Raw genomic sequence first — 56,313 nt, forward strand, 5'->3', positions numbered from 1 at the left:
ATCATCGTTGTCGTCGTCGTGCTCACGAAGGGGCCCGTTCCAGGAGCTGGCCCATGGCGTCGAACTGGAATTCGCGGGCCATCTGCCGCAGGGTGTGAACGAAGGCCTGGTGCGCGGGCTGGCTGCGCTCGATCTCGTCCAGGGCGTTGAGAATGCCGCGGTAATAGCCCAGCGCCACGGCCTGCAGCAGCGGCGCAAGGGTGGCGGCGTCGGGATAAGTCAGCGGTTGGCCTGCCGCGCCAGCGGTGCTGGCGGGCCAGGTGGTGCCCACCGCGGCCACCGCGGTGTCGCCCTCATGCAGCCACTGCAGGGCCAGGCGGCGCTCCAGCCAGTCCAGCAGCTCGCTGTGGCGCACGGGCTTGACGATGAAGTCCTCGGGGCGGATGTCCACGTCGTTGTCCAGGGCCTTGTCAAAGGCGTTGGCGGACACGATGGCGCATTGGATGGGCTCCTTCGGCCGGGACAGCGGGCCTGGGCCTGGGCCTGCATCGGCGCCGACACTGCCCGCCGATGCCGCCCCGTCCGGCGGAGCGCGGTCCGCTGACGGTCGGCCATCTTGCACCTGCATCTGCCGCACGCGCCGCAGTGTTTCCCACCCGTCGATGCCGGGCATGGCCAGGTCCATGAAGATGGCATGGGGCCGGTAGCCGGTGGCCAACAGATCGAGGGCATCGTGTCCGCTCGCAGCCTGGCGCAGCTCGAAGCCCAGGGGCTCCAGCAGGTGCACCAGCAGCTCGCGGTCGGGCTCTTCGTTGTCCACCACCAGGATGCGGCGGCGCTCCCCCGTGTAGCCCACGCGCGCCTTGCGCAGCGGTGCCACGCGGCCATTGCCGGGTGCGGTGGCGGCCTTGCCCAGCGCTTCGGCATGCACCTCGGGCAGGAAGAGCTTGACGTGGAAGACCGAGCCCACGCCGGGCTGGCTGGTGACCGACATTTCGCCGCCCATCAGCACGGTGAGCATGCGGGCAATGGTGAGGCCCAGGCCCGCACCAGGCGCTGCGGACGGCCCGCTGCTGCCGCTGGAGCCGCCCCGGGCAAAGGGCTCGAAGATGCGCTCGATCTCTTCGGCCGTGAGGCCCGGCCCCGTGTCCTGCACCTCGATGCGCGCCATCTCGCGGGCGTACCGTACCCGCAGCGTGACGGTGCCTTGCGCGGTGAACTTGACGGCGTTGCCCAGCAGGTTGATGAGGATCTGGCGCAGGCGCTTGTCGTCGGCGCGCACCACTTCCGGGATCACGCCCTGCACGTCGAACACGAAGGCCAGGCCCTTGGCCGCGGCCTGCAGCTCGAACAGCGCGGCCATCTCGTGCAGGCCATCGGCAAAGCGCATGGGCGCAACGTCGAGCGTGAGCTTGCCGGACTCGATGCGCGCGATGTCGAGCGTGCCTTCGATGAGCGACAGCAAGTGCTCGCCGCCGCGGCGGATCACATGCACCGCCTGCTTGCGGTGCGGGGGCACGCCCGTGTCCTCGCCCATCAGCTGCGCATACCCCAGGATGGAGTTGAGTGGCGTGCGGATCTCGTGGCTGATGGCACTGATGTAGCGGCTCTTGGCCTGGTTGGCCTGGTCGGCGGCGCGCTGGGCCGCCTCGGCCACCTGGCGCGCCTGTTCGGCCACGCTGCGCGCGGTCTGCAGGGCCTCGTCGGTCTGGCGGTGCAGCTCGATCTCGCGCACCAACAGGCCGGTCTGGCGGTTGGATTCCTCCTGGGCCACCTGGCGGCTCTTGTGCGCCAGCACCAGCCACCAGGCCACGATGCCGGAGATGACCAGCAGGGCCAGATAGGCCTTGAGCAGGCCCGAGCGCAGGGCCACCTCGGGTGCGGCCTGCACCTCGGTATCGGTGAGGGCCTGCCCGATGGTGTTGAGCTCCTGGTGGTACAGCAGGCCCATGACCGATGCCAGCAGCGGCGCGATCACCAGCATCAGCAGCAGGAAGTGGCCCAGCCCCGTGTCCAGGTAGCGCCAGACAGTACGCGGCAGCACCCAGCGCAGCGCGGCGGACCACTGCACCGCCATGCTCGCGTGGGGCTTGCACAGGTCGCCGCAGCGCGCATCCAGCGTACAGCACAGCGAGCAGATGGCACCACGGTAGGCGGGGCACTGCGCCATGTCGGGCGCCTCGTACTCGCGCTCGCACACCACGCAGCGCTGCACCACCAGGCGCTGGTAGAGCCCCAGGTCGGCGGCGGTGGCGCCGGGCACGGGGCCCACCATCGGCACGGCCACGGGCTCGCTCTGGCGTGCAATGTAGTACTTGCCCCGCGTGGCCCACGCGATGAGCGGCGCGGCGACAAAGGCCACGGCCATGGCGATCACCGCAGAAAAAGCCTGCGGCAGCGGCCCGAAGAAGCCCAGGTGCGCGCTGATGGACACGACGGACGCCAGCGCCATCGAACCCACGCCCACCGGGTTGATGTCGTACAGGTGCGCGCGCTTGAATTCGATGCCCCGGGGCGACAGGCCCAGCGGCTTGTTGATGACGAGGTCGGCCACCACCGACATGATCCAGGCGATGGCGATGTTGGAGTAAAGCCCCAGCACCTCGCCCATGGCGCGGAACACGTTCATCTCCATCAGCATGAAGGCGATCAGCGTGTTGAACACCACCCACACCACCCGCCCCGGATGGCTGTGCGTGAGGCGGGAGAAGAAGTTGGACCACGCCAGCGACCCCGCGTAGGCATTGGTCACGTTGATCTTGAGCTGCGAGATCACCACGAACAGCGCCGTGGCCGCCACCGCCCAGCCGTAGTTCGGGAACACGTACTCATACGCGGCCAGGTACATCTGGTTGGGGTCGACCGCACGGTCCACCGGCACCATGTGGGTGAGCGCCAGGTAGGCCAGCAGCGCGCCGCCCAGCATCTTGAGCACCCCCAGCACCACCCAGCCCGGCCCGCCCACCAGCACGCCCAGCCACCAGCGGCCCCGCGTGGCCGGCGTGCTGGCGGGCATGAAGCGCAGGTAGTCGGCCTGCTCCCCCATCTGGGTGATGAGCGCAATGCCGACGGTGAGTGCCGCACCAAACAAGGGCAATTGAAAGCTGGCACCGCGCGCAAATTCACCACCGTAGTGCACAACACCCGCAAACGCACCAGGATCGCGCATCAACACGTAGCCGAACGGCACCACCAGCATCACCAGCCACAGCGGCTGCGTCCACATCTGCAGGCGGCTGATGGCTGACACGCCGTGCGTGACCAGCGGAATCACCACGATGGCGCAGATGAGGTAGCCCCAGGTGGGCGGAATGTCGAGCGCCAGCTCCAGCGCATAGGCCATGACAGCGGCCTCGAGCGCGAAGAAGATGAAGGTGAAGCTCGCGTAGATCAGCGACGTGAGCGTGGAACCGATGTACCCAAAGCCCGCGCCGCGCGTGAGCAGGTCCATGTCCACCCCGTAGCGCGCCGCATACACGCTGATGGGCAGCCCCGCCAGAAAGATGATCAGCCCCGTGGCCACGATGGCCCAGAACGCGTTGATGAAGCCGTACTGCACCAGCAGCGTGGCGCCCACGGCCTCCAGGATCAGGAATGACGCGGCCCCGAACGCCGTGTTGGCCACCCGCCACTCGGACCACTTGCGAAAGCGCTGGGGGGTGTAGCGTAGCGCGTAGTCCTCCATGGTCTCGGTGGCCACCCAGCTGTTGTAGTCGCGCCGGACCTTGACGACCTGCTGCGGAGCCTGCTGCGACGCCTGCGCGTCCCCATCCTGACCCGACGGCTGCACCGGCGCAGCGGCGGCAGGAGCAAGCGGGGAGGTGGGCAAGGGCATGGTGGTGGGGGGGCAGCAGGGACCGGAGGTGCAGTTTCCATGCCACAGCCCACCGCAGCGGGCACCGCCCCTGCGCCAGATGACGTATGGCGGGCACGGGGCTTGCTGCCTATGATGCAACGGCGTTCATCCGATCACGTCAGATCGCCCGGTCTGCCACACCACCGCCCCCTTCGGCTCGGCCCCCACCCGTTCGGGCTGAGCTTGTCGAAGCCCTGCGCGGCGCTTCGACAGGCTCAGCGTGAACGGAGGTGGTTTTTGATGCTTTGTGCAGAAACGATATGGAACTGACTCCTCGCGTTCGACCGCATCGCGGTCGCGCGAGCCAATGACCCCAGCTTTGAGTGAAACGATATGGAACTGACTCCTCGCGAAAAAGACAAGCTGCTGATCTTCACCGCTGCCCTGCTGGCCGAGCGCCGCAAGGCCCGGGGCCTGAAGCTCAACTACCCCGAGGCCATGGCACTGATCAGCGCCGCCGTGATGGAAGGTGCGCGCGACGGCAAGACCGTGGCGCAACTCATGAGCGAAGGCCGTACCGTGCTGACCCGCGCGGACGTGATGGACGGCATCGCCGAGATGATCCCGGACATCCAGGTCGAAGCCACCTTCCCTGACGGCACCAAGCTCGTCACCGTCCATCAGCCGATCGTCTGACCCCCTTCCCTCTTTGCCTCTTTGCCTCTTTGCCTCTTTGTCTCTTTGTCTCTGTGGAGCCCTCATGCGCATCGCACTCTCACACCGCCACACAGCCGCTCTCTTTTTCATGGCTGCCAGCGCAATCAGCACAGGCGCCAGCGCCCATACCGGTGCTGATTCCCATATCCACAACAGCTTTCTGAGCGGCTTTGCCCACCCCTTGTTCGGCATGGACCACCTGGCCGCCATGGTGGCCGTGGGCCTGTGGAGCGCCCTGGCCGCGCGCCGTGCCGGCCCCGAACTGCTGTGGGGCCCCGTGGGCTTTGCAGCACTGCTGCTGGCGGGCGCGGTGATGGGCTTGCAAGGCGTGGCACTGCCTGCCGTGGAGCCCATGATCGCCGCATCGCTGCTGGCCACCGGCCTGCTCGTGGTGTCGCGCCTGCGGGTGCCGGGCATCGTGGCGGCGCTGGGCGTGGGCGTGTTCGCCGTGTTCCATGGCGTGGCGCACGGCTACGAGCTGGCGGGCAGCGACAGCGCCTGGCAGACCCTGGCGGGCATGCTGGCAGCCACCGTGCTGCTGCACGGCGTGGGCCTGGCGGCGGGCTGGGCACTGCGCGAGCGCCATGTGTGGATGGCGCGGCTGGCTGGTGCCGGCGTGGCGGCCTTCGGCGGTGCGCTGCTGCTGCAGCAGGTGGCGTGATGGCGTCGACCCCCACACCCTGTGCTGAGCGCACAAGCCCCTCGCCCCTCGCGGGAGAGGGGTTGGGGAGAGGGGGCGCGAACGGCGCAGCACTCGCACCGAAGACCCCCTCTCCCCGGCCCTCTCCCGCAACGGGAGAGGGAGCAACCCCCTACCGTGGATAACTGAACGACCATGACCCCAGGCGAACTCCTCATCGACGCGGGCGAACACCTGCTCAACACCGGCCGCCGCACGCTGACCATCGTCGTGCGCAACACGGGCGACCGCCCCATCCAGGTGGGCTCGCACTACCACTTTGCCGAGACCAACGGCGCGCTGGGCTTCGACCGCGCCGCCGCGCAGGGCATGCGGCTGAACATCGCGTCGGGCACGGCCGTGCGCTTCGAGCCCGGCCAGGAGCGCACGGTGGAGCTGGTGGACTACGCAGGCGACCGCCGCGTGTTCGGCTTTCAGGGCCGGGTGCAGGGCGCGCTGTAGCCAGAGCCGGCCCATGCGCACCTGCATGCCTGCCCCGCCCGTTCAGGCTGAGCCTGTCGAATCCGGGGCATGCCGGTAGCAAAAATATTGACTAAAACAGCCGCTACCGCTTGATCCATAAGCGCTAGCAGCTATCAAAAGCATAGTAATCCAGTTTTCGCGGAGCACCCCACCATGGCAACCATTGGACGACGCGCCTACGCCGAGATGTTCGGCCCCACCGTGGGCGACCGCGTGCGCCTGGCCGACACCGAACTCATCCTGGAGGTGGAGGCCGACTACACCCTGCGCGCCGGCAGTTACGGCGAAGAGGTGAAGTTCGGCGGCGGCAAGACCATCCGCGACGGCATGGCGCAAAGCCAGCGCATGAACTCGCAAGGGGCTGTGGATACGGTGCTGACCAACGCCCTCATCGTCGACCACACCGGCATCGTCAAGGCCGACATCGGCCTGCGCGCGGGGCGCATCGCGGCCATCGGCAAGGCCGGCAACCCCGACACCCAGCCGGGCGTGGACATCATCATCGGCCCCGGCACCGAGGTCATCAGCTGCGAGGGCAACATCGTCACCGCGGGCGGCATCGACAGCCACATCCACTTCATCTGCCCGCAGCAGATCGACGAGGCCCTGGCCAGCGGCGTGACCACCATGCTGGGCGGCGGCACCGGCCCCGCCACGGGCACGCTGGCCACCACCTGCACCTCCGGCCCCTTCAACATGGAGCGCATGCTGCAGGCGGCCGACGCCTTCCCCATGAACCTGGGCTTCCTTGGCAAGGGCAACGCCAGCCTGCCCGACGCGCTGCACGAGCAGATCAGCGCGGGCGCCATCGGCCTCAAGCTGCATGAAGACTGGGGCACCACGCCTGCGGCCATCAGCAACTGCCTGGACGTGGCCGAGGCCACCGACACGCAGGTCGCCATCCACTCCGACACCCTCAACGAATCAGGCTTTGTGGAGAACACCATCGCGGCCGTGGGCGGGCGCGGCATCTGCGCCTTCCACACCGAAGGCGCGGGCGGCGGCCATGCCCCCGACATCCTGCGCGTGGTGGGCGAGGACAACTTCCTGCCATCGTCCACCAACCCCACCATGCCCTACACCCAGAACACGCTGGATGAGCATGTGGACATGCTCATGGTGTGCCACCACCTCGATGCCAGCATCGCCGAAGACCTGGCCTTTGCCGAAAGCCGCATCCGCAAGGAGACCATCGCCGCCGAAGACATCCTGCACGACCTGGGCGCCATCAGCATGATGTCCAGCGACAGCCAGGCCATGGGCCGCGTGGGCGAAGTCATCCTGCGCACCTGGCAGACCGCGCACAAGATGAAGGTGCAGCGCGGCTGGCTGGCCCCCTCCCCGATCGCCCTGAGCCCGTCGAAGGGCCCGGCTGAGCCTGTCGAAGCCCTTCAGCGCAACGACAACACGCGCATCAAGCGCTACGTGGCCAAATACACCATCAACCCCGCCATCGCCCACGGCATCAGCCACGAGGTGGGCTCGCTCGAAGTGGGCAAATGGGCCGACATCGTGATCTGGAAGCCCGCCTTCTTCGGCGTGAAGCCCGCGCTCATCCTGAAGGGCGGCATGATCGCCATGGCGGCGATGGGCGACCCGAACGCCTCCATCCCCACGCCGCAACCGGTGCACTACCGGCCCATGTTCGGCGCGTTCGGCGGGGCCATTGCCAAGACGTCGCTCACCTTCGTGTCGCAGGCGGGCTTGCATGCCGGCATCGGCGAGCGCTTCGGCCTGCGCAAGACGCTGTCCGCCGTGCACAACATCCGCGGCATCAGGAAGCGCGACATGGTGCACAACAGCTACACCCCGAAGATGGAAGTGGACGCCCAGACCTACACCGTGCGCGCCGACGGCCAGTTGCTGACCTGCGAGCCCGCCACCGTGCTGCCCATGGCGCAGCGCTACTTCCTGTTCTGAGGCCACGCCCCGTGAATGCCGTGCTGCAAGACCTGCACATCCGCCTGGACGACCTGAGCGACCCGCGCATCGAAGCCTTCATGCAGGAACACCTGCAGGACATGTACGCCACCTCGCCACCGGAGAGCGTGCACGCCCTGGACATGGACCAGCTGCGCCAGCGCGGGATCGCGTTCTGGTCGGCCTGGCTGCCGGATGCGGGCGGCGACGTGCTGGTGGGCACCGGCGCGCTCAAGCGGCTGGACGCCGCACATGCCGAACTCAAATCCATGCGCACCAGCGCCCACCACCGGGGCCGGGGCATCGCCCGCCAATTGCTGAACCACCTGCTGCAAGAGGCCCGCACACGCGGCCACACCCAGGTGAGCCTGGAGACCGGGCCGCAGCCCTTCTTTGCACCCGCGCGCAAGCTGTACTTTCAGCACGGCTTTGTCGAATGCGGCCCGTTTGCCGACTACCGCCTGGACCCGTACAGCTTCTTCATGACCCGCCCGCTGTAGTGGCTACGCACGCCGCCCCGCCACCATCCCGCCGGGCCACAATGCGCGTTTTGCCGCACGCCACAACGACACCCCTTCCATGATCCAAGCCTCCAAACTCATTCCCCAGGGCAAAGGCCTGGCCCCGGTCCTCATCAAGCGCGCCACCACCATCGAACTCGACTGGGACGTGCGCCAGAAAAGCCGCTTCGCCGCCACCGACTCCGCCGGGCGCGAGCTGGGCATCTTCCTGCCGCGCGGCACGCTGGTGCGCGGCGGCGACGTGCTGGTGGCCGAAGACGGCTCCATGGTCCGCGTCATCGCCGCGCCGCAGCCCGTGCTGGTCATCACGCACTGCACGCAGCACGGCACCCCGTTCGACCTGACCCGCGCCGCCTACCACCTGGGCAACCGGCACGTGCCCATCGAGCTGCAGCCCGACCACCTCAAGATCGAACCCGACCACGTGCTGGCCGACATGCTGCGCGCCATGCACCTCATCGTGAAGGCGCAGGACCTGCCCTTCGAGCCCGAAGGCGGCGCCTACGCTGCGGGGCATGGCGGCGGGCACCATCACCATGGCGGGCATAGGCATGAAGGCCATGACCACGATCATGACCATGCCCATGGGCACGATCAAGGACACAGCCACGCACAGGCAGCGTCGCCATCCCCGGCGCACGATCACGGCCACAGTCATGACCACAACCATCAGGCCGATCCATCGCAGCCCGCAGCCCCCGCCCGCGGCCGCACCGTGGCCATCCCCGTGGTGGCGCAGGCCCAGGGCCATGTGCACGGCCCGCACTGCAACCACGGACATGACCACTGATCATGGCCACAGTTTGCATCTGCATCTGCATCTGCACCTGCACCTGCACCCGCGCCTGCACCTTCCCTTCCGTTCGGGCTGAGCCTGTCGAAGCCAGGGCACCGCGCGCCGTGCGCCCTGCACCCACGCCTGCCCAACCGGACTCCTGAGCCCCTGCCCGTGCGCCCCGACCGCCCCGCTCCCCTGCCCGCCGCCAGCCTTCTGCAGCTCATCTGGCTTGCCTCGCCCGCGCTGCCGGTGGGCGGCTTCTCGTATTCCGAGGGCTTGGAAAGCGCCATTGAAAACGCCGGCATCGACAGCGAAGCCGCCGTCGGCGCATGGCTGCTGGACCAGCTGCACATCACCCAGGCCCGCGGCGACATGGCCCTGATCGCCAAGGCCGTGGGCGCCTGGCGGCGTGGCGACGGCGGCGACCTGGCCCATGTGCGTGAGCTCAACGACTGGGTGCTGCACACCCGCGAGACGAGCGAGCTGCGCCTGCAGACCGAGCAGATGGGCCGCTCCATGGCCGACTGGCTGCGCAACCAGCACCAGGGCGATGACCAGGTCATGCCCGCCGTGCAATGTCTGGCCGCCCTTCCTCCCACCTACCCCGTGGCCTTTGCACTGGCGGCATCCATGACACAAGCGCCCGTGCGCGACGTGCTGCTGGCCTACGCCTTCGGCTGGGCCGAGAACATGGTGCAGGCCGCGCTCAAATCCATGCAGCTGGGCCAAAGCGCCGGCCAGCGCATCCTGGCCCGCCTGGCCGACGCGATCCCTGCCGCCGCAGACCACGCCATCGGCCTGATGGACAGCGAACGCCAGGCTTTTTCCCCCATGCTCGCCATCCTGTCGGCCCAGCACGAAACCCAGTACTCACGCCTCTTCCGATCATGACCAACAGCACCAGTACCTCCAGCACCTCCGCCACCGCCCTGCACCACATCGCGAACCGCACCAAGCAGCTGCCGCCCCTGCGCGTGGGCATCGGCGGCCCGGTGGGCTCGGGCAAGACCACCCTGCTGGAGATGCTCTGCAAGGCCATGCGCGACGACTACGACCTGATCGCCATCACCAACGACATCTACACCAAGGAAGACCAGCGCCTGCTCACCGTGAGCGGCGCCCTGCCCGCCGAGCGCATCCTGGGTGTGGAGACCGGCGGCTGTCCGCACACCGCCATCCGTGAAGACTGCTCCATCAACCTCGAAGCCATCGACCGCATGCTGGGCGAGCACCCCAATGCCGACATCGTCTTCGTGGAAAGCGGCGGCGACAACCTGGCCGCGACCTTCAGCCCCGAGCTCAGCGACCTGACCATCTACGTCATCGACGTCGCCGCCGGCGAGAAGATCCCCCGCAAGGGCGGCCCCGGCATCACCAAGAGCGACCTGTTCATCATCAACAAGACCGACTTGGCCCCCCACGTGGGCGCCAACCTGGATGTGATGCACGCCGACACCACCCGCATGCGCACCACAGCCCAGGGCCTCAAGCCGTTCGTGATGACCAACCTCAAGACCCTGACGGGCGTGGCGGACGTGGTGAAGTTCATCGAGACGCGCGGCATGCTGAAAAAACAAGCACCCTCCGTCGGCTAGAATCCGCAGCTTCCGTGCCCGGAGACGTGGGTGAGCGGTTTAAACCAGCAGTCTTGAAAACTGCCGACGGGCAACCGTCCGTGAGTTCGAATCTCACCGTCTCCGCCAGAAGGCAAAAAATGTAAAAAAGCACCCTATGCCGGGTGCTTTTTTTGCCCGCGGCCGGGCTGTCACGGCACGTACCCGCCACCGAGCAAGGTGCCGCAGAGGCTGTTTACCAGAGCCCTGAAAAGCGCTGGCAGGTGCCCTGCCAGCACCCTCCAAACCTGGGTAGTCCCCCGCCTACAAAGTCACCCTGTAAATTCCTGCAACTTCGTGTTGCATTGCAGCAGAGCATGGACTCCAACGAGTTCATACCCATGCCGCCGCTCCACACGCCCCCGCAGGCCTCCGTGCCGACTCCGCCTTCGGCGGCTGCATCTCGCTACCGGCAGTTCGACTGGCTGGGCGCGCACCACACCTCCACCCAAACCACTTTCCGCGTCTGGGCGCCCAATGCACGGCGCGTAGATCTGATCGGCGAGTTCAACGGGTGGCAGCCCGCGGCCATGGCGCTGCTGGACGATGGCTCCGGGGTCTGGGTCGGTGCGGCAGATGCGGTCCGCGTGGGGGACCTGTACAAGTACCGTGTGCAGGACGCTCACGGCGTGTGGACCGAGAAATCCGACCCCTATGCACTGCGCGCCGAACCAGCGCCCGGCACGGCGTCGCAGGTCTGGCGGCTGGACTACCAGTGGGGCGACCGTGCATGGATGGCGTCGCGCGGCCACCGGCCATCGGCCAGCAGCCCGATGTCGATCTATGAAGTGCACCTGGGGTCCTGGCAGCGGCACGAAGACGGGCGGCTGCTCAACTACCGTGACATCGCCCACCGGCTGGCCGCGCACTGCGAAGCGATGGGCTTCACGCATGTGGAAATCATGCCCGTGGCGGAGCACCCGTTCTACGGCTCCTGGGGTTATCAGACGACGGGCTATTTCGCACCCACGGCGCGGTACGGCGACCCGCAGGACCTGATGGCGTTCGTCGACACGCTGCACCAGCACGGTATCGGCGTGATCCTGGACTGGGTGGGCTCGCATTTTCCGTCCGACCAGCATGCGCTGGCCCGCTTCGACGGCACGGCGCTGTACGAGCACGAGGACCCGCGCAAGGGCTTTCACCCCCAGTGGAACAGCCTGATCTTCAACTACGGTCGCTACGAGGTCCGCGACTTTCTCATCAGCAGTGCACTGTTCTGGCTGGAGAAGTACCACTTCGACGGCCTGCGCGTGGATGCGGTGTCGTCCATGCTGTACCTGGATTTTTCACGCGAGCCCGGGCAGTGGCTGCCCAACGCCGACGGCGGCCACCAGAACTGGGAGGCGGTGCAGTTTCTGCGCGACCTCAACGGCGCGGTGAGCGAATCTTTCCCCGACGTGCACATGATGGCCGAGGAGTCGACCTCCTGGTCCGGTGTCTCGCGCCCCGTGCCAAGCGGCGGGCTCGGATTCGGCACGAAGTGGAACATGGGCTGGATGAACGACACGCTGCGCTACATGCAGCGCGCGCATGTCCATCGCCAGTGGCATGAGGGCGACATCCGGTTCTCGGCCGTCTACGCGTTCGACGAAAACTTCGTGCTGGCGCTCTCCCACGACGAGGTGGTGTACGGCAAGAAGAGCCTGCTGATGCGCCAGCCCGGCGACGAGTGGCAGCGCTTTGCGGGGCTGCGCACGCTGTACGGCCTGATGTGGTCGCACCCCGGCAAGAAGCTGCTCTTCATGGGTGGGGAGTTCGGCCAGGTGGAGGAATGGCACCACGAGCGCACGCTCGACTGGCACCTGTGGGCCAAGGCGCTGCACGGCGGTGTGGCGCGCTGGGTGACCGACCTGAACCACGCCTACCGCACGCTGCCCGCGCTGCACCTGCACGACTTCGATCCGGCCGGTTTCTCCTGGGCCCCCATGGAGCCGCACCACACCACGGTGCTGGCCATGCTGCGCCGCGCGGGCAACGACACGGTGCTGGCGGTGCACAACCTGACCCCCACCCCCCTGTACGGCGTGCGCATCGGCGTGCCGCAGGCCGGCATGTGGCACGAAATCTTGAACAGCGACGCCGCGTGCTACGGCGGCAGCGGCGTGGGCAACGCCGGCACGGCCGTGGCCATTGCCGAGCCTTTGGGCGACCTTCCCGCCAGCATGCGCATCACCGTGCCGCCGCTGGCCAGTGTTTTCTTTTCCAACCGCCCTGCGGGGCACCGATTGACATAGATACTGGAGCGCACCGATGTCACGCACAACCAACGTACTGGCGATTGTCATGGCAGGTGGGGAGGGTTCCCGCTTGCACCCTCTCACTGCTGAACGCTGCAAGCCTGCAGTACCTTTCAACGGCAAGCACCGCATCGTGGACTTCGTGCTGTCCAACCTGGTCAACTCGGAGATCTACTCGATCTACCTGCTGGTCCAGTACAAGTCGCAGTCGCTGATCGAGCACATCCGCCAGTCCTGGACGATGACGCGCTTCATCCCCCAGCACTTCGTGACGGTGGTGCCGCCACAGATGCGCAATGGTCCGGAGTGGTTCCAGGGCACGGCGGATTCGGTCTATCAGAACATCCACCTGATCGAGAGCTTCCAGCCTGACATCGTGGCTGTGTTCGGTGCAGACCACATCTACCGCATGGACGTGCGCCAGATGGTGGACTTTCACCGCGCCACCAATGCGCATGTGAGCGTGGCGACACTGCCCGTGCCCCTGGCGCAAAGCAACCAGTTCGGCATCGTCGAGATCGACTCGCAGCACCGCATCAGCCAGTTCGTGGAAAAGCCGGCATCGGCCGACCCCATGCCGGGCAGCACCACCCATACGCTGGCTTCCATGGGCAACTACCTCTTCAACGCCGACGTGCTGCTCGACGCGCTGCGCAAGGCCCACGCCACCGGGCACAGCGATTTCGGCCGCGACATCCTGCCGACCATGCTGCAATCGCACCGCCTCATGGCGTATGACTTCAATACCAACTCCATCCCCGGCACCGCGGCGTATGAGGAGCACGGCTACTGGCGCGACGTGGGCACCATCGACGCTTACTTCGATGCCCACTTCGACACCCTGGGCGCCACCCCGCGCTTTCGCATGACCAACAGGCATTGGCCCATCTACGCGAGCCCCGACCAGGCCGAGTCTGCGCAGATCGAAAATGGCGTGCTGCACCGCTCGGTCGTGGGCTCGGGCAGCATCGTGGACGGCGCGTCGCTCGACCATGCGATGCTGCGCCGCTCCGTGCTGGTGGAACGCAACGCGCATCTGGAGCACTGCATCGTCATGGAGCGCTCACGCATCGGCCCCGGGGCCCGCATCCGCCGCGCCATCATCGACCAGGACAACGACATACCCGGCCATGAACGCATCGGCTTCGACATGGAGGCGGACCGCAAGCGCTTTCACGTCACGCCCAGCGGCATCGTCGTCGTTCCGCGCAATTTCTTCCCTGCGCGCGGCACTGCCGACGGCACCATGGGCGCGGTCGGCCGCCTGCGCGCTCCCGCCGCCCGAGCGTCGTCGACGGCCATGTTCGACGGCGAATTCCGGGCTGCAGCATGAAGTACGACGTGTCCACCACGGGACCATCCACCGGCTCCGCCAAGCGATCGCGCGCCACCCGCCACCGGGTGGAGGCTGGACGATCCTGGCCACTGGGCGCCACGGCCGACCGCCAGGGCGTCAACTTCGCGGTCTACTCGCGCATCGCCGACTCGGTGGAGGTCTGCCTCTTCGCGCCGGACGGCAGCGAGACCGAGCGCATTGCGCTCCCAGCGCTGACCGACGACGTCTGGCACGGCTTTGTGCACGGCCTGCGCCCAGGCCAGGCCTATGGGCTGCGCGTGCACGGCCCTTACGATCCCGCCCAGGGGCAGCGCTGCAACCCTGCCCTGCTGCTGATCGACCCCTATGCCCAGGCCCTGGCGGCACCTGTGCGCGGCGCGTCCGACCAGTTCGGCTACCAGCTCGGCCATGACGATGAGGACCTGGCCCCCGCCACCGCCGACAACGGCCGCACGGCACCCAAGTCCCGCGTCGTGCGCTCGCGCTTCGACTGGGGCAATGACCAGCCACCGCGCGTGGCACCCAACGACACGGTTTTCTACGAGGTGCACGTCAAGGGGTTCACCCAGACCATGCCCGATGTGCCCGAGGCACAGCGGGGCACGTACGCGGGACTGGCCAGTGCACCGGCCATTGCACACCTGCAGCAACTGGGCGTGACCAGCGTGGAGCTGTTGCCCGTGCAGGCGTTCGTGGACGACCTCAGGCTCATCGAACTGGGGCTGGCCAACTACTGGGGCTACAACACCATCGCGTTCTTCGCGCCGGAGCCCCGGTACGCCACCCAGGCTGCGCAGGCGCTCGACGGCGGAGTGGACGAATTCAAGGCCATGGTCAAGGCGCTGCATTCCGCCGGCATCGAGGTGATCCTGGATGTCGTCTACAACCACACGGGCGAAGGCAACCACCTGGGGCCCACGCTCAGCCTGAAGGGCATCGACCACGCGGCCTATTACCGCCTGGCCGAAGAACCGCGCTTTTGCGCCGACATCACCGGCACGGGGAATACGGTGGACACCAGCAGCCCCCCCGCACTGCGCCTGGTGCTCGACAGCCTGCGCTACTGGGTGCAAGAGATGCATGTGGACGGCTTCCGCTTCGACTTGGCCTCCGCGCTGGGCCGCGACGCCGCCTGCGAGTTCACGTGGCGCGCCCCGTTCTTTGCCGCCATCGCGCAGGACCCGGTGCTGTCGCGCGTGAAGCTGATCGCCGAGCCCTGGGACCTGGGCATCAACGGCTACCAGCTGGGCGGGTTCCCCACCGGCTGGATGGAATGGAACGGCCGCTACCGCGACGCGGTGCGCGACTACTGGACCAACGCAGACGCCAGCCTGCCCGCCTTCGCAGCCAGCCTGTGCGGCTCTGCCGACATGCTGGAGCCGCGCCGCCGCAGCCCCACGGCCAGCGTCAACCTGGTCACGGTGCACGACGGCTTCACGCTGGCCGATCTGGTGAGCTACAACGGCAAGCACAACGACGCCAATGGCGAAGAGAACCGCGACGGCGAAGACCACAACCGCAGCTGGAACTGCGGGGCCGAAGGTGACACCGACGACGCGGACATCCTGGCCCTGCGCGAGCGCCAGACGCGCAACCTGCTGGCCACCCTGTTCCTGTCGCACGGCACGCCGCTGCTGCTGGGCGGGGACGAGTTGGGGCGCACGCAGCGCGGCAACAACAACGGCTACTGCCAGGACAATGACCTGTCCTGGTTCGACTGGGAGCGGGCCTCGGGCCATGTACAGCTGCAGGCCTTCACCGCAGACCTGATCGCGCTGCGGCGCAGCCTGCCGGTGGTGCGACTGGCAGCATGGCCGCACCATGCGGCCGACATTGCTCCCTGCGTGGCTGTGCAGTGGTACAGCGTGTGGGGCTTGTCCATGACCCCGGACGAGTGGAACGACCCGGCCGTGCGCTGCGTGTCGGCATTGATGGAGAGCACGCGCGAGCACGAGGACTCTTTGTTGATGCTCTTCAACGCCTCCGGCGACGAAGCCACTTTCACGCTGCCAGCGGACCCGGACGGCCGGCGCTGGGCGCTGCGCCTGGACACCCGCGACGCGCAGGTGACCAAGGTGCAAGGCACGCAGGGCACCGCCCCCGCACAGGCTGACGCACCGGAGGGGGCTCCAGGCGCAACGCCTGTGGCCATCGACGCTGGCGCGGCTTACACCCTGCTGCCACACTCCATGGCCGCATTCACGGCGCCATCGCGCGGCATCGACAAAAAAGGCACCGAGACGACGCCCCCATGAACAGCCCTGCAGAGCCGCCGGATGTGAGCCACCCCATGCCGTTCGGTGCCCGGCTTCGCCGGCGGCGTGCCGGGGCGGACTTTCGCCTGTGGGCGCCTGCGGCGTCGCAAGTGGCTTTGGTGCATGCGCCGGACGGCAACCAGGGTGCCCTGGACCACACGGCGGCAGAGCGCCTGTCGGGCGGCTGGTGGCATGTCGGGCTGGCGCAAGCGACGGCATCCACGCGCTACCAGTGGCTGATCAATGGCGACACGCGCGTGCCCGACCCTGCCGCCCGCCAGGCTCCGGACGGGCCCCACGGCCTGTGCGTGGTGTCCGACCCCAGCGCCTATGCCTGGGAGCAGACCGCCTGGAGCGGCCGCCCCTGGCACGAGCTGGTGTTCTATGAACTGCACATAGGCACCTTCACGCCGCAGGGCACTTACACCGCCGCAGCCGCACACCTGCCCCGGCTGGCTGCGATGGGGTTCACCGCCCTCGAACTCATGCCCCTGGCCACGTTCGGCGGCCAATGGGGCTGGGGCTACGACGGCGTGCTGCCCTTCGCGCCCCACCCGGCGTATGGAACACCGGACGACCTCAAGCGCTTCGTGGACACCGCCCACGCGCTGGGGCTGTGCGTGTTCCTGGACGTGGTCTACAACCATTTCGGGCCGGACGGCAACTATCTGCACACCTATGCGCCGGCCTTCTTCTCCGATCGCCACGACAGCCCCTGGGGGCGCGCCATCAACTTCGACCTGGAAGGCAGCGAGGTGGTGCGTGCGTTCTTCCTGCACAACGCGCTGTACTGGATCGACGAGTTCCGCATGGATGGCCTGCGGCTCGACGCCGTGCACGCCATTGCCGACGACAGCAACCCCGACATCCTGCAAGAGATCAGCACGCGGGTGCATGCGCTGGCGCAGGCCACCGACCGGCATGTGCACCTGGTCCTTGAAAACGAGAAAAACCAGCCCGCCCGGCTGGCCCAGCCGGCATCTGCCTCGGGCCACTACGACGGCCAGTGGAACGATGACTTCCACCACGCGGTGCATGTGGCCCTGACCGGCGAGACCCACACCTACTACGCCAAGTTCGCGGCAGACCCCATCGACCTTCTGGCCCGGGTGCTCACGCAGGGCTTTGCGTTTCCAAACGGCCGTCCGGCGACGGATGCCGACGCGCCACTGCCGCTGTCGCTGCTGGTGAACTTCATCGGCAACCACGACCAGATCGGCAACCGCGCGTTCGGAGAGCGCCTGTCGATGCTGGTGCCGGGGCCTGCCGTGGAGCTGGCCTTGCTGTTGTCGCTGCTGACACCCGCCACGCCCATGGTGTTCATGGGCGACGAGTGGGGCGCGACGACGCCGTTTTTGTACTTTGCCAACTGGGAGGGCGCGCTGCGCGACGCGGTGCGCAGCGGGCGCCAGCGCGAATTCAGCCATGTCCTGTCGGGCGCAGCGGCGTTGCCCGACCCCTGCGATGCGGCCACCCTGGCCGCAAGCCAGCTGGACTGGTCCCAGGCGGAAACGCCCGCCGCGCGCCAGCGCAGCGAACTGGTGCGCCAGGCCCTGGAAGTGCGGCGCCACTGGCTGCTGCCGCATGCCCGCGCATTGCGCAACCTGGACCACACTGCCGAACGCGTGGGAGCCCACGGGCTGCGTGTGGGATGGCGCTATGGCCAGGGCATGCAGTGGTGGCTGGAGATCAACCTGGGCCCTGAGCGCCTGCACGATGCGCCGCCGGCCCCCGAGGGTGTCGCCGTCTTCCAGCACCGATGGATCGAGGGCCAGCAGGGCGCGCCACGGGCCTGGGAGCCCTGGTCCGCCCGCTGGACCTGTACTGAAGGATTCGCATGAGTTTTGACAGGCCCTCTGCGGCCGACGCGCCGTCGGCCGACCTTTTGCAGCGCGCCCGGCGCGCGGGCATTGCCGACCAGTACTCGGGCTTTTGGGGCGAAACCGTGGCGGTGAGCACGCAGGTGATGGAGCGCGCACTCGGCGCCATGGGCCCCCATGCCGATGCCGCCCTGCTCGCCGACACCGTGGTGGTGGCTGCGGGCAGTACTGCACAGGTCGCGCTGGCCGCCGCGGGCGACTGGCAGTTGCTGGACCTGGAACACCCCACCGACGCGCCGCGCCTTCGCGGCCACGGCAGTGCCGCAGAGCTGCCCGACTCGCTGCCTGCCGGGTACTACCAACTGCGCAGCAATGCGGGCGTTGACCGCACCGTCCTCGTCGCGCCAGCCCAGTGCTGGCTGCCCGACGGGCTGCGCCAGGGACAACGCTGGTGGGGCATCACCGCGCAGATGTATTCCCTGCGGTCCGAGCGCAGCTGGGGCATTGGCGACTTCTCCGACCTGGCGCAGTGCGTAGCGCTGGCCTCGGTGCAAGGCGCTGCTTTCGTCGGGCTGAGCCCCGTGCACGCGCTGCGCCCGGGGCAGCCCGAGGCGGCCAGCCCCTACAGCCCGAGCAGCCGGCTGGCGCTGAATGTGCACCACATCGACGTGACCGCGGTACCGGAATACCTGCACTGCGCAGACACGCAGCAGCTGTGCCGTGACCCCGGTTTCAACGCCCGGCTGCAGGCCGCGCAGCAGAGCACGTCGGTCGACTACACCGCGGTGGCCTCGCTTAAGGACGCGGCTCTTTCGCGGCTGTGGCAGACCTTCCGGCGGACGGCCTGGGCCGCCCAGTCCACCCGCGGCGCGGCGTTCGACCAGTTCCGGGCGGAGCATGCAGCCACGCTGGAGCCCCACGCCCGCTACGAAGCGATCCAGTGCGCGCTGCAGTCGCGCGATGCCGCGGTGTGGGGCTGGCCCGCGTGGCCCCAGGACCTGCGGGACCCGCAGGGTGCCGCTGTGCAGGCCTGGGTGCTGGAGCATGCCGACGATGTGGCCTACCGCATGTGGCTGCAATGGATCGCACATGATCAGCTGGCGCAGGCCGGTGCCAGCGCACGCAAGCTCATGCCCATCGGGCTGTACTGCGACCTGGCCGTGGGCGCGGCAGATGGCGGCACGGACACGTGGGTCGGGCAGGCGCTCCACGCACGCGGCATGAACATCGGTGCCCCGCCCGACCCGCTGAGCACGCAGGGCCAGGACTGGGGCTTGCCGCCGGTCAATCCGGTCGCCCTGGCCGCCGCACACTACCTGCCGTTCCAGCGCATGCTGGCTGCAGTGATGGCACCGGCCGGTGCCCTGCGCATGGACCACGTCATGGCGCTGATGCGCCTGTTCTGGACCAGCCCGGAAGGTGGCACCTATGTGAACTATCCGCTGCAGCCGTTGCTGGCGGTGGTGGCCATCGAAAGCCACCGCCACCGCTGCATGGTCATCGGCGAAGACCTGGGCAATGTCGCGCCGGTGATGCGCGAAGCGTCGGCCGAGCGCGCCTTGCTGTCCTACCGCCCGCTCATCTTCGAACGGCTGGAGGGCGGCGCGTTTCGCCCACCGGCGCAGTGGCCCACGGCGGCGCTGGCGGTGGTCAGCACCCACGACCTGCCCACGCTGGCGGGCTTCTGGACTGCCAGCGACGTCGCGGTACAGGCGTCCTTGGGCTGGCTCGACAACGATGCGCATGTGCGCAGCGTGCTGGCGCGCGCGCAGGACCGCACGCAGCTGTTGGCCGCCCTGGATGCCGAAGGGCTGCTGCCCGAGGGCATCACGGTGGACGCGCTGTCCGCACCCGACATGACGCCGCCGCTGGCCGCCGCCGTGCACCGCTACCTGGCACGCACGCCCTGCATGCTGGTGGGTGTGCAGCTGGAGGACCTGCTGGGCCAGCGCGAGCAGCCCAACGTGCCGGGCACGACCGACGACGTACACCCCAACTGGCGCCGCCGCATGGCATGCACGCTGGAGCAACTGCCTGCCGGCCCGTTCTTTGCGGCCATCAGCGCAGCCGTGCGCCAGGAGCGCGGAGGCCTGCACAGCACCGAGAGCGCCCTGCCTGCGCTGCACACGGCGGACATCCCGCGCGCCACGTACCGGTTGCAGTTGCACAAGGACTTCAACTTCGCGCAGGCGCGTGCCGCCGTGCCCTACCTGCACGCGCTGGGGGTGAGCCACCTGTACTCCTCGCCCTACCTGCAGGCCACCGAGGGCAGCACCCATGGCTACGACATGGTCGACCCGTCCCGCCTGAATGCGGAGATCGGCACCGACGACGATCACGATGCCCTGTGCACAGCCCTGGCAGAGCACGGCATGGGCCATCTGCTGGACACGGTGCCCAACCACATGGGTGTGGACGATGCCGGCAACCGCTGGTGGCGCGACGTGCTCGAGCACGGCATGTCGTCCCCGCACGCCACGACGTTCGACATCGAATGGAACCCCGCCAATCCACAGACGCGCCACCGCGTGCTGTTGCCCGTGCTGGGCGACCACTATGGCAAGGTGCTGGAGTCTGGCGAGTTGCAGGTGCGCTTCGATGGCGACACCGGGCGCTTTGCCGTGGCGTACTGGGAGCGCACCTTCCCGCTCGACCCCCGCAGCTACGCGCTGGTGCTCGGCGCGGTGCCTTTGCCGGTGGCGGCCACGCCCGGGGCCGGGCAGGACGACCTCGCCGCCGTGCACTCGCTGGTGGATGCCCTGGGCCTGCTGCCCCCGCACGACACGCCGGAGCCGGCGCTGCGGACCACCCGGCTGCGCGATGCCACCGTGCACCAGCAGCGCCTGGCCGGATTTGCGTCGCGCCTGGCCTGGGTGCGCGACTGGATCGACGCCAGCTTGGCGCGGGTGAACGGAACGCCGGGCGACGCGGCCAGCTTCGACCTGCTCGACCAGTTGCTGCAGGGCCAGGCGTACAGGTTGGCGGACTGGCGGGTGGCTGGCGACGACATCAACTACCGCCGGTTCTTCGACGTCAATGCACTGGCCGCGGTGCGCATGGAAAACACCGAGGTGTTCGATGCCGTGCACGCCCTGACCTTCCGCTGGCTGGCGCAGGGCAAGGTCAGCGGCCTGCGCATCGACCACCCCGATGGCCTGGCCGACCCTGCGCAGTACTTCACGCGGCTGCAGCAGCGCTATCAGGGCCTGCTGCAGGCGCAAGGCCTGCCGCCGCGCGCGCTGTACATCGTGGTCGAGAAGATCATGGCCGAGCACGAGCCCCTGCCCGCCGACTGGCAGGTGCATGGCGGCACGGGATACCGCTTCTCGCGGCTGGTCAACGGAGTGTTCGTCGACCCCGATGCACAGGACCGCTTCGATGCGGTCTACCTGGGGTTCACCGGTCACACCCTGGCCTTCGAAGACGCAGCGCGCGAGTGCAAGCGGCTCATCATCGAGACCGCATTGTTCAGCGACCTGGCGTGGCTGGTGAGCACCCTGAGCCAGATCACGCGGGCCGACCGGCGCGCCTGCGACTTCACCCGCAACCAGCTGCGGGTGGCCCTGGTCGAAGTGGCCACGCAGTTCCCGGTGTACCGCACCTACGTCGTGCCGGGCGGCGCGGCGCCCAGTGCCATCGATGTGCAGCACATCGACTGGGCCATTGCGGCAGCGCGCAGGCGCCTGGGCACGGCCGAAGGCGGCGTGCTGGCCTTTGTGCGCGCGGTGCTGATGGGCGAAGACGGCCCTGCACCCGAGTTGCGCGCGCACTTCGTGCGGCGGTGGCAGCAGTTCACCGCGCCGGTGATGGCCAAGGCGGTGGAAGACACCTTGTTCTACCGCTACGTGCGCCTGGTCTCGCTCAACGATGTGGGTGCCGAACCGCGGCGCTTCGGACTGCCGGTCTCCGCCTTCCACCAGGCCAACATGCAGCGCGCCCGGCATGTGCCGTACGGCCTGCTGGCCACCTCGACGCACGACAGCAAGCGCTCGGAAGACGTGCGCGCACGGCTGAACGTGTTGTCCGAACTGGTGGACGAGTGGGAGGCCACGGTGCACGCGCTGCAGGCGGCGGCAGAGCCGTTTCGCCGCACGGTGGACGATGCGGCAGCGCCCAGCGCGCACGACCTGTGGGCCCTGTTCCAGGCGCTGGTGGGCATCTGGCCCGCCACGGGCTGCGACGATGAATGCCTGCCCATGCTGAAGGAGCGCATCGAGCGGTACATGGTGAAGGCCATGCGCGAGGCCAAGCTGCAAAGCAACTGGCTCTTTCCCAACGAGGCCTACGAAGACGCGGTGCGGCACTACATCGCCAAGGCCCTGGCCAGCGGCGAGTTCCTGCACGCCCTGCAGGCCTGGGTGCAGCGCATCGCGCCGTACGGCTTTCGCAACAGCCTGTGCCAGGTGGCGATCAAGCTCACGGCGCCGGGCGTGCCTGACATCTACCAGGGCTGCGAGCAGTGGAACTTCTCGTTGGTGGACCCGGACAACCGGCGCCCGGTGGACTTCCTGCAGCTGCAGGCATCGCTGCAGCCTTTGCAGGCCCTGTATGCGCCAGGCCACTACCCCACGCCCGCCGACTGGACAAGCCTTCTGGGCACGGCAGCAGACATGCCAGCGGCCACCAAGCAGCTGGTGACCTGGCGGCTGCTGCAGCTGCGCGCACGCCACGCCGCGCTGCTGCGCGATGCCATCTATCTGCCGCTGGCGGTGCAAGGCCCTGCGGCGTCCCACGCCCTGGCGTATGCGCGCGTGCATGAGGGCCAGGCCCTGGTGGTGGTGTGCGGCCGGCTGCTGGCCGCGTGGGACGCCCAGCACCGCGGCGACTGGCAGGACACGCAGGTCAGCCTGGCAGATGCCCACCCGGCCCTTGCCAAGCCTGCGCGGTGGGTGGATCTTTTCACCGGCCAGACCCTGGACAATGCCCAGCACCTGCCGCTGTCCGCCGTGCTGGGCGCCGTGGGCGCAGGCGGGAGCCGCCTGCCGTTTGCCGTACTGGTCACCCAAGACATGATTCCATGAAAGTTCTGTTCGCCACGCCCGAGTGCGCGCCCCTGGTCAAGACCGGGGGCCTGGGTGATGTGAGCGCCGCGCTGCCTGCCGCACTGGCGCAGCGCGGTGCCGATGTCGCGCTGCTGATGCCAGCTTATGCCGACATGAAGATCGATGGCAGCCTCGACGCCATCGTCGCGCTGCCCGCCCAGGGCCGCTGGCCGGCTGCGCAGTTGCTGCGCGTGCGCTGCGCAGGCGTGCCGCCGCTGTGGCTGTTGTCCTGCCCCGCTCTGTACGGCACGGCCGACACGCCCTATGCCAACCCGGGCGACCCCGACGGGCATGGCCAGGCACTGCGGTTCGGCTTTCTCGCGCGCGTGGCGGCGCTCATCGGCTCGCCCGAGACCCCCATCGGCTGGCAGGCCGACATCGTGCACGCGAACGACTGGCCCAGCGCGCTGGCCCCGCTGTACCTGCACCAGCGCCGCCAGATGGGCGAGGGCCGCACCGCGCGCAGCGTGATGACCGTGCACAACCTGGCGTTCCAGGGCGTGTTTCCGATGGCCGCTGCGGACCTGCTGGAGGTGCACCCTGCCCACCGCGGCACGGAGGGCGTGGAGTACTGGGGCCAGCTGTCGATGCTCAAGGCCGGCCTGCAGTACGCGGACGCCATCACGACGGTCAGCCCCACCTATGCCGCGGAGATCCAGCAGCCCGCGCTGGGCTTCGGGCTCGATGGCCTGCTGCGCCACCACGCGGGCAAGCTGCACGGTTTGCTCAACGGCATCGACACGGCCATCTGGAACCCCGGGCACGATCCGCTCATTGCAGCGCCGTACAGCGCAGACGACCTGGCGCCCAAGGCATTGAGCCGGGCGGCCCTGCGCGAGCGCTGCGGCTTGCAGGCCGGCAGCCGCCCGCTCCTGGGCATGGTGGGGCGCCTCACGACGCAAAAGGGTGTGGATTTTGTGATCGCTGGCGCCCGCAGACTGCTGGCCCAGGGCGCACAACTGGCCGTACTGGGGCGCGGCGAGGCGGGCCTGGAAGACGCGCTGACCGCACTGGCCGCCGCGCATCCGGGGCAGGTGCAGGTGACGCTGGGGTTCGACGAGGGCCTGGCGCACCTCATCGAAGCGGGGGCGGACTGCTTTCTCATGCCCTCCCGGTTCGAGCCCTGTGGACTGAACCAGATGTACAGCCAGGTGTACGGCACGCCGCCGCTCGTCACGCGCACCGGCGGACTGGCGGACACGGTGCAGGACGCGGACAGCCGCCTGGCCACGGGCACAGGCTTCGTGATGCCGGGCATGGCGCAGTCCGACTTCGACGCCACGGCAGACCGCGTGCTGGCAGCGTGGCGCAAGCCGCAGCAATGGGCCGCGCTGCAAAAGCGGTGCATGGCGCAGGACTATGCGTGGGCGCATGCCGCCAAGCCCTATCTGGCCTTGTATACGCGCCTGCTGGCCGGCGATGCTGCAGTTGAGGCACCGATGCTGCCCCCTCAAGGACGCTGAGTCGGGCGGAGGTGGGGCATGCCGCTGGAGTGGTGACATTCCGCAGCCAGGCGCCGGCCGTTGGCTTACTGCATGCCACAAGCTGGCAAGCTGGCAAGTTGGCAGGCAGACATCCCGGCCATCTGCAACCCGCACAACCCTTCTGCCCAAAAAAAAGCCCGCACAGTGCGGGCTTAACACTTGCATGGTGCAAGCGGGAGGGATGTCGAGAGGGTGTCGACGGATGGATATTAGAGGGGTGTGAAAACCCCGCATGTAGGACGGAGCCGACTCTTCCAACGATGCGATCGCACTGATAATTTTCGAAATTCGCCACAACGTGCTGCGCAGCTATTTCCGCCTCCAGCCCCTGCGTTGTTACCGGTGGACACCCCCGACCGCTGAGCCTTCCTTTATGGTGGCTGCAGTGCATCCAGATTTTGAGGAGTCCCTGACATGCCCCGACCCATTCGTTTCGTCTCCACCAGCCTGGTCCTCGCCGCGGCTGCCATTGCCGGTTGCTCGGGCTACGGGACATCGCCTTCTGCGCCCAGCGGCTCCACGGGCGCCAGTGCGCCGCCGCCACCGCCCAGCGGTATGTGCAATGCACAGCCTGCACAGGGCGCGGTGGGGCAAGACAGCACGCCCACGGTGGTCGAATCCGCCCGCACGCGCTCGGGCGCGCAGATGGCCCGCATCCTGCGCCCCGGGCAGATGATCACCAAGGAGTTCAACGCCCAGCGGCTGAACCTGGAGGTGGACGCCAGCGGGCGCGTCGTGGCCGTGACGTGCGGCTGAGGACGGCTGCGCCGATTGCAGACGCGCCAGGCGTCGGCAGCGCCTGAGGCCGCTCAATCGGCGAGGAACAGCTCCTGCAGGTCGTTCAGGAAGTCGAAGCCCCGCTCGGTAGCGCGCACGCGGGCCATGTCCCGCTCGATCAGGCCCTTGCGCTCGGCCTCCTGCAAGGCCTTGGCGATGGCCGTGATGGGCAGGCCCGTGCGGGCCGTGAAGTCCTGCAGGGCAAAGCCGTCGCGCAGGCGCAGGGCATTGAGCATGAATTCGAACGGCAGGTCGGCGCGCTTGACCTCATCGTCCTGCGCGACGGGGCGCCCGGCCAGGGCGTTGTCCATGTACAGGCGCGGCTCGCGAAAGCGCACCTGCCGCACCACGCGGTGTGCAAAGCTGAGCTTGCTGTGCGCGCCCGCACCAATGCCCAGGTAGTCGCCGAACTGCCAGTAGTTGGTGTTGTGCAAGCACTCGTGCCCGGGCTGCGCGTACGCCGATATCTCGTACCGCGACATGCCCGCCTGCACCGTCATCTCGGTGATGCGGTCGAGCATGGCGTAGGCCTGGTCGTCCTCGGGGATGGCCGGCGGGTACTTGGCGAAGTAGGTGTTGGGCTCGATGGTGAGGTGGTAGATGGAGATGTGCGGCGGCTTCAGCGCCAGCGCGGTCTGCATGTCCTGCTCCATCTCCTGCAGCGTCTGGCCCGGCAGCGCGTACATGATGTCCAGGTTGAAGGTGTCGAAGGCCTCGGACGCCTCCTGGACGGCCGCCAGGGCCTGCGCGCGGTCGTGCACGCGGCCCAGGGCCTTCAGGTGCCGGTCGTTGAAGCTCTGCACTCCCACCGACAGCCGGGTGATGCCTGCACCACGAAACGCGCGAAAGCGGTCTTTCTCGAAGGTGCCGGGGTTGGCCTCCATCGTGATCTCGCAGTCGGCCTCCAGCCGCAGCCGCGCACGGATGCCGCCGATGAGCTGGTCGATGGACGCGGGCGAGAACAGGCTGGGCGTGCCGCCACCGATGAAGATGCTGTGCACGGTGCGCCCCCAGATCAGCGGCAGCGCGGATTCCAGGTCGGCCATCAGGGCGTCGATGTAGCGCTGCTCGGGCACGGCGGAGCCACCGGCGTCGGCGTCGCTGCGGGCCTCATGCGAATTGAAATCGCAGTACGGGCACTTCTTGAGGCACCACGGCAGGTGCACGTACAGCGACAGCGGCGGCAGGCTCTGCAGTTGCAGCAAGCCCGGGCGCATGTAGTGCTGGATGTCGCGCTGGGGCGCTGGCTCTGCGGGCGCGGCCGTGGCGGCAGGTGTGATGGGAATGGTGTTCATGGCGGAGGATCTGCAGGCAAATCGCCCTGGCTGTGCAGCGCTGTGGCGCTCACAGCCAACGCTCGCGCAGCAGCGCCAGCATCTGCTGCGCTGAGCGGCCGCGGTGGCTGTGGGCGTTCTTCACTTCGACGGGCAGTTCTGCAAAGGTCTTGCCGAACTCGGGGATGAACATGATGGGGTCGAACCCGAAGCCGTTGCTGCCACGGCGCTCCCGCGCGATCTCGCCGACCACGCGGCCTACGGCGATCAGGGGCTCGGGGTCTTCGGGACTGCGCACGGCGACCAGCGTGCTGACCATGGCGGCACGGCGCTGGTCCACGGCCTGCATCTGCTCGAGCAGCGCCTGCACGTTGGTGTCGTCCCCTTTGTCGTAGCCGAACTGGGTGGCGTAGTAGGCCGTGTCCACACCGGGCAGGCCGCCGAACGCGTCCACGCACAGGCCGGCATCGTCAGCCAGGGCGGGCAGCCCGGTGTGCGCCGAGGCGAAGCGCGCCTTGGCCAGCGCGTTTTCCACAAAGGTGCGAAAGGGCTCGTCGGCCTCGCCCACGCCCAGGTCGGCCTGGCGCACCAGCTCTACGCCCAGCGGGGCCAGCATGGCCTGCAGCTCGGCCAGCTTGCCGCGGTTGTTGGATGCAAGAACGATTTTCATGGTCAAAATGGTCGCTACCGCTTGTCTATAAAGCGCTAGCAGCTATCAATTAAGGAGCATTCAAAGCCAGCGCCTGCTGCTGCAGGACCACGAGGTCGGCAATGCCTTTTTCAGCCAGGGCGAGCAGCCGGTCCATCTCGGCGCGGGTGAAGGCGGCGCCCTCGGCCGTGCCCTGCACCTCGACGAAATGGCCCGCACCGGTCATCACCACGTTCATGTCGGTGTCGCAGTCGACGTCTTCCACGTATTCGAGGTCGAGCAGCGGCGTACCCTGCACGATGCCCACGGAAATGGCGGCCACGGGCTGCACCAGCGGCGACCGCGTGATCTTGCCGCTGGCCATCAGCCGGCTGACCGCATCGTGCGCCGCCACCCACGCGCCGGTGATGGCCGCGGTGCGGGTGCCGCCATCGGCCTGGATCACGTCGCAGTCGAGCTGGATGGTGCGCTCGCCCAGCAACTTGAGGTCGAACACCGCGCGCAGCGACCGGCCGATGAGGCGCTGGATCTCCTGCGTGCGGCCGCTTTGCTTTCCGCGCGCGGCTTCGCGGTCGTTGCGGGAATGCGTGGACCGGGGCAGCATGCCGTATTCGGCAGTGACCCAGCCTTCACCGCTGCCGCGCTTGTGCGGTGGCACGCGCTCTTCCACCGATGCGGTGCACAGGACCTTGGTGTTGCCGAACTCGATCAGCACCGAGCCTTCGGCATGCATGGTGTAGTGGCGGGTGATGCGCACAGGGCGCAGTTGGTCGGCGGTGCGGCCGCCGGTGCGGTTGAAAGTGGTCATGGTGGTGTTAGTTCTCAAAGAATGCGGCCCACCGGAGTCACCCCGTGCGAAGGCCTAAAAAAGGAAAGTCCAACGGTCAATCCGCACACGGCCGGCAATGCACGGGCACTGTTGGCGGCAGCGGGCGGTGATTCGTTCAGCGTGCGTACCGTCCCGCTCAGCTCAGCTCACGCCAACCATCGCGGCACAGCATGAATCACGTCGTGCTGGCGGAGCTGCACGGCCGAATGGCACGGTAGCTCACCGGTCGCAGCGGTGCACCAGAAGCCGCATCGCGCACAGCGGCACGGCGTAACGCGTCACGCCTTTCTGGCCGCAGACCGTCGAATCGCCTCGTTGATCTCTGCAATGGAGCGCTCGATGGCTTCGTCATCGAGGTCGTCCACCAGCCCGTCCAGCGGGCCGGCCTGGATGGTGGACGCGAACACGTCGTCGCTGATGCTGTCGGTGGACACGCCCTGGGTGGACTCGAAGGCGTCCGGCGTTTCCCACTCCAGCGCGATCACCGTGACGTTGTCGCTGCTGTCGCCGGCCTTGCGCAGCGCGGCCTCCACCAGGTCAGGCACGGAATGCGAGACGGTGTTGCGGGCGAGCTGTTTGGAGATGTCGTCGTCGCTGAGCGTGCCCCACAGGCCGTCGGAGCACAGCAGGATGCGGTCGCCCTGCTCCAGGTACACCGGGCCGGTGATGTCGTAGATCGGCTTGGTGGGAGAGCCCAGGCAGGTGAACAGCACGTTGCGGTTGATGCGCTCCAGGCCCGGTGGCGGCGAGTTGCGCAGCTCCATGTACGAGTGGTCGCGCGTGCGGGTCAGCAGGTCGCCGTCGCGCACCATGTACAGGCGCGAATCGCCGCAGTGGATCCAGGTGGCCGTGCCGGCCTGTACCACGGCGGCCACCAGGGTGGTGCGCGGTGTGTCGAGCATGCCCTTGTCGGTGGCGTAGCGCAGGATCTGGTGGTGGGCCGCCAGCAAGGCACCCGAGAGAAACTCCTGCACGTCCTTGAGCTGGGGCTTGGCCTCGCGCTGGAACAGCGCCGAGATGGTCTGCAGCGCGATCTGCGCGGCGACCTCGCCCTCGGGGTGTCCGCCCATGCCGTCGGCCAGCACGAACAGGCCCGATTCGCGCGTGTAGCAATAGCCCATGCGGTCTTCGTTCTTCTCGCGGCCGCCGCGGCGGCTGATCTGGAATACGGAGAACTTCATGGGCGCCCCACCCCCACCCGCTGGGCGTCAGTCGTGTTCATTTGGGTTTGGCTCCGATACCGGTGGCTTCGCCCACCTTCTGCACATTCTTCTTGGTGTCGGACACGAGCGTGTCCAGCTGCAGACGCATTTTTTCGCCGACGGACAGCTTGGTGTAGCGGCGCTCGCCCTCGCGGCTGAGCTCCTTTTGCAGCGCGAACACGGACTGCGGGCGCGACAGCGGATCGAGGGCCATGCACCACTCCACCACCTCGATGAGGTTGTCGGAGTACACGCCGCGCAGCTTGGTCAGCGCAAGCGAGAGGCGGTCCTTTTCGATGCGCTGCGGCGCCTCGTTGGGCGGAAAGCCCTGCATGCAGGCATAGATGCAGGCGCCGATGGCGTAGATGTCGGTCCAGGGGCCCATCGACGAATCGCGCCGGTACATCTCGGGCGCCGCAAAGCCGGGGGTGTACATGGGGCGGATGAAGTTGCCTTCCTTGGACAGCACCTCGCGCGCGGCGCCGAAGTCGATCATCACGGCCTTGTTGTCGTCGGTGATGAAGATGTTGGCCGGCTTGATATCCAGGTGCAGCATCTTGTGCTGGTGCACGATGCGCAGCCCGCGCAGCACCTCGTCGAACAGCGAGCGGATGGTGGACTCGCGAAAGACCTTCTGCGTCTTCAGGTCGCGCGCAGTGATGATGAAGTCCTGCAGGGTCGCACCCTCCAGGTAGTTCATCACCATGTAGACGGTTTCGTTCTCGCGAAAGAAGTTGAGCACGCTCACCACGGAGGCGTGGGAGATCTGGGCGAGCGAGCGGCCCTCTTCGAAGAAGCTCTTGAGGCCCAGGCGGTACAGCGAGAGTTTTTCGGAGGGCACCTTGGGCAGCAGCTCGCCGGGCGCACGGGTGGCCAGCGAAGAGGGGAGGTATTCCTTGATCGCGACCTGCTGGCCTTCGCTGTCGGTGGCGAGGTACACCACACCAAAGCCCCCGGAGGACACCCTGCGAACCACGCGGTATCCACCAATGGCGGTGTCGGGCGGCAAGGGCGCCGGCTTGATTTTTGACATATTTTGCGAAGATGACTCAGGGGTAGAGCGGAACCCGGATAATCGCCGGATCGCAAGCAACCATCAAAAAGTCCAATGCCAGTTTACAGCATGACCGGATACGCCAGCGCACAGCATGGCACGTCCGCCACTGGCGCAGAAACCGATGCCCGAGCGACGCCGTCGCGCCGGCTGGGGCTCGAAATCCGCTCGGTCAACAGCCGCTTTCTGGACCTGTCTTTCCGCCTGCCCGACGAACTGCGCGCGCAGGAGCCCGCCCTGCGCAGCCTGCTGACCGCGCGCCTGAAGCGCGGCAAGGTCGAAGTGCGCGCCGCGCTGGAGTCCGAGGACAGCAACACGCTGCAGGACCCACCCCCGCGCCTGCTGCAGCGGCTCAATTCCATCCAGGACTCCGTGAAGGCCTGGCTGCCCAACGCCGCCCCCCTCACCGTGGCCGACGCGCTGCGCCTGTGCGCCAACGCCCCCTCGGCGAGCGAAGACTGGAGCGACGCGGTTCCTGCCCTGGCGGAAGACGCGCTCGACGCCCTCATGGCCGCCCGCGAACGCGAAGGCAAGCGCCTGGCCGCGATGCTCCAGGACCGCCTCAAGCAGTTGCGCGCCCTGGCGGCGCAGGCCGTCCCCATGGTGCCCCAGCTGGTCGAGCAGCAACGCACCCGCTTCATGGAGCGCTGGAAGGAAGCCATGGCGCTCACCGACGGCGCCGTGGCACCCGAGGCCGCGCGCGACCGCGCCCTGACAGAGGCCACGGCCTTTGCCATCCGCATCGACGTGGCCGAGGAAATCACCCGGCTCGACTCGCACCTGGACGAAATCGAGCGCCTGCTGAAAAAGGGCGGCGAAGTGGGCAAGCGCCTGGACTTCCTCATCCAGGAGCTGCACCGCGAGGCCAACACCCTGGGCTCCAAGTCGGCCGCCCTCGACCTCACGCGCATCAGCGTCGACATGAAGGTGCTGATCGAGCAGATGCGCGAGCAGGTGCAAAATATTGAATGACCCCCGTGTTTTGATAGCGCTGAGCGCCTATTCGCTATGGACTATCCAGGAAATCTCTTCGTAGTGGCGGCGCCCAGCGGCGCCGGCAAATCCAGCCTGGTCAAGGCCCTGCTGGAGCTTGACTCCCACGTGCACCTGTCGATCTCGCACACCACCCGCCCTCCCCGCGGGCAGGAAAAGCACGGGCGCGACTATTACTTCGCCTCGCAGTCCGAGTTCGACGCCATGATCGAAGGCAACGCCTTCGTGGAGTGGGCGCATGTCCACGGCAACCGCTACGGCACCTCCAAGAAAGCCATCGAGGAGCGCATCGCCCAGGGCACGGACGTGATCCTGGAGATCGACTTCCAGGGCGCCTTGCAGATCAAGCAGGCGTTTGCCAACGCCATTTTGGTGTTCATCCTCCCGCCCAGCTGGGAAGAGCTGCGCTCGCGCCTGGAGCGCCGGGGCGAGGACTCTGCGGACGTCATCGAAGTGCGCCTCAAGAATGCGGCCGAAGAGATGGCCCAGGTCGGCAAATTCGACTTCGTTATAATCAACGAGTTGTTTGAACGCGCGCTTTTCGACCTGAAAGCCGTGGTTCATGCCCAGCGCCTGAAGTACGCCGCCCAGCGCCGCGCGCGTGCTGACACCTTCCAGTCGCTCAATATCACCTGAATCCCCGGAGTACACCCCATGGCACGCATCACCGTAGAAGACTGTCTGGAAAAGATCCCCAACCGTTTCCAGCTCGTGTTGGCGGCCACTTACCGCGCTCGCATGCTGAGCCAGGGCCATGCTCCCCGTATCGAAAGCCGCAACAAGCCCGCCGTGACCGCCCTGCGCGAAATCGCCGAAGGCAAGGTGGGTCTGGAGATGCTCAAGAAGGTTCCTGGTTGAGGTTTCTGCCGGGCCGCGCCCGCAAAAAGCACCGCGCCAGCGGTGCTTTTTTTTGCACCGAACTCGCCGGGTGCGCACCCGCGCTACATTAAAGGCATGAACGCGGTGCTCAACTCACCTTCTGCAACGCAGCCCCGGCCTGGCGATTCGCCCTCGGCAGGGACACTCTCGGCAGCCGCAGCGGCGGCCAATGCAGCCGCGGCCAGCTTTGCCGCGCTGACCGACAGCCTGGACTACCTGGATGCCACCAGCATCGAGCAAGTGCGCCAGGCCTACCGGTTTGCCGACGAGGCCCACCTGGGCCAGTTGCGCAACAGCGGCGAGCCCTACATCACGCACCCGATCGCGGTGGCCGCGCAGTGCGCCACCTGGAAGCTTGACGCCCAGGCGCTCATGGCAGCGCTGCTGCACGACGCAATGGAAGACTGCGGCGTCACCAAGGCAGACCTCATCGACCGCTTCGGCGCGCCGGTGGCCGAGCTGGTGGACGGCCTCACCAAGCTCGACAAGCTGCAGTTCAACACCCGCGAAGAAAACCAGGCCGAATCCTTCCGCAAGATGCTGCTAGCCATGGCCCGCGACGTCCGCGTGATCCTGATCAAGCTGGCCGACCGCACGCACAACATGCGCACGCTGTCGGACATGCCGCGCAGCAAATGGGGCCGCATCTCCTCGGAAACCCTGGAGATCTACGCACCCATCGCCCACCGCCTGGGCCTGAACCAGACCTACCGCGAACTGCAGGACCTGTCGTTCCGGCACCTGCACCCCTGGCGTTACGCCACCCTGTCCAAGGCCGTCAACAAATCGCGCAACCGCCGCCGCGACCTGGTGCAGCGGGTGCAGACCGAGGTCGATGCCGCCTTCTCCAAGATCGGCATGCAGGTGCGCCTGGCCGGCCGCGAGAAGACGCTGTACGCCATCTACCAGAAGATGGACCTCAAGCACCTGAGCTTTGCCCAGGTGACCGACATCTATGGCTTTCGCGTCATCGTGCCCACGGTGACGGACTGCTACACCGCGCTGGGTGTGCTGCACCAGATGTACAAGCCCGTGCCGGGCAAGTTCAAGGACCACATCGCGATTGCCAAGCTCAACGGCTACCAATCGCTGCACACCACGCTGGTGGGCCCCTCGGGCGTCAACATCGAGTTCCAGATGCGCACCGACGAGATGCACGTGATCGCCGAAGCCGGCGTGGCCGCGCACTGGCTGTACAAGGCGCAGGATGGAGACGGTACGTCTGCCGAACGCCTGGGCACCAAGTGGCTGCAGTCGCTGCTCGACATCCAGAACGAAACCCGCGACGCGGCGGAGTTCTGGGACCACGTGAAGGTGGACCTGTTTCCCGACGCGGTGTACGTGTTCACGCCCAAGAGCCAGATCATGGCCCTGCCGCGCGGCGCCACCGTGGTCGACTTCGCCTACGCCATCCACAGCAATGTGGGCGACCGCACCACGGCCGCCAAGATCAACAACGAGCAGGTGCCACTGCGCACCGAGCTCAAGAACGGCGACGTGGTGGAAGTCATCACGGCGCCCATCTCCACGCCCAATCCAGCGTGGCTGGGTTTTGTCCGCACCGGCCGTGCACGCTCGAAGATCCGGCACTACCTCAAGACCCTGGCCCAGACCGAATCCGAAGGCCTGGGAGAAAAACTGCTGACCCAGGCCATCCGCGCCGAGGGCCTGGAGCAACTGCCGCCGGTCTCCGCGGAATCACAACCCCTGTGGGACAAGCTGCTTCGCTTTACGGGCAACCGCACCCGCAGCGAGCTCATGACCGACCTGGGCCTGGGCAAGCGCATCGCCAGCATCGTGGCCAAGCGGCTCATGGTGTTGATGTCCGAGCACGGCCACCGCCCCGACGCCCTGCTCATGACGCGGGAGCGCTACACGTCGCACGAGACACTCTCGCAAGGAGCGGTGACCCTGGACGGCAGTGAAAACGCATCGGTGCAATACGCCTCGTGCTGCCGCCCCGTGCCGGGCGACAGCATCGTCGGCTACCTGGGCCGCGGCGAAGGCCTGGTGGTCCACAACGCGCATTGCACGGTGGCCAAACGGCTGCAGCACAAGGACAGCGAGCGGTTCATTGCGGTGGACTGGTCGGACGAGCCCACGCGCATGTTCGAGACCGGGGTCGTAGTCACCGTCACCAACGGCAAAGGCGTATTGGCCCGCGTGGCCGCAGAACTGGCCAACTCGGAAGCCGACATCACCCACGTGGACATGGATGACGAGGCCGCTCTGGACACCACGGACTTGCGGTTCATCGTGGCAGTGCGGGACCAGACCCACCTGGAAACCGCGCTGCGCAACCTGCGCCGCACGCAGGCGGTCATTCGCGCCGCACGCATCACCCCACAGGCTGCCTGAACGTCCAGCAGCGTCGGCCGGCCCGGCGTCTGCGGCAGCCCAGCTCAGCCTGCGCGTTCGGTGCGCGGCGGGTACTGCACTGCCACCACTTCCAGGCTTCGCACACCGCCCGGCGTGGGTAGTTGCACCTCGTCGCCCACCCGGGCTTTCAAGAGCGCGCGCGCCACCGGAGAGATCCAGCTCACCTGCGACTCGCGGCTGTCCGCCTCGTCAATGCCCATGATGGTGATCGTGCGCTCCACCCCTTCGTCATCGAAGTACGTGACCGTGGCGCCAAAGAACACCTGATCGCTGCCTGCGTGCAGGCTGGGGTCCACCACCTCGGCAATCTCGAGCCGCTTGGTGAGGAAGCGGATGCGCCGGTCGATCTCCCGCAAGCGTTTTTTGCCGTAGAGATAGTCGCCGTTTTCAGACCGGTCTCCGTTGCTGGCCGCCCAGTGCACGGCCTCCACGACCTTGGGGCGCTCGTTGTCGATCAGGTCCAGCAACTCGTCCCGCAGCCGCGCATAGCCGGCCGGGGTGATGTAGTTCTTGCCGCCAGCAGGCAGCGCTGGCAACGCCAATTCGTCCTCATCGGACGCATCGGTTTCCTTGGTAAAGGCCTTGCTCATCGCAGATATCCCCTGTCAGCGAGTAACGCTGGGACAAATGAAAAAGCCTGCAATCTTGCGATTGCAGGCTTTAAACATTGGTGCGGCTGGCAGGAATCGAACCCACGACCCCTTGGTTCGTAGCCAAGTACTCTATCCAGCTGAGCTACAGCCGCTAATCTTTGAATTATAGCATGATTTCTTGGCGACCCTTGAAAATCATCATTTTTTGTTGACCCTTGCTGCTAGCAGCACATCAACAAAAGCACAATTCAGCGCAAGCCGAGATTGTAATGCACTGCAGCACGTCCAAAAGGAAAACGGGCTGAAGCCGGCAAGAAAAATGGCTTTGATCTGCAAACACCGCCCACGCATCGATGGTGGTTGGTGGTGGTAGGGCGTGTTGGACTTGAACCAACGACCAAAGGATTATGAGTCCACCGGGGAATCGAGGCCCGGAGCGGGCTTGACGCCTGTTCGTGTTCCGCAAATTTCCCGGGCGCGTCATGCCGCAGCCCAGCGCTGGCGCGGCGCCTTTTTTCTTTGCGGAACAGTTCCGGCCTACTTCGGCCAAGCCGCCCGCAGCCCCAACGGTTCTTTTGCGGGCGCTGGATCGACGGGCCGCGTGCAAATGGCCAGGGCTGCCACCAGCTGCACCTCGTAGCCTTCGCGGCGCTCGATTTCGGCCGTGGACGCCTGGACGAACTGGTCGACCGTGGCTCCCGGGCGAATGGCCTCGGTCGGCATGATCGGGCGGGGCGGCGTCGGCTCCTGGCAAGCCACGGGCATGGCGACGTTCACGCGCTGGATTTCCACATTGTTTCTGGTCGCGCAACCCATGGATAGAGCGCTAGCAGCTATCAAAACAGTAGCGGTTTTCATGGCTTCGCCCTCCCCTTCAGCCAATCATCCACCCGGGTCTGCGCGCTGGCGCACACGTCACCCGGCACCGGTGCGGGCGTGGACAGGATCGTGTCGGCCCGCTGGTTGTGGCCCTGGGCCTTGCCGGCGGCCGCGGCGCGCGCTGGCGCGGCATCCCGGGCCCGTTGGGCTGCCAGGTCGCGCAGGGCTTCGACGCTGTCGCTGCACTCGCTTGCCGCCTGCCGCGCGCCGTCGCGCTGGCCCTCCATATCGCGCAGCGCGGTCTTGGCCTCGGTGGTGTCGTCGCGCTGGCCCAGGTAGGCCCAGCCCAGGGTGGCGTTCGCGGTCAGGCTGATGACCAAGGCAATCAGGATGGGGTTCATGGCAGGCCCTCCACGCAGCGCTGCGTCTCGTCCGCGCGCCGGTTGGCCAGGCCCTGCACGAAGCGCATGGAGCCGTCCGGCTGGCGCACGTAGGACCACACGGGCCGGCCACTGTCCGACAGGCCCAGACGGCGGCAGCCCAGCGCCCAATCGCCAGCGTTCCAGGCTGCCATGGCTTGGCTGGTGCACGTGCCCCCTACACCGTTGTTCCAGGCGTGGCTGGTGGCCATGTCGAACACGGATTGCGGCGGCGTCCGCTTGAAGCACTTGGCCAGGCGCGTCTGCAGCGCCTCAATGGCCGACGCTTCCTCGCGCGCGCACTGCTCAGCCGTCCAACGCTGGCCCACGATCACCGGCGTGCTGGTGACGTGGTTGGTGATGCCCTTGCAGACGGTGGGGAGCCCGCCTGCCAGCCTGTCGGCGTAGACCAGGCCCGGGTCAGACTTGTCGGGCTCCCACTTGGCGAGGATGGCCGTGACGCCAGCAGAGGCCGCGAGCAGCAGCCCGCCGGCCACCTTGATCAGTTTGGCCTTATCGCTCATCTTCATCATCCTCGATGGGGTTGGCGGGATCCGTCCACGGACCAGCCATCGGCGCAAGAGCCCCGAAGTCGGTTGCGGGGGGCACACTGATACCGGCGCGCGCCATTTCCATGCGGAACTTCTGCCACTCTTCGAGGCGCTGGTCGGCTCTCTCCTTCAGGCGGGTGTCGATCTGGAACTCCAGGTCGCGGCGTTTGCTGGCTTTGCGCTTGTAATGAAAGTTGACCAGCAGGCCCAGCAACGTGGCCAGCGCGCCTGCGATGCCCAGGGCAAGCTCAGCTGTCAGCCACCCGAGTCCAATGGTTCCCATGCCCGTTGCCGTCAGCTTGCTGCCCACGTTGGACAGCGTGTCGATGGTCTCAGTTTTCATTCATGCACCCTTTTGTTCAAGACCGTCGCGCCAGCGGACCGGTAACGCTGCTGCTCGGCCGGGCCCTGCACCTGCAAGCCCTTCCAGCCTTCTTTGTCGGCCGACTCCGGCACGTGGCTCCAGATGAAAGGCACCACCCCCCAGCACCGCGGCTCGCTGTGCGCGTAGGCGACGAAAGGTGCGGGGTCTTGGTAGTAGGCAGCGCCGGGGATCACCATCACCTGCTGGTGCAGCGCGATCACCTCCATCAGGTCGGCATGCGCGCCCTTGGTCAGCACCTCCGACTGCTGCGCGTAGTTGTCAATGCCGACGATGTCGAACTCATGCAGGCCGTGCAGGTTCACGGCGCTTGACCCATAGATGCAGACGTACCGCACGCCGGCCAGCTCGTGGTAGTCGGCCGCCACGCGCTTAAGGATGGCCACGGCCCCCAGCAGGTCGGCCTCGCTGTTCGCGAACAGGTTGGGTTCGTCCATCGGGGTCAGGTACGCCACGCGGCCCAGCAAGCCCCGGGCTCGCAGGTCTGCGAAGAAAACGCGCAGGTCAGCCTCGGCGCTCGGTGACAGCGCCTTGCGACTGTCCTTGCCGGTGGGCCTCATGAGTTGCGCACTGCAGTCCAGCACCAGGCGGTGCGGGTAGCCGCGCACTTCATCCTCCAGGGCGTCGAGGCCGTAGAACTGGGCGTGCCACAGCAGGCTGGTGTGATCGGCGGTGGCCGCCATCTGACCAGGCAGGCTCATGTAGTAGCAGTAGTGCAGGTCGCTGCGCAGTACCGACGGCAGGGCAATCGATGCCTCTCCCCAGCCGCCGCCACAGCCAGCAAGCAGCGTCGATGCGAGGAACGCGCGGCGCTTCATACGTGGTCCCCCGACGGGTCGAACGGGTCGAGCAGCGGTTCGGCCCAAGTGGCTACCGCTTTGCGCCAGCCGGTGCTCTGCCGGTTGTGGCGCTTCAGGCGGCTGGTGACGGTGAATTCGCGCGGCAGTTCGCCCAGCAGCAAGGTGAGCACCAGGGTGTTGCAGAGGAAGTCGAGCAGCAGCCCAGCGAACAACACCGGGTAGCCGAACACCTTTGCCGTTGGCGTCAACAGGTCTGCGTCTTTCGCACGTTTCAGCGTCATGACGGCCAAAAAAAAGACCCAGAGGGTCCACAGCAAGAGAACGCCCCACAGGGGCCAAAAGATGGGATGTGTCATAGCTGGGCCCTCAGTGCTGCGATTTGTGCGTCGAACTGTTTGAGCAGCCGATAGCCCTTGTTCTTGGCCTCCAGCTGCGCCTCGGTGTAGCCAGCTTCCTCGGCTTCCTTTTTCATGGCGCCCAGGATGAACTCGCGGTTGATGCGCGGCATGAGCTGATCTCGCTCAAGCCGTTCAATAATTAGCTGCACGAGCTCCTTGGTGGTGAGCTCGGTCTCGCCGTCTTGAGCCGCAGCCACGCGCCATTGTTCGTGCGGGTAGTAGGCGCGCGCGAACTCTTCACTTGCTGTAATGGCGTTTGTGACCTCGCCTGCTTCGTTCAGTAGTTCGATGCGCATGGCTCAGGTCTCCTCGATGAAGATGGCGACGAAGAGGGCTTTCCCACCTGCGGGAACAGCGGCCAAGGTGGCCGCATTGCTCGCGACAACACCCCCGCTGCCGGCAGCAAAGCCCGGCGTGCCGGAGCCGGCGCTACCTACGCCAGTGACGGCCACCACGCCAGCGGACGCCGCGAAGTTGCCCGCCAATTGGCCTGCAGCAGCGACATCCGTACGACCCCCAAGTGCGCCACCGCCCCCCGCGTTGCTGGAGTCGTCGCCAGCAATGCCGCCGCCGAAGAAGTCGATGCCGTAAGTGGCCAGCGCTGCGACGATGTCGGCAGGCGATGCCGTGACCGCCAAGCCCTTGATGTTGGGCCCGGCGGTGAGCGCGTTGTCGGCAGCGTTGCCGCCGGCGCCCGCGCCGCCGGTGTTGCCCGTGCCGGTGCCCGTGCGATCGCCGCCGCGGCCGCCAGGGGCGCCGCCACCCGTGGCGACTGCCGCTGTGCTGTTGGTGGTGGAGCTGTCACCCGCGCGTGTGCCCGTCTGAGCCGTGAGGCCCATGGCGTTGACGCCACCGCCACCAGTAGCAATGCGGGCCGTGCCCGCGGCGTTGGTAACGTTGCCACCGCGACCGCCCGGGAATCTCAACACGCGGGCCGTGCCGCCGGTGCCACCCGTGCCGCCGTCGCCGCCATTGGCAGATGCCACGCCCGATGCCGCTACACCTTTTTTGCCGCCCACCACAGACAGCGAGTAGCTGTTGGGGCCGGTCACCGTGGTGTTGGATGCGTCATTGCCGTTGGTCGAGACGCCGACGCCAACGGATGGCAGGCCTGCGCCAGGTGCGCCCAGAGTGGCGGTGAACGTATCGCCAGCAGCAACGTCCACCACGTCAAAGGCAATTTCGCCAGCGCCGGCGCCGGTGGCCAGCCGCTGCGTGGATGCGGTGCTGTTAATCGCCGCACCTGAGCCAGCAGCCGCAGCGGCCAGCAGCAGCATCTTCCCGCTGACGGGCGAGACTACCGCGCCCGACTGCGTGAGGATGCGCAGCTGGCGGACGATGCCGCCCGTCGAATTGATACCGTCCAGGTTGTTGAGTGTCGTCATCAGGTGAGTCCTCGCGTTGCGTCTTCGAAGTAGCGGTCCAGCTGGCGGAAACCGGCCTTGATCACCACGCTGCCGCGCGTCACCGTGCGGTCTTTGGTGGTGCTGAAATTGATGGTGTAGGAGCCCGAGGCGATGACCTCACGCACGCCGAAGTAGTCGCCCTTCGCCCAGATCACACCCACCATGCTCAGAATCAAGCCTGCCGCTCCGATGAGATAGCGGACGCCGGGCACGACCGTGGTGTTTCCCGTGATGACGGCAGACGGTGTCACCCCGGCGTCGAGGCTGGTCCAGTCAGCGCTGATGCCCGGCTCGGAGGCTGCGACGTCGGCCAGGTTGTTCAGCAGCAACCAGAATCGGCCGCCGTGCTTCACACATGCAGGTTTCGCCAGCGCACCGGTGAGGCTGCTCCAGAGCCCTTTGAAGTTGGCGGCGGCCAGGACGACGTCTTGAACGTCTGAAGCCACAACTGCAGCCGATTGCGCCTGGTCCGCGCTTTCTACTGCCGCCACAGCATTTGTGTAAGTTGCTGTGGCAATTTCTCCCTGTCGATTGAATGCCACGGGCAGCGACGTTGCCGCGTCATAGGCCTCCTGGTTGAAGTTGGTGCTGCCGAGTTGCGGGTACACCGAGGGCAGGATTACCGCGGGTGGAGAGACAGGTGTGGTCATACGTTCCCTTTGATCTGCAGGCTCACCGAAGCGGTGGGCCACGTGTCTGACCGGACGGTTCCGGTGATCTTTCCAACGGTGGCGAGGTGGCTGTACTTGGGCAGCTCGCTCACCTCCATGGCAACTGCTTTGCCCAGGATCTGATCGAGCAGCAGCTTCGCGGCAGGGGCCTGTATCGAGTCGATGACACAGGTCAGATTGATGTTTGTGGCCAGGCGGCCCTGGACATCGAGATAGGTGCCATCGCGCCGGGTGCTCTCTTCCTGGTACGAGTAGTCCTGCGTCGAAGACTCGACTCCGTACTGCACTCCGCTGGTGTTGGCAATCGGGGCCAGCAGCGTTTTCCAGGTGCCCACGCTGATGAAGCCGATGGCGGCCTCGACCGCGGGGTTGTTGCGCGTCACCGTGATGGTGATCTCCACGTTCGGGTGGATCGGCAAGTCCTTCAGCGTGAAGTAGGTGCCGCGCTGCAGGTCGCCGAACAGGTACTCCCACTCGCCGAAGGCCTGGGCCCACAGGTCGCGGTTCACGACGGGCGGGATCAGGTCCGTGCCGCCGGTGCCAGCCTTCACGCTGATGCTGATCTTGTCGCCCTCAATGCCGTAGATGGCCACGCCCGTGACGAATCCGGGATTGAGCACGAATGTCACATTGCCAGCGCGCCGGGCCTTGGTGAACAGGTACTTGTCGAAGGGCGCCATGCGGTTCGTGGGCGCACGCTCGTCCTTCAGCCACCAAGTCGCCGCATTGGCACTGCCTGGCTCATAACCGTTCTGAGGCGACGCATTGATGGCCTGCACGCACTCGTACCAGTAGCCATTCCATGTACGGCGAACACCTTGTGCGTACGTCGTGCCCGTCACCCACGCCTGTTCTGCTGGCGTTGTCGAGGTGTCCACATCGGGGATATTGGTCCCCGCGCCGAACATCGCGCTGGTGATGACCTTGGGGATCAGGATGTTCATGCTGGTACAGCCCTGTTGCGCAGCACGGTGCCGCCGTTGGATACGGTGTCGAACTGCCGACCGAGCTGCGGCAGCGGCTGCGTGTTCTTCTCGATGGCCTCAAGGCGCGCGGCCATGGCGGCGTTCTGCTCCGTCAGCCGATTGACCGCGACCACCAAGTCAGCATTGCTGCTGCCCATGCCTGGATTGGCGGCCGGGTTGTAGGCCTTGGGCACGATGGCCTCGCCCTCGTGGATCTGGGCCAGCATGTCGCGGGGAACGTAGTTCGTTCCAACGGCAAAGCGCGGGATGCCGGCAGCGTCCAGCGCGGCATTTACATCGCGCTCCGTGAACCCGTAGAGCAGGGCCAGATCACGCGCGGTGCCGCCCTGATCCTTGATGTCTGCGGCAAGTCCACTCAGATCGCCCGTGCCGCGGTACTTGTCGAAAGTGGGTTCCAAAGCATTCAGGCGCGCGATCTCTGCGGGGTCTCGTTCGTAGTCGTAAATCGTGCCTACGCCGCTGATAGTCGCTGTGGGTATGCCGTATCGAGGATTAGCCGCACCCCCCGAACCCGCGCCGCCCGCTGTGCCGCCGAACACAGCCCCACTGGAGGCGCGCCCACCCGAGGCTGGCTTCGTGTTCGCCACATCGGGGAACATCAAGGCCTGCAGCTCTTTGATGGCGTCCGCGACGCTCAGCGTGGCCTTGTAGGTGCCGTTCGCGATGTCGATCTGGTCGCGCCAGTAAGCCAGCGTGCGGTCGAGCTGGTCGGTTTGGCCTTCCAACTCCTTAACCGTGCGCTGCGAGTCGGTCAGCTGCTTGCCAGAGATCTCTTCCAGCCCGCGCAGCTGGCCGGCCAGCACCAGGCGCGCGCGGTCTGCCTCGAACTGGCTGTTGATGCCGACCCCGGCGCTGATACCCGTGCGCGCCGCGCCGATGGCTTCTGCGAGCTGGTCGGCGTCCGGCAGATAGCCGGAGCTCCGCGCGGTGGCCAGCGCCTGCGTGATGAATGCATTGCCCTGCTGCGCCTGCTGGGCGCGCGTGGAGTCCACCTCGCCGTAGAGCTCGCGCACGTTGTCGTGCAGCAGGTCGAAGATGCTGCCCACTGTGTCTGCCACTTCGCGGGCGACGTCAAGCTGGGATTCCAGCGCCTTGCGTTCGGCACCGATGGCGCGCTCCAGCGCGGAGTAACCCGCCTCGCGCAGATCCTCCTGCTGCTTCCTCAGCGTCTCGGTCGTGTCCTCGGCCGCGCTGGTCACGCCGGCGAAGGCACCAGACAGTGCCAGCAGCGTGGCGTAGGTCTTGCGGCCTTCCTCGCTCATGTCCTTGGACGCGGACTCGACCAGGGCCCGGTACTTGGCGCGGGCGTCCTTGTCGTTGATGTCGGGAAGCTTCAGGCCCAATCCCTTGAACTGCTCTTCCAGCTGGCGCTGCACGTTCGCGCGCTGCTCTTCCGGGCTGAAAAAGTTGCTGTAGTACGTGTTCAGGTTGCCCAGCAGCTTGTCGAATCCGCCAGACACTTCCGCGATGCCGGCCGCCGCGTCGAAGCTCAACTTCGCCAACTCGTCCATGCCCATGGCGTCCAGGGCCGTCTTGAACTGGTTCACGCCGACGATCTGGGCGTTGATGGACTCCAGCAGAGCGTTCGCGGCTTCTTCGCTCAGACCCTCGGCGTCCACATCCTTGATCATCTTCTTGATCGACTCTGGGATGTCCGTGACGGTCTGCAGCGCTTGGATCGTGGACTGCTTCAGGTCGAGCGTGAAGTCCGCCAGCGCTTGCTTGAAGTCCGGGCTGTTGGTGCTGAACTTCTCGTACAGCGTCTGGGCGTAGTTGTCGCCCTTGCCCGATTCGCCGAAGGTGCTGCCGTCTGCGAAGATGCCGCCGGCAAACACGCCGCCGCGGCCCTTGCCAGAGGTCTCCAGGCCCGCGGAGTAGCCCGACAAGCGAGCCTTGGAGCCCAGAGCCTCCAGGAAGGAGTTGATGCCCTTGGCGGTGCCCGACACGGCATCCCGGATCGCAGCCTCTTGGGCCACGGGGTCGCCTTCAAGGCGGTAGGCCTGGCCGTTGGTCAGCGCGATGTTCTGGCCGTTTGTGAAGTCGCGGTCGTACTGCTGGCCGACCATCGTGTAGGTCTGGCCGCGGCGCTGGTTCGTCACGCTGCCGTCGAAGGCCACGCCGAACTGCCCGCCGGTGCGGGTTTCGCCCTTGGTGGCCTTGGCGATGGCCATCAGCGCGCCAATGCCCAGCGCAATCGGTCCCAGCGCGCCCGCGATCGTGCCGATGCCGCTCATGATGGAGCCAGCACCGATCATCTGCCCACCAGCCGCAAGCGTGCCCGTCAGGCCGTTGGCAAACAGACTCTGAAAGCCGTAGTTGGCGCCAATACCGAACGCGCTGGTGCCAGCTGATATCGCCGAGCCGACGTTGCCCAGCATGCCGAGACCCGATCCGCCGCCCGCGGCGGCAGCTACTCCACTCGCAGCAGCGCCACCACCGCCACCGAACAAACCCATCACGTTACCGACAATGTTCACCACGAACTTCTGCGCAAACAGCTTGTACAGCTGGTCAGCAACCGTCGTTTTGAAGGTGGTGATCAGGGAGCGAGTGAATGACTTCCAGCCATCTTTGCCGTTATTCAGCATGTCGGCAAAGCCGCGGCGGAAGATGTCTTCGTAGGTCGAGACGGACTGCTTCCACTCATCCAAGAACGCGCGGCTGGATGCGTTGGCCGTGGCAATGGCGGCGGCCGCTCGGGCCTTGGCGCGCTCTTCCTCGCGCTGCTGCTCGTTGAATCCAGCATTGGCGTCAATGGCCGCAATCTGCTTCTTCAGGTCGAGCTCGATGCGGTACTGCTCCAGGGCGGTGTTGCGGGCGGTCTCCCCCAGGCCCATCAGCGACAGCTCGTACTGCAGGGCCTTGTTCGCTTCATCGATGCCGTTGGCGTAGCCATTCACCGCGGCGCGGCCGGACTCCCGGGCCTTGCTCTCTGCAACGTATGCCTGCGCCAGCTCTTCCTCTGCCGCGACCAGTTCCCGGTATGCGGCCACGTTGAGCTTGACCAGGTTCTTTTCGCGCTCCTGCGCGTCGAGTTTGTCCAGCAGCGCCAGCGCATCCGCCTTGTGGGCTGCCGTGATGGTCTTGGCCCCGGCGGCCAGTTCCGCCAAAAGTTTGATGCGCAGTTTGTCGGCCTCGTTGAGCCGCCCAGAGAAAAGCAACTCCTGCTCGTTCGCCTTGATCTTCTCGTTGATTGAAGCCACGAGAGAGGCATAGGCGCTCTGCTCCTTGTTGACCGCTGCGGCTGCGCCCTTGTCCTTGAACTGGTCTCGAATCGCAGCCTCACCGCGCGCAATAGCACTATCCGAAAGCAGATCGGAGCCGGGGTTTGTAGCGCGCAAATCCTTCAGCTGGCGCCGGTAGTCCTCCAGCGCCTTGTTCATCTGCTGCTGCTTCGTCAGGCCCTTGTCCTGGGTCTTTTGCAGTGCCTCGGATGCGGCAATGGCGTCCTTTTCGGCCTGTGCACGCTGGGATTGCGCCTCGGCGCCGCGCTTCATCACACGCTCCTGCTCGCTCAGCAGGTTGATCTCGTTGCGCAGCGCCTCGATACCCTTCTCGCGCGACGCACGCATTGCCGGGTTGTCCACGGCCAGAGGGGTGTCGAGCTTCTGCTGAAGGTTCGCGCGAGCGGTCTCCAGCTGGGTGGCCAGGGTGTCAGGGCGGCCCACGTTGAGCATCTTGTCCCAGGCCCATTTGGCGGCGTCGCCGACGCCTTTCCAAGCGCGCTCGACGTAGCCCAGGCGACCCTCCAGCGTGGCGGCCACGTTCGCCATGGCTTGGTCGTACGTCTTTTGCGCGAGCGCTGCGGCTTCCAGGGTGCGGCCCTGCTCCTGCAGCGCGCGGATTTGTTCGAAGATCGCCGCCGTCAGGTAGTTGTACGTCTCGTTGAGCTTCTTCGAAGCCTCGACGGGCGCCTTGCCCAGCTCTGCGAATTCCTTGGCCGTGTCCTTGACCGCAATACCCACGCGATCCAGTCGCACGGCGGTCTCTGCGAATTTCTCCAGGTTTTCAGACGCGACTTTGCCGGTCCCCGCGAGCTGGGCCAGGGCGTCAGCTGCGGCCCCTTGCGTGCCCACCGATGCGCTTACGCGCGCTGCCATCAGTTGCAGCTGCGTGGCGGTCGTGCCGGCGGCGTTGCCCGTGAGCGCCAATGAGCGAGCGTATGCATCGGCCTCAGCGCTCCCCTGCTTGTAGGCGACCGCCAGCGCGACTGCAGCCGCGGCAGCAACCGTCAGCGGGCTGATCAAGCCGACGACATACCCGCCCAGCGCGCGCGCAGCGTTGCCGGCGCCGCCGAACATGTCCTTCAACTGCCCGCCCTGCTGCAGAAAGACCGTGAGCGGCGCCTGGCCGCCCTGAAGGCTGGTCACGATGTCCGTGAACTGGGCGGGTACGCCGCGCAGCGCTGCCGCGGTCTGGGCGGCTGAAACCCCCATCTTGTCGAGCGACCCGGTGGCCACACGCTGAGCTTGCTGCGCCTGCACCTCCACCTCGCGCAGGCGCTGCAGCATGGGCTCGAACTTCTTTGGGTCGAGGCCCTTGTCGCTGATGTTGAACTCCAGGCGCTGGGACGCGGTCTTGCCCAGCAACTCCAGCTCGTTCGTGGCCTTCTTGATGGCCGCCGACATGCGGCTCTCGGCGCGGGTGAACTTCTCCGCGCTCGCGCCGGCGCCGTCACCGATCTTGTCAACCGCCTGGCCGGCCTTGCCTGCAGACGTCGCGACCTCATTGGCCATCTGCTGGGCTTTGTCGCCAACCCGGTTGAAGGCGCTTTCCGCCTGTTCCGAGTTGACGACTACCTCGCCCTGAATTCGCAGGTCAGATGTCATGGGTGCCCAAATGGAAAAGGCCCGCCGATGGCGAGCCCAAGAAGAGGAAAACCGCCCGGAGGCGGCTATGTTTCGGAGCGGTTCTCGCTCATTTGCTCGAGCGCAGCGCGCTCCAGGATCTGCACGTCCTCGAATAGCTCTTGCCATTCGTCCGACGTTGCGGTCATGCGATCAAGGAGCGGATAAAGCGCCTCGTACCGCAGCCCAGTTGGCCCGCCCATCGCCACGTTCCACTGGGTTTGCACTTGGCAGAACAACTCGAAGGCCTGCCAGTTTTCCGGCCAGACCTCGACGGGCGCCTCTCCGTTGCGCGCCGCGAGCGCCGCAAGAAATGGATTGGCCGAGACATCCTCGCTCTTGGTGTAGAGCGCCGTCCCGGCCGTCTTCAGTTTCCCAGGCGCCCTTCAGTGATCGCGGCGCGGTAGGTCTCCATGATCGCTGCCGCGGCTGCGGGAAATTCGTCAGACAACTGCTGCACGTTTGCGTGGGTTAGCTCTTCGTCCAGGTTCCAGCCGTCGATAACGTCCATGATGTAAGCCGCGTTCTGGCCGGCAGTGCGCTCCATCAGCTCGGCCATGCTGAACTTTTCGCCTTCGGGCTTGTTCGTGGCGCCGGCGGCTTCGACCACCTTGTCAATGAATGCACCGAATTCGGACCGCGTGCGGTACTTGTAGCTGCACTCGATGGAGCCCTCGCCGCCTTCCAGCAGCTGAAACTTGACGATGCGCTTGAAGTTCTTGGGGCGCTTGCCCAGGGTGATTTTGGAGGCCATGAAAGTCTTTCTTCGCAGGGTTGAAAACGCCCGTGCGCACCCCGGCCGTCCCTGCGAAGGAACGAACCGGGATGCGTCGGTGCCGGGGTGGCTTTCGCCGGGGTTTAGTAGCTGAGCGAGCGGCCGATAACCGTCATCGCGGCGTCAACGGTGTTGACCTGGTTGCTGTTGAGCTTGGGCATTTCGGACACGTTGAGGTAGCCGTAGCCGTAGGTCACAGCGCCGCCCGAGATGACCTGCTTGAAGGCCACCTTGGTCAGGTTGCGCGAGATCGCCAGCATCGTGATGTAGCCGGCCTGGGCGGCATCGTGGGCGAGCGACAGGGTCACGCTGGTGGCGTTGAAGCCCGTGGGGATCTTCAAGCTGTTGCGGCGGGCCAGCAGCTGTACGTCGGTGAAACGCGCATCACCACCAGAGCCGCTGATCGTCAGCACCTGAGGGATAGCCGTCCAACCGCTGATCTTCTGCGCGGTGCCGGTGCCGGTGCCGGCAGGGTAGAAGCCGGTGTTGGTCGTGTCCACGCCAGTCAGGCTGAAGGTGTCAGCCGTCAGAACGGTGATCTTCACCACGGTGTCGGTCACGTCTTCCCAGCCGGAGGTGATGAGAATCTCGTCGCCGGTCGTGTAGCCGTGGGCTACGCTGGTGGCCACCGCCGGATTGGCGTTGGTCAGCGCTGTGATGTTCTTGGCGGCCGCGAAGGTCTGGGAGAACTGCTGCGAGCTGCCCTCAGGGAAATACAAAGCCATGGTGTGGCCCTTTCATTGAATAGCCCGCAACGGGCATAAAAAAACCCGCTGCGATTTCTCGAAGCGGGGTGCTGTGAAGCCCTTGCGGGCACAAAAAAGCCCGCACGCGGCGGGCTCAGTTGTTTGGTGGTGGGCTACCTATTCGCCCAGATCGAAAAGCGCTGCAGCGCGCCGTAGAGGGTGGTGTCCTCTTCGTAGGTCGAGATCGGCTCGCCCATCGGCGACGCGGTGAACAGGCTTGAGGCGCACATGGCGTCTTCCGCGGCCCGGATCAGCGCCAGGGCCTCCACGCGGGTGGCGCTGTAGACCGACACCTGCAAATAGGTGTTGCGCTGGCTGCCGGGCGTTTTGTCTAAGAACCGCAGCGACTCGCCGCCCAAGCCCTGCCAGGTCATGAACGGCCGGGTCGGGGCCGCCGGTGCCACGTCGGGGTACACGCGCGGGCACACGGTCTTGAGCAGCGTGACCAGGTCGGACTCCATCGTCATTTCGTGGCCTCTTCGATGTAGCGCGCCTTGATCGCGGCGCGGACCTGTGCCCGCGTCTCCACGACTGCTTTGCTGATGAATGGATGAGCCACGGTGCGGCTGGTGCCGTTGTGCACGATGAAGCCGTACGGCGCCTCGTTCTTGTTGAAGCTGATGTGGTACGTGCTCACGTCCTTGAAACTGTTGTCCTTGCTGTAGACCTGGTAGATGCTGTCCCGCAGCGTGCCCGGTGCGTAGGGCCCGTACTTCTTGCCGCGGATGTAGAAAAAGTGGCTGTCGGCCGACACGGGAGCCTCGATGCGCGCCCGCTCGTAGATGATCTGGGCGCCGGCCTGGGCCGCCGGCCGGGTAGCTGCGTGCAGCTTGTCCACCTCCGCGCGCAGCCCCTGCTTGAACTGCGCTACGTTCATGCGGACGCCCATGCCCATGTCAGTTCACCACTTCACACGCCAGGTCCAGAAACTCGCGCCCCGACACATCAGGCATCACCGCCTTGATCTCGTAGGCCTGCAGGTTGTGCACCATGCGCATGCCCGCGGTGACGCCGGCCCGGTAGCGGATGCGGATTGAGGCAGCCACCACCGACACCGGTGCGCCGGCCTTGATCGACTCCAGGCCCGACCGCATCCGGATGTCGCCCCAGACGGTGGCAACGTCCACCCAGCCGGGGATGGGCTGGCCGAGCTCGTCTTCGGCGGTGACAGGCTGCTGGATCACGCAGCGGCGGTTGAGGCGGCCGGCTTGCATCAGGCGCCCCCAGCGAAGTTGATGTACGGCGTGATCAGGAACTCTGACCCCATCGGCATCGGCGTGGCCGTCACGCCCGTGATCACGTCCTCGCGGTTGGCGTACAGGTGCCCGACGATCAGCAGCACCGCGGCATTGATCGCCTCATTCACATGGATGCCGGTGGTGTCCTCTCCGGGGATCGTCTCGCCCGTTTCATACACCTTGCGGAAGATACGGCCCTCCACATTCGAATAGGCGGCGGCAAGCCACGCTGTGATCAGCGTGTCTTCGTCGGCGCCATCCACCCGAAGGTGGAGCTTCGCGGATGGAAGATCGATCTTCGCCATGGTTACTCGGCAGCCTCGCCGATGGACAGCGCGTATGCCACGGCGTCAGGATGGGCGTCCAGCTCGCTGGAGGCTTCAGCTTCGGCGGTAGTCACATCGACCACGTCATTGACCTTGCCGTACGCGCCATCGACCAGCACGCGGGCCTTGATCGCATCGGCGGACGTGATGGCGGTGACTGTTGCGGCCCCGGCCGAAGCCAGGGCCTGGGGATCGATGACGGGCGTGTCGCCAGCGACAGGCGCGACGACACCGTCAGCAAGCTCTCCGGCCACCAGGTCGTCAGTCTTTGGCGAATCGGCCGCGGCGGCGCCCACGGCTTGTTGCTTTGCGGGTTGGTTCTTTGCCATGTCTGGTTCTCCAGGTGCGGCCCCGGCCGAAGCCAGGGCCTGGGTTCATCAGGTGGCCGAATTGGCGTAGTGCTTGATCGCCCCGCCGTTGTCCACCATGTTCGCGCCGGAGCGGCAGAAGGCCACGAAGCCCACCTGGCCCTTGAGCGTGAAAGCAGAGTCGGTCATGCGGAACAGCGTCACGTCCATCACGTCGCGCACCAGGTACTTGCTGAAGTCGCCGAACAGAATGGATTTCGCATTCGCAGCCATGACTGGCACGTACTGGTTGATGACGATCTCGCGGCCCAGCAGGCGGTCAGGCGCACCGCCGGGATTGCCCGTCTCATAGCCAGGCACGAAGATCGGACGGTTCTGGCTGTCCTTGATCTTGCGCAGCACCTTCAGGGAGCTGTCGTTCATCATGTAGCGGCAGTTCGCGCGGTAGGCAGGGTCCACCGAGTGCTCCAGGTCGATCAGATCGTCATAGATCACCGACAGGGTTTGACCAGTGGTGCCAGTCTTGCCAACCGTCGAGGCCGTGACCACGCCGCGGGGCTGGCTGGTGCCGGTGCCCAGAACGTGGTGGCGGTCTTGGATGCGGCCCAGACGCAGGCGCAGCAGGTTCTGGATGTAGGCCTCGATGTCGAACATCGAATCCTGCAGCAGCTCGAAGGGCAGCGCGATGGACTTCGAGCTGTACTTGTAGACGTCCAGCGATGCTTGGCCGAAGGTGGTTTCCAGAACCGCGGCCGTGGTGTTCTGCGCGAGCAGTTCGCCTTCTTCCGCCGTGGCGTCGGTGGTGGGGAACAGCATTTGCGCACCGGTGGAGGTGCGGATGTTGCTGGCCACGCTGCGCACGCTGCCGGTCGCCTTCAGGGCTTCGATCAGCTGGCGGCTGAACTCGGTGGCCACGGTGTAGCCGCCTTCAGAGCCGGTGGTGGTGGACATCGCGGCCTGAATGTCGGGGTTTTGGCGGGCGGCCATGGCCTGGCGCTGCTCGGCGGTCAGCGCGGACAAGCCACCCTTGAGCATCGCGCGCAGGGCAGCGGCTTCGTCGGACTTGCCGCCGCCTTCTTTCGTGGCGGCGTTCAGGGCCGCTTCATGCGCCTGCTGCTCACCGGCCATTTGGTTCACGCGGGTTTCGCGGGACACCTCGCCGTCAATGGCCTCGATCTCGGCCAGGATGGCGTCCAGGGCCGAAGCATCGGCCGATGGCATGCGCTGGTCGGCAGGCGTCTTGGCGTTGAGTGCGGCCGCTTCCTTGGCCTTGGCGTCACGTTGGGCGCGCAGTTGTGCAAGTTTGCTCATGATGAGCCTTTCATTTGTGTGACCGCTCGCGCAGGTCGTAGGGACGAAAAAAAACCGCCCGAGGGCGGCTGTTCTCAGTTGCGCGAGGCGCGTTACTGATGGGCTACGCGGGCCAGGACGCTGATGCGTTGCTGCTGGCGAGCGCGATGGTCGGCGGAGGCGAAGGCCTCGGCAGGCTCCTGCACCGGTGCAGGCTCGGTTTTGGGTTCTGGCTCAGGAGAGGGCGCTTTGGTCGCCTTTGGGGCGTTGGTGTAGGCGGACAAGTCCCAGGCGCTGGCCTTGGCATCGTTCTCGGCGATGGCGTCGGCGAACCCGGCTTCCAGCGCCTCCTGAGCGGTGAACCAGGTCTCTGCAGCCATCCAAGTGCTGATTTCTGCCACTTCTTTGCCGGTTTTCTCGGCGTAGGTGTCAGCCAGGGTGCCGTCAATCTTGTCGAGCAGGTCGGCCTCCTTGCGTAGGTCTTCGGAGTTGCCCCACATGCCGGTCCAGGCCTTGTGAATCATGAACATGGCGCCCTTGGCCATCACAACTTCATCGCCCGCCATGGCAATGAACGTCGCCGCACTGGCGGCCAAGCCATCGATGTGAACGACCACCTTGCCCTTGTGGGCGCGAAGGGCCTGCTCCATGGCCCGGGCTGCGAACACGGACCCACCGGGGCTGTTGATGTGCAGGTTGATGGTGGCGTCCTTGTCCACGGCATACACCGCCTTCACGAATGACTCGGGGGCTACGCCCCCCCACCACTCCGCCTCTTCCTCACTAGAGACAATGTGGTCGTAGAGGAAAATCTCGACATCGGCCGATTCAGCCTTTGCCACCACCTCGAACTTGCGCGCGCTGGCCTTGCGGTTGTCCGCGTACAGCTTATTCAGTCGGTTTTTCATTGGCGTCCTTCCCATCGGGCTTGCCGGGGTTCATCTGCAAATCAGGATTGGGAGGCATGTTCTCCAAGCGGCGCACTTCATCAGGCACCATGAATGGCATCTCACCGGCGCGGCCCAGGGCGATGCGGTAGGCCTCATAGCGGCCCTTCAGGTCGCCCCGCTCCAGCGCGGCGGTAATGTGCTCCACGAAGAAGCGTTCACGCACGGGCCAGAGCTTGCGGTTCAGCTCCTGCTGCATGGGCGTGAGGTGCCGCTGTAGGGTGTAGCGCACGAATCCGATGCCCTGCGACTCGATACCGCTGCCCCAGCTCGTCGTCTTGTCGGTGTGGCCCACCATATGAGGTGGAACGCCGAAGATGCGGCAGATTTCCTCGACCGTGAATAGACGAGTCGCCAGGATTTCGGCGTCCTTGCTGTCCACGGACAACTTGGCCGGCTCCAGCCCGCCGGACAGGATCAGCGGACCCTTGCCGCCGTTCTGCGCGCGGGCCAACAGAGATGCCTTCAGCTCCTGCAACTGTTTCAAGTCCAGCTTTGCCGCGGTCTTCAATGCATAGTCGAAGTTCGCGCCGCCATTGAAGAACTGACCGCTGAACTCCTGCGCCGAAATCGCGGTGCCGATGGACTCGCGCGCCGCGTAGGTGATTGGGCTCGGGCTGGTCAACCCATCAAACCCCAAGCTGGGCAGGTGGATCATGTCCGCGCTGTCCAGCGTGTAGGGCGCGTCCCCATTGGGCGTGACGCGGTAGAGCACTCGGCCATTGCTCTTGAACGGCTGTACCGTCAGCGGGTGCAGCGGCTCCCATCCGTAGACCTGGTTACTGCGGTTGCTGCGCAGCAGGCGGCCGAAGCCGTCACCGTAGAACAGTTTGGCGGTGATCAGATACTCGATGGCGGCCGCCGATGTCCAGCCCTCGCTGGCCTGTTCGTTGAACAACCACCAGTAGGGGTGATCGGCCTTGTCACGGCCTTCGTCGGTACGCTGAAACACTCCCAGGGGCAGCGTGGCAATTGCGCCGGCGAGCAGCGAGACGCAGCCATACACCGCAGACACGCGCATCGATGTGTCGGCCGTCACGTTGGCGCCGGAGGATGAGCGTGACGCGGCGCCAAGCAGGCTCGACAGCTCGGCCAGAGTCAGGCTACCGGTGCTGTTCTCGCCCAGCGCGACGATGCCGGCGCGGGCGCCCGCGCCATCGCGGCTGGCGATCCAGTCCCCAAGGACTCGGCTGCCTTGCGGCTTGGCGGTCAAATCCAAGAGTTGGGTCATGAATAGAGGTCGAGTGAGTGAATTTCCGGCGAAGACTCGGCCGCCGGATTCAGAGACATGAGGGTGACGGCGTTGAAAAGCGCCATCAGCGGGTCGATCTTGGCGGACCCTGCCGCCTGTTTCGTGATGATCACAGCGTTGCCTCGCGGCTCCACCTTCGCATTGCCGACGCACCAGGCCATGAGGGGCTGGCCGCCGTGCACCATGACGCCTTCGGCCAGCTTGCGCTCTGCCGTCTTGATGGCGCCGGTCATCTTCCAGCCCTGGCTGATGCCGATGATCTTGTCCTCGGGCAGATCCGCCTCGGTGAGCGCGTCCAGGATGCCGCCCAGGCCGGCCGGGTCGCATCCGATCTTGTCCAGCAGGCCCCGCGCCTCGATCAGCGCGCAGATACCGGCCACGTCCGCCACGTCATCACCTATGTGCTTCACCAGGGTCAGGTGGCCATCCTTGGCGAAGTCGTGCAGCCGGGCCGCAATGTCCTTGCGGCGCTCCAGCACTGAGGGGTGGGCCCATGCGTGCGTCCACACCAGCCACTCGCGGGTGTCTTTGTCCCGGCCGACCACAGCCAGGCCGAGCAAGTCGTCCAGGCCTCCGCCGTCGACCCCCACGTCCACCACCTCGGAGCGGTCGAGCAGCTGGTCGAGCGTCAGCCCGGGCGCCTTGGCCTGGGCCTCCCAGAAGTCGGCGCCGGCCCAGCGGTCGGAACGCAGGTTAAGGCCGATTTCGACGTTCAGGTGCTTGGCCAGGAACTCCTTGAACTCCTGCTCCCCGCCCTCTTTCGCCTGGCTGTGCAGCTGCGTGATGCGCTCGATGTCCACCGATGCGCCCCAATTGGGATTGGTCACGTAGGCGTTTTCCAGGTTCTCATAGGCCTTGCTCTGCAGCATGGCATCCGGGAACTCGTAAATCAGCGGCAGGAACTTGCGGTCCTTGACCTTACCGTCGCGCACCTTGCGCGCATAGTCCAGCTTGGCCTTGAACACCCCGGCCGGCGGCTCGGCCGACTGCGTGGTGGCGTAGATCACGAAGCCCTCGGGCCTCGATGCCAGGCCGCCCGTGGCCTCCAGCAGCATGTTCGAGGCCTTGGCCTGCTTGCCAAACTCGTGGAGCTCGTCCACGAAAACGAAGCTGGCCTTTTTGCCGCTCACCGTGTCGCTGTCCGCGGCGACCACCTTCAGCGTGGCGCCGGTCTCGTTGTGCGTGATCAGCCGGAAGTAGTCCTGCACCTTCAGCAGGGCCGACAGCTCAGCGTCCGCCTTGATGAAGTCGCGGATCGGCTTGTAGCTGTTGTCCGCGATTTCCTTGGTGGGCGACAGAATCAGCAGCTCGGCCGACTGGCGCCAGTTCATCAGAAGGGCCGTGAGCATGATCGCCGCGGCGACCGTGCTCTTGGCGTTCTTCTTGCTGACCATCAGCAGAAACTCGTTGATGTGGCGCCGACCAGACTCCGGGTCTTCCGCGCCGAACACCGCCAGCACGAAGTCGCGCAGCCAGGGCAGCGACACGTCACCGAGCAGCGGCTGGCCGACCACATCGACCATCTCGAACTTGCTGCACATTTCCCAGGCGTCCTGGGCGACCGATGGGAACAGCGGGGGGCACACGATCAGCGACTCGCGCGCAACGATCCGCCGCTCCCAATCGGGGCAGGCGGTGCTCCAGTCCTTCATTTGTTGTTCGCCACCAGGCGCGGACCTTGCCGCACGCCGAACTTGCCGCCGGCCGCAGCTTTCGCCCGGTCGGCCGCGTCATCCTTCTTGCCGCCCTCGCCCTTTTTGGCGTGGGTGTACTGCACCGCGGCGATGGCGGCCCGGACCTGAAGCGATGTCGCCTCGGTCTGGCCCAAGGCCACCTTCTGCAGCAGCGTGAGCATATCGGTCGTCTCTTGCGGCACAGTCACGGCCTTCTGGCGCTTCAATGCACCGCCGTGCGCCTGGGCTTCCAGGCCCTCGACCACCGCTTTCGGCTTGCGGCCAGCGCCCGACCGAGCGCCGCCGCTCCGTCCTTTGACTCCGGCCATTTGATTACCTCTTTTGAAATCGGGGGGATTTTTCGCGCGTGAGGAACTGGTCGGTGTCCAAGGATTCGACCCCGCAGACTTTCGATGCCCCCTACCCTCAGCCAATCAGCAGCATCTGGCCGAGTGGCCTGTCCGATTTCTTGCTATTGCACGCCCTGCATGCGCATTGGGTGTTCAGATACGAATGAGCACCGCCCTTTGAAAGCGGGACGATGTGGTCCAACTCTGGAGCGTCATCGTCGTAGCTGCCCCGCTTGGCCTTGGGCGTCTTGCGGTTGCACAGCTGGCAGCGCCACTTGTCACGGTCAAAGACCTTGATCGGGTTCACTGCCTCCACTGACTGGGTGCGCTCCTTCATCTTGCGGGCCAGCCTATGAGTCCGCTTCTGCTGGCGCGCCCTGTCATCCTTGCAGTCACCACACAGCCGCATGGCACCAGCCCCGTACACAGGGCAGAAGCACACGCCGCACCCATCGCATGCGCAGACAGCTCCTGCACGCCTGTGCTCAGCCATCGCTTGCTCCAAGGCCCATGCCGTCTGGTGCGCCAGGCTGCATGCTTTGCCGCAAAACCTCCCTGCGGCCCTGTTCACGTAGGCCTTGCCGCAGTGCTTGCGGTAGCCAGTGAACACCTTGCTTCGAGCAAGCACCACCCTTGGAGCCCTGGCATAGCCATCGACTCGTTCCCTGTGCGCTACCACCCAGGCAGCGTGCTTGCAGCGCCGGCTGCAATACTGGGCAACCGGCATGATCTTGTGATACGTGGCCCCACAGTGCGCGCATACCCTTGATGGGGCATCCGGCGTGCCGTTCCTTTGGAGGCGGCGGTAGTGGGTTGCGCACAGGCCCTTTGCCTTGTGCTGTTGGTTGCAGCCGTCGGCTTTGCAGCCCAGGCGCA

The 56,313-nt window shown here is 66.4% G+C and carries 52 protein-coding genes and 2 tRNA genes (1 of these 54 running past the window's edge); 20 read left to right on the top strand and 34 right to left on the bottom strand.

Annotated elements, in window-relative coordinates; all coding sequences use genetic code 11:
• Together ACSQ3D_RS02050 and ACSQ3D_RS02055 are read right to left on the bottom strand one after the other, a co-directional pair.
• A protein-coding gene (locus ACSQ3D_RS02050) for a response regulator (protein WP_396503061.1) crosses the window boundary here: on the bottom strand, window positions 1–5 show its 5' end (the start). Its footprint begins 1,072 nt before the window's first position; only the first 5 of its 1,077 coding nucleotides appear in the window; its start codon is at window positions 3–5; the stop codon falls past the left edge of the window.
• 17 nt (window positions 6–22) lie between these two features.
• Window positions 23–3,775 (bottom strand): hybrid sensor histidine kinase/response regulator, encoded by a 3,753-nt coding sequence (locus tag ACSQ3D_RS02055; RefSeq protein ID WP_436125758.1) that lies wholly within the window; start codon window positions 3,773–3,775, stop codon window positions 23–25.
• 354 nt (window positions 3,776–4,129) lie between these two features.
• Here ACSQ3D_RS02055 and ACSQ3D_RS02060 point away from each other — a divergent pair, with 354 nt between their 5' ends.
• From ACSQ3D_RS02060 to ACSQ3D_RS02135, 16 genes are all read left to right on the top strand, one after another.
• Window positions 4,130–4,432 (top strand): urease subunit gamma, encoded by a 303-nt coding sequence (locus ACSQ3D_RS02060; protein ID WP_055399013.1) that lies wholly within the window; start codon window positions 4,130–4,132, stop codon window positions 4,430–4,432.
• A 64-nt stretch (window positions 4,433–4,496) separates the two neighbouring features.
• The gene (locus ACSQ3D_RS02065) at window positions 4,497–5,114 is read left to right on the top strand and encodes a HupE/UreJ family protein (RefSeq protein WP_436125759.1); all 618 of its coding nucleotides are present in this window, start codon (window positions 4,497–4,499) and stop codon (window positions 5,112–5,114) included.
• Window positions 5,115–5,288: 174 nt separating this feature from the next.
• Window positions 5,289–5,594, top strand: coding sequence for an urease subunit beta (locus tag ACSQ3D_RS02070; RefSeq protein WP_056415719.1), 306 nt, complete (start codon window positions 5,289–5,291; stop codon window positions 5,592–5,594).
• Between the two features lie 174 nt (window positions 5,595–5,768).
• Window positions 5,769–7,535, top strand: coding sequence for an urease subunit alpha (ureC, locus tag ACSQ3D_RS02075; RefSeq protein ID WP_436125760.1), 1,767 nt, complete (start codon window positions 5,769–5,771; stop codon window positions 7,533–7,535).
• A gap of 11 nt (window positions 7,536–7,546) precedes the next feature.
• Window positions 7,547–8,035: a GNAT family N-acetyltransferase gene (locus ACSQ3D_RS02080; protein ID WP_436125761.1), complete on the top strand. Its 489-nt coding sequence runs from the start codon at window positions 7,547–7,549 to the stop codon at window positions 8,033–8,035.
• A 79-nt stretch (window positions 8,036–8,114) separates the two neighbouring features.
• Complete coding sequence (gene ureE / locus ACSQ3D_RS02085) at window positions 8,115–8,846, top strand: urease accessory protein UreE (protein WP_436125762.1); 732 nt, start codon at window positions 8,115–8,117, stop codon at window positions 8,844–8,846.
• Window positions 8,847–9,005: 159 nt separating this feature from the next.
• The gene (locus ACSQ3D_RS02090) at window positions 9,006–9,725 is read left to right on the top strand and encodes an urease accessory protein UreF (RefSeq protein WP_436125763.1); all 720 of its coding nucleotides are present in this window, start codon (window positions 9,006–9,008) and stop codon (window positions 9,723–9,725) included.
• Entirely contained in the window at window positions 9,722–10,429 is a 708-nt protein-coding gene (ureG, locus tag ACSQ3D_RS02095) for an urease accessory protein UreG (protein WP_396503068.1), read from the top strand. Before ACSQ3D_RS02090 ends, ureG begins: the two co-directional genes overlap by 4 nt.
• Window positions 10,430–10,449: 20 nt before the next feature.
• Window positions 10,450–10,537: transfer RNA gene (locus tag ACSQ3D_RS02100), tRNA-Ser, on the top strand.
• A gap of 251 nt (window positions 10,538–10,788) precedes the next feature.
• Entirely contained in the window at window positions 10,789–12,684 is a 1,896-nt protein-coding gene (gene glgB / locus ACSQ3D_RS02105) for a 1,4-alpha-glucan branching protein GlgB (RefSeq protein WP_436125764.1), read from the top strand.
• A 16-nt stretch (window positions 12,685–12,700) separates the two neighbouring features.
• The gene (locus ACSQ3D_RS02110) at window positions 12,701–14,020 is read left to right on the top strand and encodes a glucose-1-phosphate adenylyltransferase (RefSeq protein WP_436125765.1); all 1,320 of its coding nucleotides are present in this window, start codon (window positions 12,701–12,703) and stop codon (window positions 14,018–14,020) included.
• On the top strand, window positions 14,017–16,278 hold the full coding sequence (gene glgX / locus ACSQ3D_RS02115) for a glycogen debranching protein GlgX (protein ID WP_436125766.1): 2,262 nt from the start codon (window positions 14,017–14,019) through the stop codon (window positions 16,276–16,278). Before ACSQ3D_RS02110 ends, glgX begins: the two co-directional genes overlap by 4 nt.
• Window positions 16,275–18,119 carry a malto-oligosyltrehalose trehalohydrolase gene (treZ, locus tag ACSQ3D_RS02120; RefSeq protein WP_436125767.1) on the top strand — a complete coding sequence of 615 codons (1,845 nt, stop codon included), beginning with the start codon at window positions 16,275–16,277 and terminating at the stop codon, window positions 18,117–18,119. Before glgX ends, treZ begins: the two co-directional genes overlap by 4 nt.
• Window positions 18,116–23,119 carry a malto-oligosyltrehalose synthase gene (gene treY, locus ACSQ3D_RS02125; RefSeq protein ID WP_436125768.1) on the top strand — a complete coding sequence of 1,668 codons (5,004 nt, stop codon included), beginning with the start codon at window positions 18,116–18,118 and terminating at the stop codon, window positions 23,117–23,119. Before treZ ends, treY begins: the two co-directional genes overlap by 4 nt.
• Window positions 23,116–24,603 (top strand): glycogen synthase GlgA, encoded by a 1,488-nt coding sequence (glgA, locus tag ACSQ3D_RS02130; RefSeq protein ID WP_436125769.1) that lies wholly within the window; start codon window positions 23,116–23,118, stop codon window positions 24,601–24,603. The genes treY and glgA overlap by 4 nt, the downstream gene beginning before the upstream one ends.
• A gap of 435 nt (window positions 24,604–25,038) precedes the next feature.
• Window positions 25,039–25,380: an I78 family peptidase inhibitor gene (locus tag ACSQ3D_RS02135; protein ID WP_056415689.1), complete on the top strand. Its 342-nt coding sequence runs from the start codon at window positions 25,039–25,041 to the stop codon at window positions 25,378–25,380.
• A 53-nt stretch (window positions 25,381–25,433) separates the two neighbouring features.
• Here ACSQ3D_RS02135 and hemW read toward each other — a convergent pair whose 3' ends face one another.
• The 5 genes from hemW to ACSQ3D_RS02160 all read right to left on the bottom strand — a co-directional run bounded on the left by hemW (window position 25,434) and on the right by ACSQ3D_RS02160 (window position 30,388).
• Window positions 25,434–26,696, bottom strand: coding sequence for a radical SAM family heme chaperone HemW (gene hemW, locus ACSQ3D_RS02140; protein ID WP_396503583.1), 1,263 nt, complete (start codon window positions 26,694–26,696; stop codon window positions 25,434–25,436).
• Window positions 26,697–26,745: 49 nt separating this feature from the next.
• Window positions 26,746–27,345, bottom strand: coding sequence for an RdgB/HAM1 family non-canonical purine NTP pyrophosphatase (gene rdgB, locus ACSQ3D_RS02145; RefSeq protein ID WP_056161419.1), 600 nt, complete (start codon window positions 27,343–27,345; stop codon window positions 26,746–26,748).
• 49 nt (window positions 27,346–27,394) lie between these two features.
• Window positions 27,395–28,132, bottom strand: coding sequence for a ribonuclease PH (gene rph, locus ACSQ3D_RS02150; RefSeq protein WP_436125770.1), 738 nt, complete (start codon window positions 28,130–28,132; stop codon window positions 27,395–27,397).
• Window positions 28,133–28,431: 299 nt separating this feature from the next.
• Window positions 28,432–29,334: a PP2C family protein-serine/threonine phosphatase gene (locus ACSQ3D_RS02155; protein ID WP_056415680.1), complete on the bottom strand. Its 903-nt coding sequence runs from the start codon at window positions 29,332–29,334 to the stop codon at window positions 28,432–28,434.
• A gap of 37 nt (window positions 29,335–29,371) precedes the next feature.
• Window positions 29,372–30,388 carry a serine/threonine protein kinase gene (locus tag ACSQ3D_RS02160; protein WP_056415675.1) on the bottom strand — a complete coding sequence of 339 codons (1,017 nt, stop codon included), beginning with the start codon at window positions 30,386–30,388 and terminating at the stop codon, window positions 29,372–29,374.
• A gap of 75 nt (window positions 30,389–30,463) precedes the next feature.
• On the opposite strand from ACSQ3D_RS02160, the gene ACSQ3D_RS02165 reads away from it, so the two are divergent.
• From ACSQ3D_RS02165 to ACSQ3D_RS02180, 4 genes are all read left to right on the top strand, one after another.
• The gene (locus ACSQ3D_RS02165) at window positions 30,464–31,381 is read left to right on the top strand and encodes a YicC/YloC family endoribonuclease (protein WP_436125771.1); all 918 of its coding nucleotides are present in this window, start codon (window positions 30,464–30,466) and stop codon (window positions 31,379–31,381) included.
• 36 nt (window positions 31,382–31,417) lie between these two features.
• Window positions 31,418–32,038, top strand: coding sequence for a guanylate kinase (gene gmk / locus ACSQ3D_RS02170; protein WP_056415663.1), 621 nt, complete (start codon window positions 31,418–31,420; stop codon window positions 32,036–32,038).
• Window positions 32,039–32,056: 18 nt separating this feature from the next.
• Window positions 32,057–32,260, top strand: coding sequence for a DNA-directed RNA polymerase subunit omega (gene rpoZ / locus ACSQ3D_RS02175; protein WP_005794722.1), 204 nt, complete (start codon window positions 32,057–32,059; stop codon window positions 32,258–32,260).
• Between the two features lie 96 nt (window positions 32,261–32,356).
• Complete coding sequence (locus tag ACSQ3D_RS02180) at window positions 32,357–34,639, top strand: RelA/SpoT family protein (RefSeq protein WP_436125772.1); 2,283 nt, start codon at window positions 32,357–32,359, stop codon at window positions 34,637–34,639.
• 44 nt (window positions 34,640–34,683) lie between these two features.
• Here the strand turns inward: ACSQ3D_RS02180 and greB are convergent, their stop codons facing one another.
• The 27 genes from greB to ACSQ3D_RS02315 all read right to left on the bottom strand — a co-directional run bounded on the left by greB (window position 34,684) and on the right by ACSQ3D_RS02315 (window position 55,774).
• Entirely contained in the window at window positions 34,684–35,250 is a 567-nt protein-coding gene (gene greB / locus ACSQ3D_RS02185) for a transcription elongation factor GreB (protein ID WP_396503580.1), read from the bottom strand.
• 78 nt (window positions 35,251–35,328) lie between these two features.
• Window positions 35,329–35,405: transfer RNA gene (locus tag ACSQ3D_RS02190), tRNA-Arg, on the bottom strand.
• Window positions 35,406–35,790: 385 nt separating this feature from the next.
• Window positions 35,791–36,111 carry a hypothetical protein gene (locus tag ACSQ3D_RS02195; RefSeq protein ID WP_436125773.1) on the bottom strand — a complete coding sequence of 107 codons (321 nt, stop codon included), beginning with the start codon at window positions 36,109–36,111 and terminating at the stop codon, window positions 35,791–35,793.
• Entirely contained in the window at window positions 36,108–36,473 is a 366-nt protein-coding gene (locus ACSQ3D_RS02200) for a hypothetical protein (protein WP_436125774.1), read from the bottom strand. The genes ACSQ3D_RS02195 and ACSQ3D_RS02200 overlap by 4 nt, the downstream gene beginning before the upstream one ends.
• Window positions 36,470–37,015, bottom strand: a complete 546-nt coding sequence (locus tag ACSQ3D_RS02205) for a lysozyme (RefSeq protein WP_436125775.1) — start codon at window positions 37,013–37,015, stop codon at window positions 36,470–36,472. The genes ACSQ3D_RS02200 and ACSQ3D_RS02205 overlap by 4 nt, the downstream gene beginning before the upstream one ends.
• Window positions 37,005–37,385: a holin gene (locus tag ACSQ3D_RS02210; protein WP_436125776.1), complete on the bottom strand. Its 381-nt coding sequence runs from the start codon at window positions 37,383–37,385 to the stop codon at window positions 37,005–37,007. The genes ACSQ3D_RS02205 and ACSQ3D_RS02210 overlap by 11 nt, the downstream gene beginning before the upstream one ends.
• A complete protein-coding gene (locus ACSQ3D_RS02215) occupies window positions 37,382–38,242 on the bottom strand; it encodes a hypothetical protein (RefSeq protein WP_436125777.1) in 861 nt (286 codons plus the stop codon). The genes ACSQ3D_RS02210 and ACSQ3D_RS02215 overlap by 4 nt, the downstream gene beginning before the upstream one ends.
• Window positions 38,239–38,580: a hypothetical protein gene (locus ACSQ3D_RS02220; protein ID WP_436125778.1), complete on the bottom strand. Its 342-nt coding sequence runs from the start codon at window positions 38,578–38,580 to the stop codon at window positions 38,239–38,241. The genes ACSQ3D_RS02215 and ACSQ3D_RS02220 overlap by 4 nt, the downstream gene beginning before the upstream one ends.
• On the bottom strand, window positions 38,577–38,918 hold the full coding sequence (locus tag ACSQ3D_RS02225) for a hypothetical protein (RefSeq protein ID WP_436125779.1): 342 nt from the start codon (window positions 38,916–38,918) through the stop codon (window positions 38,577–38,579). The genes ACSQ3D_RS02220 and ACSQ3D_RS02225 overlap by 4 nt, the downstream gene beginning before the upstream one ends.
• 3 nt (window positions 38,919–38,921) lie before the next feature.
• Window positions 38,922–40,007 (bottom strand): hypothetical protein, encoded by a 1,086-nt coding sequence (locus ACSQ3D_RS02230; RefSeq protein ID WP_436125780.1) that lies wholly within the window; start codon window positions 40,005–40,007, stop codon window positions 38,922–38,924.
• Window positions 40,007–40,678 carry a hypothetical protein gene (locus ACSQ3D_RS02235; protein WP_436125781.1) on the bottom strand — a complete coding sequence of 224 codons (672 nt, stop codon included), beginning with the start codon at window positions 40,676–40,678 and terminating at the stop codon, window positions 40,007–40,009. The genes ACSQ3D_RS02230 and ACSQ3D_RS02235 overlap by 1 nt, the downstream gene beginning before the upstream one ends.
• Complete coding sequence (locus ACSQ3D_RS02240) at window positions 40,675–41,643, bottom strand: hypothetical protein (protein WP_436125782.1); 969 nt, start codon at window positions 41,641–41,643, stop codon at window positions 40,675–40,677. The genes ACSQ3D_RS02235 and ACSQ3D_RS02240 overlap by 4 nt, the downstream gene beginning before the upstream one ends.
• On the bottom strand, window positions 41,640–46,514 hold the full coding sequence (locus ACSQ3D_RS02245) for a phage tail length tape measure family protein (RefSeq protein ID WP_436125783.1): 4,875 nt from the start codon (window positions 46,512–46,514) through the stop codon (window positions 41,640–41,642). Before ACSQ3D_RS02245 ends, ACSQ3D_RS02240 begins: the two co-directional genes overlap by 4 nt.
• A 65-nt stretch (window positions 46,515–46,579) precedes the next feature.
• Window positions 46,580–46,903 carry a DUF1799 domain-containing protein gene (locus ACSQ3D_RS02250; RefSeq protein WP_436126168.1) on the bottom strand — a complete coding sequence of 108 codons (324 nt, stop codon included), beginning with the start codon at window positions 46,901–46,903 and terminating at the stop codon, window positions 46,580–46,582.
• Entirely contained in the window at window positions 46,900–47,286 is a 387-nt protein-coding gene (locus ACSQ3D_RS02255) for a phage tail assembly chaperone (protein WP_436125784.1), read from the bottom strand. The genes ACSQ3D_RS02250 and ACSQ3D_RS02255 overlap by 4 nt, the downstream gene beginning before the upstream one ends.
• Window positions 47,287–47,390: 104 nt before the next feature.
• Complete coding sequence (locus ACSQ3D_RS02260) at window positions 47,391–48,032, bottom strand: phage tail tube protein (RefSeq protein WP_436125785.1); 642 nt, start codon at window positions 48,030–48,032, stop codon at window positions 47,391–47,393.
• A gap of 134 nt (window positions 48,033–48,166) precedes the next feature.
• Window positions 48,167–48,520 (bottom strand): tail completion protein gp17, encoded by a 354-nt coding sequence (gene gp17 / locus ACSQ3D_RS02265; protein ID WP_436125786.1) that lies wholly within the window; start codon window positions 48,518–48,520, stop codon window positions 48,167–48,169.
• Window positions 48,517–48,948 carry an HK97-gp10 family putative phage morphogenesis protein gene (locus ACSQ3D_RS02270; RefSeq protein ID WP_436125787.1) on the bottom strand — a complete coding sequence of 144 codons (432 nt, stop codon included), beginning with the start codon at window positions 48,946–48,948 and terminating at the stop codon, window positions 48,517–48,519. Before ACSQ3D_RS02270 ends, gp17 begins: the two co-directional genes overlap by 4 nt.
• 1 nt (window position 48,949) lies before the next feature.
• The gene (locus tag ACSQ3D_RS02275; protein WP_436125788.1) at window positions 48,950–49,267 is read right to left on the bottom strand and encodes a phage head closure protein; all 318 of its coding nucleotides are present in this window, start codon (window positions 49,265–49,267) and stop codon (window positions 48,950–48,952) included.
• Window positions 49,267–49,596 carry a head-tail connector protein gene (locus tag ACSQ3D_RS02280; RefSeq protein WP_436125789.1) on the bottom strand — a complete coding sequence of 110 codons (330 nt, stop codon included), beginning with the start codon at window positions 49,594–49,596 and terminating at the stop codon, window positions 49,267–49,269. Before ACSQ3D_RS02280 ends, ACSQ3D_RS02275 begins: the two co-directional genes overlap by 1 nt.
• A 2-nt stretch (window positions 49,597–49,598) precedes the next feature.
• The gene (locus tag ACSQ3D_RS02285; RefSeq protein WP_436125790.1) at window positions 49,599–49,946 is read right to left on the bottom strand and encodes a hypothetical protein; all 348 of its coding nucleotides are present in this window, start codon (window positions 49,944–49,946) and stop codon (window positions 49,599–49,601) included.
• A 48-nt stretch (window positions 49,947–49,994) separates the two neighbouring features.
• Complete coding sequence (locus tag ACSQ3D_RS02290) at window positions 49,995–51,236, bottom strand: phage major capsid protein (protein ID WP_436125791.1); 1,242 nt, start codon at window positions 51,234–51,236, stop codon at window positions 49,995–49,997.
• Between the two features lie 92 nt (window positions 51,237–51,328).
• Complete coding sequence (locus ACSQ3D_RS02295) at window positions 51,329–52,123, bottom strand: head maturation protease, ClpP-related (protein WP_436125792.1); 795 nt, start codon at window positions 52,121–52,123, stop codon at window positions 51,329–51,331.
• Window positions 52,104–53,393 (bottom strand): phage portal protein, encoded by a 1,290-nt coding sequence (locus tag ACSQ3D_RS02300; protein ID WP_436125793.1) that lies wholly within the window; start codon window positions 53,391–53,393, stop codon window positions 52,104–52,106. The genes ACSQ3D_RS02295 and ACSQ3D_RS02300 overlap by 20 nt, the downstream gene beginning before the upstream one ends.
• On the bottom strand, window positions 53,390–55,066 hold the full coding sequence (locus tag ACSQ3D_RS02305) for a terminase large subunit (RefSeq protein WP_436125794.1): 1,677 nt from the start codon (window positions 55,064–55,066) through the stop codon (window positions 53,390–53,392). Before ACSQ3D_RS02305 ends, ACSQ3D_RS02300 begins: the two co-directional genes overlap by 4 nt.
• Window positions 55,063–55,416: a hypothetical protein gene (locus tag ACSQ3D_RS02310; protein ID WP_436125795.1), complete on the bottom strand. Its 354-nt coding sequence runs from the start codon at window positions 55,414–55,416 to the stop codon at window positions 55,063–55,065. Before ACSQ3D_RS02310 ends, ACSQ3D_RS02305 begins: the two co-directional genes overlap by 4 nt.
• Before the next feature lie 97 nt (window positions 55,417–55,513).
• Complete coding sequence (locus tag ACSQ3D_RS02315) at window positions 55,514–55,774, bottom strand: HNH endonuclease (protein ID WP_436125796.1); 261 nt, start codon at window positions 55,772–55,774, stop codon at window positions 55,514–55,516.
• Window positions 55,775–56,313: the final 539 nt, after the last annotated feature.

Origin of the sequence: Acidovorax sp. LjRoot117 (genome assembly GCF_964252695.1) — a bacterium.
Lineage (GTDB): Bacteria > Pseudomonadota > Gammaproteobacteria > Burkholderiales > Burkholderiaceae_C > Acidovorax.

Coding starts and splice junctions, on each gene's coding strand:
- ACSQ3D_RS02260 (WP_436125785.1), bottom strand. CDS start 48,032: ATGGCTTTGTATTTCCCTGAGGGCAGCTCGCAGCAGTTCTCCCAGACC.
- treY (WP_436125768.1), top strand. CDS start 18,116: ATGAGTTTTGACAGGCCCTCTGCGGCCGACGCGCCGTCGGCCGACCTT.
- ACSQ3D_RS02235 (WP_436125781.1), bottom strand. CDS start 40,678: ATGACCACACCTGTCTCTCCACCCGCGGTAATCCTGCCCTCGGTGTAC.
- ACSQ3D_RS02135 (WP_056415689.1), top strand. CDS start 25,039: ATGCCCCGACCCATTCGTTTCGTCTCCACCAGCCTGGTCCTCGCCGCG.
- ACSQ3D_RS02300 (WP_436125793.1), bottom strand. CDS start 53,393: ATGACCCAACTCTTGGATTTGACCGCCAAGCCGCAAGGCAGCCGAGTC.
- ACSQ3D_RS02065 (WP_436125759.1), top strand. CDS start 4,497: ATGCGCATCGCACTCTCACACCGCCACACAGCCGCTCTCTTTTTCATG.
- greB (WP_396503580.1), bottom strand. CDS start 35,250: ATGAGCAAGGCCTTTACCAAGGAAACCGATGCGTCCGATGAGGACGAA.
- rph (WP_436125770.1), bottom strand. CDS start 28,132: ATGACCACTTTCAACCGCACCGGCGGCCGCACCGCCGACCAACTGCGC.
- ACSQ3D_RS02165 (WP_436125771.1), top strand. CDS start 30,464: ATGCCAGTTTACAGCATGACCGGATACGCCAGCGCACAGCATGGCACG.
- ACSQ3D_RS02205 (WP_436125775.1), bottom strand. CDS start 37,015: ATGAGCGATAAGGCCAAACTGATCAAGGTGGCCGGCGGGCTGCTGCTC.
- ACSQ3D_RS02285 (WP_436125790.1), bottom strand. CDS start 49,946: ATGGCAAAGAACCAACCCGCAAAGCAACAAGCCGTGGGCGCCGCCGCG.
- rdgB (WP_056161419.1), bottom strand. CDS start 27,345: ATGAAAATCGTTCTTGCATCCAACAACCGCGGCAAGCTGGCCGAGCTG.
- ACSQ3D_RS02305 (WP_436125794.1), bottom strand. CDS start 55,066: ATGAAGGACTGGAGCACCGCCTGCCCCGATTGGGAGCGGCGGATCGTT.
- gmk (WP_056415663.1), top strand. CDS start 31,418: ATGGACTATCCAGGAAATCTCTTCGTAGTGGCGGCGCCCAGCGGCGCC.
- ACSQ3D_RS02280 (WP_436125789.1), bottom strand. CDS start 49,596: ATGGCGAAGATCGATCTTCCATCCGCGAAGCTCCACCTTCGGGTGGAT.
- glgX (WP_436125766.1), top strand. CDS start 14,017: ATGAAGTACGACGTGTCCACCACGGGACCATCCACCGGCTCCGCCAAG.
- ACSQ3D_RS02255 (WP_436125784.1), bottom strand. CDS start 47,286: ATGGCCTCCAAAATCACCCTGGGCAAGCGCCCCAAGAACTTCAAGCGC.
- ACSQ3D_RS02200 (WP_436125774.1), bottom strand. CDS start 36,473: ATGAACCCCATCCTGATTGCCTTGGTCATCAGCCTGACCGCGAACGCC.
- ACSQ3D_RS02270 (WP_436125787.1), bottom strand. CDS start 48,948: ATGGGCATGGGCGTCCGCATGAACGTAGCGCAGTTCAAGCAGGGGCTG.
- glgA (WP_436125769.1), top strand. CDS start 23,116: ATGAAAGTTCTGTTCGCCACGCCCGAGTGCGCGCCCCTGGTCAAGACC.
- ureC (WP_436125760.1), top strand. CDS start 5,769: ATGGCAACCATTGGACGACGCGCCTACGCCGAGATGTTCGGCCCCACC.
- ACSQ3D_RS02055 (WP_436125758.1), bottom strand. CDS start 3,775: ATGCCCTTGCCCACCTCCCCGCTTGCTCCTGCCGCCGCTGCGCCGGTG.
- ACSQ3D_RS02110 (WP_436125765.1), top strand. CDS start 12,701: ATGTCACGCACAACCAACGTACTGGCGATTGTCATGGCAGGTGGGGAG.
- rpoZ (WP_005794722.1), top strand. CDS start 32,057: ATGGCACGCATCACCGTAGAAGACTGTCTGGAAAAGATCCCCAACCGT.
- ACSQ3D_RS02315 (WP_436125796.1), bottom strand. CDS start 55,774: ATGAAGGAGCGCACCCAGTCAGTGGAGGCAGTGAACCCGATCAAGGTC.
- ACSQ3D_RS02240 (WP_436125782.1), bottom strand. CDS start 41,643: ATGAACATCCTGATCCCCAAGGTCATCACCAGCGCGATGTTCGGCGCG.
- ACSQ3D_RS02230 (WP_436125780.1), bottom strand. CDS start 40,007: ATGACGACACTCAACAACCTGGACGGTATCAATTCGACGGGCGGCATC.
- ACSQ3D_RS02180 (WP_436125772.1), top strand. CDS start 32,357: ATGAACGCGGTGCTCAACTCACCTTCTGCAACGCAGCCCCGGCCTGGC.
- ACSQ3D_RS02290 (WP_436125791.1), bottom strand. CDS start 51,236: ATGAGCAAACTTGCACAACTGCGCGCCCAACGTGACGCCAAGGCCAAG.
- gp17 (WP_436125786.1), bottom strand. CDS start 48,520: ATGACGATGGAGTCCGACCTGGTCACGCTGCTCAAGACCGTGTGCCCG.
- ACSQ3D_RS02275 (WP_436125788.1), bottom strand. CDS start 49,267: ATGCAAGCCGGCCGCCTCAACCGCCGCTGCGTGATCCAGCAGCCTGTC.
- ACSQ3D_RS02310 (WP_436125795.1), bottom strand. CDS start 55,416: ATGGCCGGAGTCAAAGGACGGAGCGGCGGCGCTCGGTCGGGCGCTGGC.
- hemW (WP_396503583.1), bottom strand. CDS start 26,696: ATGAACACCATTCCCATCACACCTGCCGCCACGGCCGCGCCCGCAGAG.
- glgB (WP_436125764.1), top strand. CDS start 10,789: ATGCCGCCGCTCCACACGCCCCCGCAGGCCTCCGTGCCGACTCCGCCT.
- ACSQ3D_RS02155 (WP_056415680.1), bottom strand. CDS start 29,334: ATGAAGTTCTCCGTATTCCAGATCAGCCGCCGCGGCGGCCGCGAGAAG.
- ureE (WP_436125762.1), top strand. CDS start 8,115: ATGATCCAAGCCTCCAAACTCATTCCCCAGGGCAAAGGCCTGGCCCCG.
- ACSQ3D_RS02245 (WP_436125783.1), bottom strand. CDS start 46,514: ATGACATCTGACCTGCGAATTCAGGGCGAGGTAGTCGTCAACTCGGAA.
- ACSQ3D_RS02225 (WP_436125779.1), bottom strand. CDS start 38,918: ATGCGCATCGAACTACTGAACGAAGCAGGCGAGGTCACAAACGCCATT.
- ureG (WP_396503068.1), top strand. CDS start 9,722: ATGACCAACAGCACCAGTACCTCCAGCACCTCCGCCACCGCCCTGCAC.
- ACSQ3D_RS02295 (WP_436125792.1), bottom strand. CDS start 52,123: ATGAAAAACCGACTGAATAAGCTGTACGCGGACAACCGCAAGGCCAGC.
- ACSQ3D_RS02215 (WP_436125777.1), bottom strand. CDS start 38,242: ATGAAGCGCCGCGCGTTCCTCGCATCGACGCTGCTTGCTGGCTGTGGC.
- ACSQ3D_RS02070 (WP_056415719.1), top strand. CDS start 5,289: ATGACCCCAGGCGAACTCCTCATCGACGCGGGCGAACACCTGCTCAAC.
- ACSQ3D_RS02060 (WP_055399013.1), top strand. CDS start 4,130: ATGGAACTGACTCCTCGCGAAAAAGACAAGCTGCTGATCTTCACCGCT.
- ACSQ3D_RS02195 (WP_436125773.1), bottom strand. CDS start 36,111: ATGAAAACCGCTACTGTTTTGATAGCTGCTAGCGCTCTATCCATGGGT.
- ACSQ3D_RS02210 (WP_436125776.1), bottom strand. CDS start 37,385: ATGAAAACTGAGACCATCGACACGCTGTCCAACGTGGGCAGCAAGCTG.
- ACSQ3D_RS02160 (WP_056415675.1), bottom strand. CDS start 30,388: ATGTCAAAAATCAAGCCGGCGCCCTTGCCGCCCGACACCGCCATTGGT.
- treZ (WP_436125767.1), top strand. CDS start 16,275: ATGAACAGCCCTGCAGAGCCGCCGGATGTGAGCCACCCCATGCCGTTC.
- ACSQ3D_RS02220 (WP_436125778.1), bottom strand. CDS start 38,580: ATGACACATCCCATCTTTTGGCCCCTGTGGGGCGTTCTCTTGCTGTGG.